The sequence below is a fragment of the Rodentibacter rarus genome, from assembly GCF_001998965.1.
Classification (GTDB): Bacteria; Pseudomonadota; Gammaproteobacteria; order Enterobacterales; family Pasteurellaceae; genus Rodentibacter; species Rodentibacter rarus.
The window spans coordinates 1-57,671 of sequence record NZ_MLHJ01000013.1; the positions used below are offsets into that span (position 1 = coordinate 1).

General features: G+C 41.1%; 55 protein-coding genes, 1 pseudogene and 1 riboswitch. Of the genes and pseudogenes, 15 read left to right on the forward strand and 41 right to left on the reverse strand.

What is annotated here, in order from left to right; translation table 11 throughout:
- Positions 1-184: 184 nt before the first annotated feature.
- The 3 genes from purF to yfbV form a co-directional block, all read right to left on the reverse strand.
- Positions 185-1,702 carry an amidophosphoribosyltransferase gene (purF, locus tag BKK50_RS01920; protein WP_077414793.1) on the reverse strand — a complete coding sequence of 506 codons (1,518 nt, stop codon included), beginning with the start codon at positions 1,700-1,702 and terminating at the stop codon, positions 185-187.
- A 10-nt stretch (positions 1,703-1,712) separates the two neighbouring features.
- Positions 1,713-2,204: a CvpA family protein gene (locus BKK50_RS01925; protein ID WP_077414921.1), complete on the reverse strand. Its 492-nt coding sequence runs from the start codon at positions 2,202-2,204 to the stop codon at positions 1,713-1,715.
- A gap of 96 nt (positions 2,205-2,300) precedes the next feature.
- The gene (gene yfbV, locus BKK50_RS01930) at positions 2,301-2,744 is read right to left on the reverse strand and encodes a terminus macrodomain insulation protein YfbV (RefSeq protein WP_077414795.1); all 444 of its coding nucleotides are present in this window, start codon (positions 2,742-2,744) and stop codon (positions 2,301-2,303) included.
- 227 nt (positions 2,745-2,971) lie between these two features.
- Here yfbV and BKK50_RS01935 point away from each other — a divergent pair, with 227 nt between their 5' ends.
- A complete protein-coding gene (locus BKK50_RS01935; protein ID WP_077414797.1) occupies positions 2,972-4,171 on the forward strand; it encodes an acetate kinase in 1,200 nt (399 codons plus the stop codon).
- Between the two features lie 70 nt (positions 4,172-4,241).
- Positions 4,242-6,380: a phosphate acetyltransferase gene (gene pta / locus BKK50_RS01940; RefSeq protein ID WP_077414799.1), complete on the forward strand. Its 2,139-nt coding sequence runs from the start codon at positions 4,242-4,244 to the stop codon at positions 6,378-6,380.
- 66 nt (positions 6,381-6,446) lie between these two features.
- Here pta and rnd read toward each other — a convergent pair whose 3' ends face one another.
- The 16 genes and pseudogenes from rnd to ccmA all read right to left on the reverse strand — a co-directional run bounded on the left by rnd (position 6,447) and on the right by ccmA (position 20,655).
- Positions 6,447-7,601, reverse strand: coding sequence for a ribonuclease D (gene rnd / locus BKK50_RS01945; RefSeq protein WP_077414801.1), 1,155 nt, complete (start codon positions 7,599-7,601; stop codon positions 6,447-6,449).
- A 56-nt stretch (positions 7,602-7,657) separates the two neighbouring features.
- Positions 7,658-9,346 carry a long-chain-fatty-acid--CoA ligase FadD gene (fadD, locus tag BKK50_RS01950; protein WP_077414803.1) on the reverse strand — a complete coding sequence of 563 codons (1,689 nt, stop codon included), beginning with the start codon at positions 9,344-9,346 and terminating at the stop codon, positions 7,658-7,660.
- Between the two features lie 49 nt (positions 9,347-9,395).
- Positions 9,396-9,933, reverse strand: a pseudogene (locus BKK50_RS01955) (Slp family lipoprotein).
- Positions 9,933-10,643, reverse strand: coding sequence for a tRNA (adenosine(37)-N6)-threonylcarbamoyltransferase complex dimerization subunit type 1 TsaB (gene tsaB, locus BKK50_RS01960; protein ID WP_077414805.1), 711 nt, complete (start codon positions 10,641-10,643; stop codon positions 9,933-9,935). The pseudogene BKK50_RS01955 and the gene tsaB overlap by 1 nt, the downstream one beginning before the upstream one ends.
- A 10-nt stretch (positions 10,644-10,653) precedes the next feature.
- Complete coding sequence (gene yoaA, locus BKK50_RS01965) at positions 10,654-12,564, reverse strand: DNA repair helicase YoaA (RefSeq protein ID WP_143529726.1); 1,911 nt, start codon at positions 12,562-12,564, stop codon at positions 10,654-10,656.
- 166 nt (positions 12,565-12,730) lie between these two features.
- Complete coding sequence (locus tag BKK50_RS01970; RefSeq protein WP_077414809.1) at positions 12,731-13,033, reverse strand: hypothetical protein; 303 nt, start codon at positions 13,031-13,033, stop codon at positions 12,731-12,733.
- Positions 13,030-13,602 (reverse strand): DUF8095 domain-containing protein, encoded by a 573-nt coding sequence (locus BKK50_RS01975; protein WP_077414811.1) that lies wholly within the window; start codon positions 13,600-13,602, stop codon positions 13,030-13,032. The genes BKK50_RS01970 and BKK50_RS01975 overlap by 4 nt, the downstream gene beginning before the upstream one ends.
- A 190-nt stretch (positions 13,603-13,792) precedes the next feature.
- The gene (ccmI, locus tag BKK50_RS01980) at positions 13,793-14,710 is read right to left on the reverse strand and encodes a c-type cytochrome biogenesis protein CcmI (RefSeq protein ID WP_077414813.1); all 918 of its coding nucleotides are present in this window, start codon (positions 14,708-14,710) and stop codon (positions 13,793-13,795) included.
- Positions 14,711-15,166 (reverse strand): cytochrome c-type biogenesis protein, encoded by a 456-nt coding sequence (locus BKK50_RS01985; RefSeq protein ID WP_370597100.1) that lies wholly within the window; start codon positions 15,164-15,166, stop codon positions 14,711-14,713.
- 76 nt (positions 15,167-15,242) lie between these two features.
- The gene (locus BKK50_RS01990) at positions 15,243-15,788 is read right to left on the reverse strand and encodes a DsbE family thiol:disulfide interchange protein (RefSeq protein WP_077414815.1); all 546 of its coding nucleotides are present in this window, start codon (positions 15,786-15,788) and stop codon (positions 15,243-15,245) included.
- 41 nt (positions 15,789-15,829) lie between these two features.
- Positions 15,830-17,776, reverse strand: coding sequence for a heme lyase CcmF/NrfE family subunit (locus tag BKK50_RS01995; protein ID WP_077414817.1), 1,947 nt, complete (start codon positions 17,774-17,776; stop codon positions 15,830-15,832).
- The gene (gene ccmE / locus BKK50_RS02000) at positions 17,773-18,297 is read right to left on the reverse strand and encodes a cytochrome c maturation protein CcmE (protein WP_077414819.1); all 525 of its coding nucleotides are present in this window, start codon (positions 18,295-18,297) and stop codon (positions 17,773-17,775) included. The genes BKK50_RS01995 and ccmE overlap by 4 nt, the downstream gene beginning before the upstream one ends.
- Positions 18,294-18,497 carry a heme exporter protein CcmD gene (ccmD, locus tag BKK50_RS02005; RefSeq protein ID WP_077414821.1) on the reverse strand — a complete coding sequence of 68 codons (204 nt, stop codon included), beginning with the start codon at positions 18,495-18,497 and terminating at the stop codon, positions 18,294-18,296. The genes ccmE and ccmD overlap by 4 nt, the downstream gene beginning before the upstream one ends.
- Positions 18,498-18,563: 66 nt before the next feature.
- On the reverse strand, positions 18,564-19,301 hold the full coding sequence (locus BKK50_RS02010; RefSeq protein ID WP_077414823.1) for a heme ABC transporter permease: 738 nt from the start codon (positions 19,299-19,301) through the stop codon (positions 18,564-18,566).
- A 45-nt stretch (positions 19,302-19,346) separates the two neighbouring features.
- Positions 19,347-20,012 carry a heme exporter protein CcmB gene (gene ccmB, locus BKK50_RS02015; RefSeq protein WP_077414825.1) on the reverse strand — a complete coding sequence of 222 codons (666 nt, stop codon included), beginning with the start codon at positions 20,010-20,012 and terminating at the stop codon, positions 19,347-19,349.
- Positions 20,013-20,016: 4 nt separating this feature from the next.
- Complete coding sequence (gene ccmA, locus BKK50_RS02020) at positions 20,017-20,655, reverse strand: cytochrome c biogenesis heme-transporting ATPase CcmA (RefSeq protein WP_077414827.1); 639 nt, start codon at positions 20,653-20,655, stop codon at positions 20,017-20,019.
- Between the two features lie 275 nt (positions 20,656-20,930).
- On the opposite strand from ccmA, the gene sodA reads away from it, so the two are divergent.
- Positions 20,931-21,575 carry a superoxide dismutase [Mn] gene (sodA, locus tag BKK50_RS02025; protein ID WP_077414829.1) on the forward strand — a complete coding sequence of 215 codons (645 nt, stop codon included), beginning with the start codon at positions 20,931-20,933 and terminating at the stop codon, positions 21,573-21,575.
- A 42-nt stretch (positions 21,576-21,617) separates the two neighbouring features.
- Here sodA and BKK50_RS02030 read toward each other — a convergent pair whose 3' ends face one another.
- The 7 genes from BKK50_RS02030 to rlmN all read right to left on the reverse strand — a co-directional run bounded on the left by BKK50_RS02030 (position 21,618) and on the right by rlmN (position 27,903).
- A complete protein-coding gene (locus BKK50_RS02030; RefSeq protein WP_077414831.1) occupies positions 21,618-22,004 on the reverse strand; it encodes a methyltransferase family protein in 387 nt (128 codons plus the stop codon).
- A gap of 89 nt (positions 22,005-22,093) precedes the next feature.
- A complete protein-coding gene (locus BKK50_RS02035; RefSeq protein WP_077414833.1) occupies positions 22,094-22,708 on the reverse strand; it encodes a YfgM family protein in 615 nt (204 codons plus the stop codon).
- An 18-nt stretch (positions 22,709-22,726) separates the two neighbouring features.
- Entirely contained in the window at positions 22,727-23,998 is a 1,272-nt protein-coding gene (hisS, locus tag BKK50_RS02040) for a histidine--tRNA ligase (protein ID WP_077414835.1), read from the reverse strand.
- A gap of 9 nt (positions 23,999-24,007) precedes the next feature.
- Positions 24,008-25,114 (reverse strand): flavodoxin-dependent (E)-4-hydroxy-3-methylbut-2-enyl-diphosphate synthase, encoded by a 1,107-nt coding sequence (ispG, locus tag BKK50_RS02045; protein ID WP_077414837.1) that lies wholly within the window; start codon positions 25,112-25,114, stop codon positions 24,008-24,010.
- Between the two features lie 2 nt (positions 25,115-25,116).
- Positions 25,117-26,118 (reverse strand): RodZ domain-containing protein, encoded by a 1,002-nt coding sequence (locus tag BKK50_RS02050; RefSeq protein ID WP_077414839.1) that lies wholly within the window; start codon positions 26,116-26,118, stop codon positions 25,117-25,119.
- Between the two features lie 69 nt (positions 26,119-26,187).
- The gene (gene pilW, locus BKK50_RS02055; protein ID WP_077414841.1) at positions 26,188-26,733 is read right to left on the reverse strand and encodes a type IV pilus biogenesis/stability protein PilW; all 546 of its coding nucleotides are present in this window, start codon (positions 26,731-26,733) and stop codon (positions 26,188-26,190) included.
- A gap of 21 nt (positions 26,734-26,754) precedes the next feature.
- Complete coding sequence (gene rlmN / locus BKK50_RS02060; protein ID WP_077414843.1) at positions 26,755-27,903, reverse strand: dual-specificity RNA methyltransferase RlmN; 1,149 nt, start codon at positions 27,901-27,903, stop codon at positions 26,755-26,757.
- Positions 27,904-28,115: 212 nt separating this feature from the next.
- Between rlmN and BKK50_RS02065 the strand changes: the two genes are divergently transcribed.
- Entirely contained in the window at positions 28,116-28,991 is an 876-nt protein-coding gene (locus BKK50_RS02065; RefSeq protein ID WP_077414845.1) for a D-alanyl-D-alanine carboxypeptidase family protein, read from the forward strand.
- 73 nt (positions 28,992-29,064) lie between these two features.
- On the opposite strand, the gene BKK50_RS02070 is transcribed toward BKK50_RS02065, so the two are convergent.
- The 5 genes from BKK50_RS02070 to BKK50_RS02090 all read right to left on the reverse strand — a co-directional run bounded on the left by BKK50_RS02070 (position 29,065) and on the right by BKK50_RS02090 (position 34,402).
- The gene (locus BKK50_RS02070) at positions 29,065-31,929 is read right to left on the reverse strand and encodes a valine--tRNA ligase (RefSeq protein WP_077414847.1); all 2,865 of its coding nucleotides are present in this window, start codon (positions 31,927-31,929) and stop codon (positions 29,065-29,067) included.
- A 28-nt stretch (positions 31,930-31,957) separates the two neighbouring features.
- Positions 31,958-33,088 (reverse strand): hypothetical protein, encoded by a 1,131-nt coding sequence (locus tag BKK50_RS02075; protein ID WP_143529727.1) that lies wholly within the window; start codon positions 33,086-33,088, stop codon positions 31,958-31,960.
- 128 nt (positions 33,089-33,216) lie between these two features.
- Positions 33,217-33,399 carry a hypothetical protein gene (locus BKK50_RS02080; RefSeq protein ID WP_077414851.1) on the reverse strand — a complete coding sequence of 61 codons (183 nt, stop codon included), beginning with the start codon at positions 33,397-33,399 and terminating at the stop codon, positions 33,217-33,219.
- A gap of 7 nt (positions 33,400-33,406) precedes the next feature.
- On the reverse strand, positions 33,407-33,943 hold the full coding sequence (locus BKK50_RS02085; protein ID WP_077414853.1) for a DcrB/PsbP domain-containing protein: 537 nt from the start codon (positions 33,941-33,943) through the stop codon (positions 33,407-33,409).
- A 21-nt stretch (positions 33,944-33,964) separates the two neighbouring features.
- Positions 33,965-34,402 carry a DNA polymerase III subunit chi gene (locus BKK50_RS02090; protein ID WP_077414855.1) on the reverse strand — a complete coding sequence of 146 codons (438 nt, stop codon included), beginning with the start codon at positions 34,400-34,402 and terminating at the stop codon, positions 33,965-33,967.
- 178 nt (positions 34,403-34,580) lie between these two features.
- Here BKK50_RS02090 and BKK50_RS02095 point away from each other — a divergent pair, with 178 nt between their 5' ends.
- The 3 genes from BKK50_RS02095 (at position 34,581) to BKK50_RS02105 (ending at position 37,042) form a co-directional block, all read left to right on the forward strand.
- Positions 34,581-34,727, forward strand: a complete 147-nt coding sequence (locus BKK50_RS02095; RefSeq protein ID WP_158074649.1) for a hypothetical protein — start codon at positions 34,581-34,583, stop codon at positions 34,725-34,727.
- Positions 34,728-34,838: 111 nt separating this feature from the next.
- Positions 34,839-36,233, forward strand: coding sequence for a class II fumarate hydratase (fumC, locus tag BKK50_RS02100; RefSeq protein ID WP_077414859.1), 1,395 nt, complete (start codon positions 34,839-34,841; stop codon positions 36,231-36,233).
- A 206-nt stretch (positions 36,234-36,439) separates the two neighbouring features.
- Positions 36,440-37,042 (forward strand): chalcone isomerase family protein, encoded by a 603-nt coding sequence (locus BKK50_RS02105; RefSeq protein ID WP_077414861.1) that lies wholly within the window; start codon positions 36,440-36,442, stop codon positions 37,040-37,042.
- Between the two features lie 37 nt (positions 37,043-37,079).
- Here the strand turns inward: BKK50_RS02105 and BKK50_RS02110 are convergent, their stop codons facing one another.
- Entirely contained in the window at positions 37,080-37,976 is an 897-nt protein-coding gene (locus tag BKK50_RS02110; RefSeq protein ID WP_077414863.1) for a RimK family alpha-L-glutamate ligase, read from the reverse strand.
- 124 nt (positions 37,977-38,100) lie between these two features.
- On the opposite strand from BKK50_RS02110, the gene BKK50_RS02115 reads away from it, so the two are divergent.
- The 7 genes from BKK50_RS02115 (at position 38,101) to BKK50_RS02145 (ending at position 46,085) form a co-directional block, all read left to right on the forward strand.
- Entirely contained in the window at positions 38,101-38,364 is a 264-nt protein-coding gene (locus BKK50_RS02115; RefSeq protein WP_059365476.1) for a GrxA family glutaredoxin, read from the forward strand.
- 373 nt (positions 38,365-38,737) lie between these two features.
- Positions 38,738-39,985 (forward strand): NADP-dependent isocitrate dehydrogenase, encoded by a 1,248-nt coding sequence (gene icd / locus BKK50_RS02120; protein WP_077414865.1) that lies wholly within the window; start codon positions 38,738-38,740, stop codon positions 39,983-39,985.
- A 94-nt stretch (positions 39,986-40,079) separates the two neighbouring features.
- The gene (acnB, locus tag BKK50_RS02125) at positions 40,080-42,683 is read left to right on the forward strand and encodes a bifunctional aconitate hydratase 2/2-methylisocitrate dehydratase (protein ID WP_077414867.1); all 2,604 of its coding nucleotides are present in this window, start codon (positions 40,080-40,082) and stop codon (positions 42,681-42,683) included.
- A 33-nt stretch (positions 42,684-42,716) separates the two neighbouring features.
- Positions 42,717-43,991, forward strand: coding sequence for a citrate synthase (locus BKK50_RS02130; protein ID WP_077414869.1), 1,275 nt, complete (start codon positions 42,717-42,719; stop codon positions 43,989-43,991).
- A gap of 476 nt (positions 43,992-44,467) precedes the next feature.
- Positions 44,468-45,433: a hypothetical protein gene (locus BKK50_RS02135; RefSeq protein WP_208606190.1), complete on the forward strand. Its 966-nt coding sequence runs from the start codon at positions 44,468-44,470 to the stop codon at positions 45,431-45,433.
- Complete coding sequence (locus tag BKK50_RS02140; protein ID WP_077414871.1) at positions 45,430-45,840, forward strand: hypothetical protein; 411 nt, start codon at positions 45,430-45,432, stop codon at positions 45,838-45,840. Before BKK50_RS02135 ends, BKK50_RS02140 begins: the two co-directional genes overlap by 4 nt.
- Positions 45,840-46,085, forward strand: coding sequence for a YkgJ family cysteine cluster protein (locus tag BKK50_RS02145; protein WP_077414873.1), 246 nt, complete (start codon positions 45,840-45,842; stop codon positions 46,083-46,085). The genes BKK50_RS02140 and BKK50_RS02145 overlap by 1 nt, the downstream gene beginning before the upstream one ends.
- 107 nt (positions 46,086-46,192) lie before the next feature.
- On the opposite strand, the gene bioB is transcribed toward BKK50_RS02145, so the two are convergent.
- From bioB to ompA, 9 genes are all read right to left on the reverse strand, one after another.
- Entirely contained in the window at positions 46,193-47,206 is a 1,014-nt protein-coding gene (bioB, locus tag BKK50_RS02150) for a biotin synthase BioB (RefSeq protein WP_077414875.1), read from the reverse strand.
- Between the two features lie 8 nt (positions 47,207-47,214).
- A complete protein-coding gene (gene thiQ, locus BKK50_RS02155; protein WP_077414877.1) occupies positions 47,215-47,844 on the reverse strand; it encodes a thiamine ABC transporter ATP-binding protein in 630 nt (209 codons plus the stop codon).
- Complete coding sequence (gene thiP / locus BKK50_RS02160; protein ID WP_077414925.1) at positions 47,837-49,444, reverse strand: thiamine/thiamine pyrophosphate ABC transporter permease ThiP; 1,608 nt, start codon at positions 49,442-49,444, stop codon at positions 47,837-47,839. The genes thiQ and thiP overlap by 8 nt, the downstream gene beginning before the upstream one ends.
- A gap of 8 nt (positions 49,445-49,452) precedes the next feature.
- Positions 49,453-50,451: a thiamine ABC transporter substrate binding subunit gene (gene thiB / locus BKK50_RS02165; protein ID WP_077414879.1), complete on the reverse strand. Its 999-nt coding sequence runs from the start codon at positions 50,449-50,451 to the stop codon at positions 49,453-49,455.
- A 31-nt stretch (positions 50,452-50,482) separates the two neighbouring features.
- A riboswitch (TPP riboswitch) is annotated at positions 50,483-50,573 on the reverse strand.
- A 112-nt stretch (positions 50,574-50,685) separates the two neighbouring features.
- The gene (grxD, locus tag BKK50_RS02170) at positions 50,686-51,012 is read right to left on the reverse strand and encodes a Grx4 family monothiol glutaredoxin (RefSeq protein WP_077414881.1); all 327 of its coding nucleotides are present in this window, start codon (positions 51,010-51,012) and stop codon (positions 50,686-50,688) included.
- 83 nt (positions 51,013-51,095) lie between these two features.
- Entirely contained in the window at positions 51,096-51,881 is a 786-nt protein-coding gene (locus BKK50_RS02175) for a TPM domain-containing protein (protein ID WP_077414883.1), read from the reverse strand.
- The gene (locus BKK50_RS02180) at positions 51,874-52,323 is read right to left on the reverse strand and encodes a TPM domain-containing protein (protein WP_077414885.1); all 450 of its coding nucleotides are present in this window, start codon (positions 52,321-52,323) and stop codon (positions 51,874-51,876) included. Before BKK50_RS02180 ends, BKK50_RS02175 begins: the two co-directional genes overlap by 8 nt.
- A 10-nt stretch (positions 52,324-52,333) precedes the next feature.
- Complete coding sequence (locus BKK50_RS02185) at positions 52,334-52,915, reverse strand: LemA family protein (protein ID WP_077414887.1); 582 nt, start codon at positions 52,913-52,915, stop codon at positions 52,334-52,336.
- 118 nt (positions 52,916-53,033) lie between these two features.
- On the reverse strand, positions 53,034-54,098 hold the full coding sequence (gene ompA, locus BKK50_RS02190; RefSeq protein WP_077414889.1) for a porin OmpA: 1,065 nt from the start codon (positions 54,096-54,098) through the stop codon (positions 53,034-53,036).
- 411 nt (positions 54,099-54,509) lie between these two features.
- Here ompA and ydiJ point away from each other — a divergent pair, with 411 nt between their 5' ends.
- Positions 54,510-57,581: a D-2-hydroxyglutarate dehydrogenase YdiJ gene (gene ydiJ, locus BKK50_RS02195; RefSeq protein WP_077414891.1), complete on the forward strand. Its 3,072-nt coding sequence runs from the start codon at positions 54,510-54,512 to the stop codon at positions 57,579-57,581.
- The last annotated feature ends 90 nt before the right edge of the window (positions 57,582-57,671 follow it).

The following is a 57,671-nucleotide window of genomic DNA, read 5'->3' on the forward strand; positions in this document are numbered from 1 at the left end:
GTGTCCGAATTTTAACCTATTGAAATAATTTGATTTTTATAACAGACACACGCAGTGTGTCCCTACGTTCTGTTAAAATTTCTGTTTTTGTGCATTTGCTACATAATACCGAAAAAATCTGCACCTTAATCAGTTGAACTTGAATCCAACTTTTGGGGTGCAGATCAATTTTTAGCGAACTTTTTTATCGTTCATTATGGATTTCTAAATTTGTCGCATCTTTTTCACGGTTTTTCTTCGCTGAATCATTACGTTGCGAGGCAATGCTCTCTAAATATTCCAGTGTAACATCGCCTGTTATATATTCCCCTGTAAAGACAGAACAATCAAACCCTTTAATCGCAGGATTTTCTTGCTGAACCGACTCCGTTAAAGCATTGAGATCTTGGAAAATCAGCTTATCTACACCAATTAATTTCGCAATTTCCTCCACACTGCGATCATAGGCAATGAGTTCATTTTTTGTTGGCATATCAATACCATAGACATTTGGGTAACGAATTTCCGGAGCGGCGGAAGCAAAATAAATTTTCTTGGCGCCGGCGGCTCGTGCCATGTTGACAATTTGTTCCGATGTGGTACCTCGAACAATAGAATCGTCCACCAGTAACACATTTTTATCTTTAAATTCCGCTTTAATAGTGTTGAGCTTACGGCGAACAGAGCTAATACGTTGGGCTTGCCCCGGCATAATAAAGGTGCGTCCCACATAACGGTTTTTCACAAAACCTTGGCGATAAGGTTTATTCAACACATTAGAAATTTGTAAAGCAATATCCGTTGAAGTTTCCGGCACGGGAATGACCACATCAATGTTGTCTAATTCGTCCCGCCATTCTTGTGCAATTTTTTTTCCTAAACGCTCGCCCATATGAACACGAGCCGCATAAACGGAAACACCATCCATAATGGAATCAGGACGGGCAAAATAGACATATTCAAAAATACAAGGATTTAATACCGCACTTTCAGCACATTGTCGGGCATAAAGTTCCCCCTCGAAGGTCACATAAATGGCTTCACCCGGTGCGACATCACGGACAAACTCATAACCTGCCACATCTAAAGCAACGGTTTCAGAGGCAAACATATATTCTGTTTTACCGTTTTCTTCACGCTGCCCCAACACTAAAGGGCGAATACCAAAGGGATCACGGAATGCCACCATACCATGCCCAATAATCATCGCAAGACAAGCATAAGCACCACGGACATCTTTATGGGTTTTGCTTACCGCATAAAAAATATCCTGAGGATCTAAATGGTCTTGTGGAATATTATCAAGGTGATTGGCAAAAATGTTTAAAAGCAGTTCGGAGTCAGAATTAGTATTCACATGGCGACGAGCGGTTTTAAACACTTTTTCCTTCAATTCTACTGAATTGGTTAAGTTACCATTATGAACCAATGTGACCCCATAGGGTGAATTGACATAGAAAGGTTGTGCTTCCGAAACACTTGAACTCCCCGCAGTGGGATAACGCACGTGCCCCATACCGGCATTGCCTTGTAACCGCAACATATGCTCATGTCGAAACACATCACTGACTAACCCATTGGCTTTACGCAAACGGAAGCGATTTTCATCATCTATTGTCACGATCCCTGCGGCATCTTGTCCACGATGTTGCAACAACGTTAACGCAGCATAAATAGATTCATTAACCGGACTTTGACTCACAATACCAACGATACCACACATTTCATAACCCTTATTGACTAAATGTTGAATTTAAGAAACTGGAACTTGCTTGAAGCTGCTGGAAAAACCATTCAATAATAAACCCAAAGTGCGGAATCAATGCCGATTCTTTCCACCAATCGGTTTGTTCAAAATTTGTGAAGGTATCCAAGAAAAATAAGATCGCTGCAACAATTAATGCACCACGCAATAAACCAAATACAGCCCCCAATACACGATCAGTACCGGTTAGCCCGCTTTTATCGACTAGCTGTGCAATGACAAAATTAACGATAGCACCGACAATTAATGTCAATACAAACAAAATACCAATTGCCGTGCCGTTGCGTACGTACATTGATTCAATTTGTGTTAAATAGGTAGCAAGGTAAGGATAGAACTGACTTGCCACGATAAATGCAACCACCCAACTGGCAAGTGATAAGACTTCGCGCACAAAACCACGGAGTAAACTAACAAGAATAGAAAAAGCGATGATGCTAATAATAATGTAATCGATCATGAAAAAATCTCTCAATAAAAAGAGCTGCATAAAGCAGCCTGCGTATTCTACAAAAAATAAAACAAAAAAGAAAACGTTTGCGTAAGATTAATTAGGCTAAATCTCTTGCCAAAATGAAGAGGCTAATCGTTGCTCCGCTTTCCTTAAAACTTCAGCCAAATGTTGATATTTTGGAGTACCCTCAACAATCGGTATAGGCTCATTGATCTTTTTTAGACGTTCACAAATGTCGTAAAACCAGACCGCACTTTGTCCGCTTAAAGGGGTTTCGGCACGTTTCCCCAACCAGTATAGCCCTTGTAATGGAAGCGCCAGTGCAAAAAGTGCGGTCAAAATTGCAGTAGATAATGCCATAATGTCCTGTTTTACATAAAGTTGCTGCCACACCACGGCAAATACAGCAATTAACGGCATGGTTTTTTGCGCAAAATTGGTGGTTTTTATAACGCGATTTTCAGGGAAAATCATGCCCAATTTAGCCTCTTTTGGCCAAGTGTTGAGATAAATTTGCCCCTGTTTCAAAATAGCAAAAAACGACATAAAACTCCCTTAAAAATAACCGCACTTATCATACCCCAGTTCGCTTATGATTTCTATCTCATCAAATCGAGGGAGATTTCACCTTTCTTTGACTGAAGTCAGTTTTTTTCTTCCACAATGAATTTATTTTATTAGATAAAAGGTGTATTCTATGCGGGCTTTTGGTTTGTTCATTCACAATGAAATGAACAAATTTCTATCAACTTTCAATCTACAATAGGTTTCTTATGTCAAAACTTGTTCTTATCCTTAACTGTGGTAGCTCATCATTAAAATTCTCAATCCTTGATCCTATTTCAGGCGATGAAAAATTATCAGGTTTAGCTGAAGCCTTCTATTTACCGGAAGCGCGCATTAAGTGGAAATTGCACGGTGAAAAAGGGCAAGCAGACTTAGGTGCGGGTGCAGCTCACGCTGAAGCATTAAATTTTATCGTTGAAAATATTTTTACCAAAGATCCGACATTGCAAAATAGCATTTCTGCGATTGGTCACCGTATCGTTCACGGTGGTGAGAAATTTACCCAATCTGCATTAATTACCGATGAAGTGGTTCGTGAAATTGAAAATGCGATTCAATTTGCCCCATTACACAACCCGGCGCATTTAATCGGTATTCGTGAAGCGTTCAAATTATTCCCTGAATTAAAAGATAAAAATGTGGCCGTATTTGATACCGCTTTCCATCAAACTATGCCGGAAGAAGCTTATTTATATGCATTGCCTTATTCTTTATACAAAGATCACGGCGTTCGCCGTTATGGTGCTCATGGTACAAGCCACTACTATGTTAGCCGCCAAGCCGCAAAACGTTTAGGGGTTGCTGAAGATAAAGTTAATGTCATTACTTGTCATTTAGGTAATGGTGCTTCCGTGGCGGCGATCCGTTATGGTGAATGTATTGATACCTCAATGGGATTAACCCCATTAGAAGGGTTAGTGATGGGAACACGTTCTGGTGATATCGATCCGGCGATCATCTTCTATATGCACAAAACCTTAGGGATGTCCGTTGAGGAAATCGAAACAACCTTAACTAAAAAATCCGGTCTTTTAGGTTTAACCGAAGTCACCAGTGACTGTCGCTACGCTGAAGATAACTATGATTCTGAAGTACCGGCTAAACGGGCATTAGATGTGTTCTGCTATCGTTTAGCAAAATACATCGGTTCTTATATGGCGGTGATTGGTGAACGTTTAGATGCCATCGTCTTCACCGGTGGTATTGGTGAAAACTCCGCACACGTGCGTGAAATTACCTTAAATCACTTAAAGCTATTCGGTTACCAAATTGATGAAGAACGTAACCTTGCTGCACGTTTTGGTAATGAAGGGGTTATTACCAAAGAAGGTTCACCACTTGCTATGGTTATCCCAACTAATGAAGAGCTCGTCATTGCACAAGATACTGCAAAACTTTGTTTCTAATTTAACTTAATCACAAACTGCCGAATTTTCCGGCAGTTTTTCTTTACAACTCAATCAATTAAGGTTTGTTATGTCTCGTACCATTATCCTTATTCCAATTAGCGCAGGTGTGGGTTTAACCAGTGTCAGTCTCGGTTTAATCCAATCTCTTGAACAAAAAGGGGCGAAAGTCGGTTTTATGAAACCGATTTCTCAGCCAAACTCAGGTGAAGATCAATTGGATCGCACCACCTCTATCGTGCGTACCAGTACCACCTTGGAAACTGCCGAGCCTTTTATGCTCAGCGTAGCGGAATCCTTAATCGGTCAAAATCAATCTGACGTATTATTAGAAAAAATTGTTGAAAATCATCAACAGCTTTCAAAAAACAATGAAATCGTGGTAGTTGAGGGTTTAATTCCAACCCGTAAACATACTTATGCCAATAGCATTAACTATGAAATTGCCCAAGCATTAGATGCCGAAATCATTTTAGTGGCCGCACCGGCGACAGAAACACCGGTAGAACTTAAAGAACGAGTGGAAGCTGCGGCATCGTTGTTCGGGGGTAAAAATAACCCGAATTTATTGGGTGTAGTGGTGAATAAATTTAATGCACCGATTGATGAATCCGGTCGTACCCGTCCGGATCTCACGGAAATTTTTGATTCTTTCCAACACAGCCACAATAGTGAAGCTGAGTTGGCAAAATTGTTTGCAAACGGTGCTATCAAACTACTCGCTTGCGTGCCTTGGTCTGCCGATTTAATTGCCACCCGAGCCATTGATTTGGTCAAACACTTAGGGGCAGCGATTATTAATGAAGGGGATATCAACCGCCGTATTCGTGGCATTACTTTTTGTGCAAGAAGCCTACCAAATATGGTGGAGCATTTCCGTGCGGGCAGTCTGTTAGTGGTTTCAGCCGATCGCCCTGATGTGATTGTCGCCTCTGCGCTGGCAGCGTCAAATGGTGTCGAAATTGGGGGGATGTTATTAACCGGCGGCTACAAAATTGATGCGCAAATTAACAAACTTTGCCAACATACTTTTGAAACCACAAAATTACCAATTTTCCGTATTGAAGGTAATACGTGGCAAACCGCATTAAGCCTGCAAAGTTTTAATCTTGAAGTGCCGGTTGATGATAAAGAACGCATTGAAAACATTAAAAGCTATATGAGCGAACAATTCGATGCCGAATTTATCAACAGTTTAGTGGCAGGATCTACCCGTTTACGCCGTTTATCTCCACCGGCATTCCGTTTCCAATTAACCGAATTAGCCCGTGCAGCGAAAAAACGTATCGTCCTTCCTGAAGGGGATGAGCCTCGTACTATTAAAGCCGCTGCGCTTTGCGCTGAGCGTGGTATTGCAGAATGTGTATTATTAGCCGATCCCGCCTCTGTTCAACGTGTTGCTGAAGCGCAAGGTGTGGAATTAGGAAAAGGTATCACCATAATCAACCCGGCAGATGTGCGTGAAAATTATGTGGCACGTTTAGTTGAGCTTCGCAAAGCGAAAGGCATGACAGAAACCGCTGCTCGTGAACAATTGGAAGACACCGTTGTGCTGGGTACGATGATGTTAGAAGCCAACGAAGTGGACGGTTTAGTTTCAGGTGCGGTGCATACCACAGCCAATACCATTCGCCCACCGATGCAAATTATTAAAACCGCACCGGGTAGCTCCATTGTTTCGTCTATTTTCTTTATGTTGTTACCGGATCAAGTGTTAGTCTATGGTGACTGTGCGGTAAACCCGGATCCGAATGCCGAGCAACTGGCTGAAATTGCTATTCAGTCCGCAGATTCTGCGAAAGCCTTTGGTATTGATCCGAAAGTGGCGATGATTTCTTATTCTACCGGTACCTCAGGCAGTGGTGCGGATGTCGAAAAAGTGAAAGAAGCCACCCGTATTGCAAAAGAGAAACGTCCGGATTTATTGATTGACGGTCCATTACAATATGATGCGGCAGTGATGGAAGATGTGGCACGCTCTAAAGCACCAAATTCTCCGGTTGCCGGTAAAGCCACCGTTTTCGTCTTCCCGGATTTGAATACAGGGAATACCACCTATAAAGCGGTGCAACGCTCGGCTGATTTAGTGTCTATCGGCCCAATGCTCCAAGGTATGCGTAAACCGGTTAATGACCTCTCGCGTGGTGCATTGGTCGATGATATTGTCTATACCATTGCATTAACCGCAATCCAAGCGACACAAAACTAATCGCCATCATAAATAACAATGACCGCACCTTGATTAACCAAAGTGCGGTCATTTTTTTATGACTTTTTAACACTCAATCGATTTCAACAGTGCCAAAAGCTGTAAGCCAATTTCTCTACGCCACCCAACCAACAAATCCGGTAATTTCTCTTGCGATTCATTGTGTAACCAAGCCCATTTGATTAACGCTTCTAAACTCCGCTTACTGGCTAAAATTTCTAAAGTTAAGCCTTGTGGGGTGAGCTCATAGGCCTTTTCTTGCAAAAGACGAAGGGCTTTCTTATAACGGAGATCATCAACAATACGCACGATCCGCTTCGGATAATCATAAGGCGAAATGCGGCGTGCCTGGGCTAAAAGTTGTAACATTTTCTTTCCACGCACCCTCACCTCATTATTAGACAGTCCCATTTCAAGCATTTCAGAGGTATTGCGTGGATTATATTTGGCGACTTTCCATAAACTCTCGGATTTCACCACATAAGAAAGGGCAAGATCCCGCTCTATCGCCACATCTTGTCGCCATTTTGCCAATACTTTTAGACGAGCTAGCTCTAACGGGTTTAATTTCCAAACATTTGGAATATCCAAATAGGCTTTTTCTCCCTCTCTGTCTTGCAATTTTTTCGTTTTAGTTAACGCCATCTCACAATCAGACTGTACCGCATGTAACCAAGGGGTTGCCGATAATTCCTTTTGCAAATACTGATAAATCGGTAATAAATAATACACATCGCCGGCGGCATAATGTAATTGCGTTTCAGAGAGAGGACGTTTCATCCAATTGGTTCTTGTCGCGCCTTTATCAATCTCGGTATTTAAATATTTCAAGGCCAATTTTGCCAGCCCCACAGAATTTCCTAATCCTAAGAAACGGGCCATAATTTGGGTATCAATCATCGGTTGCGGTAATTGATCGAATTCCTGTAAAAAGACCAGAAGATCTTCGCTACAAGCATGAAGAATTTTCAGTACTTTGCTATCTGCAAGTAAGGCAATAAAAGGCGAAAAATCCGTAATCGTTAAAGGGTCGATTAAGGAAATCTGCTCGCCGTCATAAAGCTGAATAAGCCCTAGTTTAGGGAAATAAGTAGAAACACGCACAAATTCCGTATCTAACGCCACGGCACTTTTTTGGCGGGCCAACTGGCAACAATCTGCCAATGATTGATTGTTTGTAATGAGAGAAAAGTGCGGTTGATTTTCATATGATTTCATCATAACCTCTCTTCAAAAATAAAAATGGGATATTGCTATCCCATAATACATCATGTGGTTTAATCTTTGCTGCGTTTGGCAAGTTCTTCATCTCGTAGCACCCGGCGTAAAATTTTTCCCACATTGGTTTTAGGAAGCGCCTCTCGAAATTCGATTTCTTTTGGCACTTTGTAACCGGTCAAATGCTGGCGACAATGTTGACGCAATTCATCACGGGTTAAACTTTCATCTTTTTTCACCACAAAAATTTTTATGGTTTCTCCCGACACCTCATTCGGCACACCAATCGCCACCACTTCGGACACTTTATAATTTAGCATCACGACATCTTCAATTTCATTCGGGTAAACATTGAAACCCGACACTAAAATCATATCCTTTTTACGATCAACAATGCGTAAATTATAGCTCTCATCCATAATGACAATATCACCGGTGGCCATCCAACCGTCTTTAAGCACTTCCTGTGTGGCTTCAGGGCGTTGCCAATAGCCTTGCATCACCTGTTCGCCTTTCACCCAAAGCTCACCCGGTTCGCCAATCTCGGCTTCGCTTCCGTCTTCTTTGATAATCTTAATATCCGTATTGGGTACGGGTACGCCAATAGTGCCATTGTGTTTCACCACATTGATCGGGCAAGCGGCAATAAGCGGGGAACATTCAGTCATTCCATAGCCTTCAATAATGCTACAACCGGTTAATTCATGCCAGCGGGTTGCCACGGATTGTTGCACCGCCATTCCGCCCCCCACGGATAACTTTAACGCTGAAAAATCCACTTCTTTGAAATTTTCATTATTTAATAAAGCATTAAATAAGGTATTCACGCCGGTAATGGCATGGAAAGGGTATTTTTTCAATTCTTTTACAAAGCCGTCAATATCTCTCGGATTGGTAATCAAAATCGCCGTGATCCCAAGCTCTACAAACAGCAAGCAATTCACCGTTAAGGCAAAAACGTGATAAAGCGGTAAGGCAAGAATGGCAGTTCTTTGTCGGCTATTGTCCCCTAAAAACGGGTCGGCAATCCATTTTGCTTGAAACACATTAGTAATAATATTGCCGTGAGTGAGCATCGCCCCTTTCGCTACACCGGTTGTTCCGCCGGTATATTGTAAAAAGGCTAAATCTTCCCACTCCACTTGTGGACGCACATATTGGCGATATTTTCCAATGCTCAGCACCTCACGAAAGGTTACCGCATGGGGTAACTTATATTTTGGCACTAATTTTTTGACATATTTCACAATGAAATTAACGAGAGTCCGTTTACCAAAGGAAAGTTGATCGCCCATTCGGGTTAAAATCACGTGTTTAATATTGGTATTAAAGACAATTTTCTCGAGGGTCGAAGCAAAATTTGACACCACCACAATGGTGGTCGCACCGCTATCTTGCAATTGGTGTTCTAATTCTCGTGGGGTGTAAAGCGGATTGACATTCACCACAATCAGCCCGGCGCGTAATACTCCAAATAAGGCGATAGGATATTGCAATAAATTTGGCATCATCAATGCAACACGATCACCCCTTTTTAATTTCAGTTCATTTTGCAAATAAGCAGCAAAGGCACGGCTCCGCTCTTCTAATTTTCTGAAAGTTAACACCTGCCCCATATTAATATAGGCAGGGCGGTCGGGATGCTCGCGTATTGCCTTTTCAAACATATCTAAAATCGAGGCATATTTTGATGTATCCAATTCCGTTGGAACACCCTCCGGATAATTTTGAAACCAAATTTTTTCCATTTTTTCTCCTTTATCGTTATCACAAGGAAAAGCGGGGGGATTCTATCACCTAATACAAATAATAGCGAATTTGTGGGGGATAAAACCAATCATAGCGCCAGTAATAACCCCGATTAAATCGCCAATCGTCATAATCCAAATAATAATCGACCCCAATTTTCCATAAGCGATAATTTTTAACTTTCACTACGGGATAAACATAGTCTGCCTGATCAACCTTGCCAACCTGCTGTTTTTTTAATATCCCGCCCACCGTAATGTATTGGTTTTTTTAAGATTTCAGGGTCAATAAATCCTTCAAGATAGGCGATAAGTCGCCCATTACTTTGGGCTTCCATCACAGGCTTAGCATTCCATGAGGCAATCGGAAAACTTAAAATTTCAAGTTCTGTTTGGTTCTCTAACGCCCTAGCCTGAATGATTTTGCCCCCTAAACGAATGGGGTGACAAGCACAGGCATAATCCTTCGGTTGAATCAGGGTTAAATCTGTTCGGGTAAAATTTTCCGCCTCAAGCCCTTTCGGAGCAGTGACACAGGCCGTTAATCCTAAAAGTGCGGTGAAAAATAACGTTATTTTCTTAAGCATTATTCCCTCCCGGGTAATTTTTTCCATGTGACGGTATTACGTAAATAAACGGGTTCAATCTCCAATGCTGAAATGGCTTTCCCCTGTTGCCAATCATTGATCGCAAGAGGCAACATCGATAAAGCACAAGGCAATTCAATTTCTGACCCTTTTTTTCCGTGTTGAGAAAATAGCTCATAGGCCCGCCAACCGGTTCCCACTAAAAAATCCTCTCCGGACCCCATTTGCGCCAAGGCTTGCGATGGCGAGCAAACTTGCTCGGGGACAATCGGCAGCCAATCAAAAAACGCACCCAAATTTGACCGCACTTTTTGACGTTGAAGGCGACAAAAATACACTTCATCCATTCTTGCATCAATGGCAGCGGCAACCTGTTCGACTTGATATTGCTCAAATGCCGCCTGTGCCATTGCCGTTAAATTAGAAATAGGCAATACAGGTAAATCCGCGCCTAATGCCAAGCCTTGCGCCACACTGCACCCCACGCGTACCCCGGTGAAACTCCCCGGCCCCCGCCCAAATGCCAAGGCATCCAGTTGACTCAGGCGAATGCCCGATTGCGCCAAAATGTCATCCACCATCGGCAAAATACGTTGGGTATGAGTACGTTGTGCCAATTCATTGATGGCTGTTTTTTCCCCTTTATAATAAAGTGCAACGGAACAGGCTTCCGTTGAGGTATCCAGTGCAAGTAAGGTTAAATGATCCATTCTCTTTCCATTAAATTGTTTTTAAAAATTCAATCACTTTCGTTAAATCTCTTGTCCGTTTTGCTTGTGGCAGACTTTGTAAAAAAATTTGTCCATAAGGACGCATCACTAAGCGATTATCACAAATCATCACCACACCTCTATCGCTGACATCCCGAATTAATCGCCCTACCCCTTGTTTTAAAGTAATCACCGCTTCCGGAATTTGGATATCATTGAAAGGCTCCCCACCTTGCAAACGGCAATCCTCAATACGGGCTTTTAGTAGCGGTTCATCGGGTGAGGTAAAAGGCAGTTTATCAATAATGACAAGGGATAACGCATCGCCACGCACATCAATCCCTTCCCAAAAGCTGGACGTTGCCACCAATACGCTGTGTTCTTCGTTGATAAATTGTGATAAAAGGGCGGTTTTTGAGCTTTCTCCCTGTAATAAAACAGAAAGTTGGCTCTGTTCACGAAAATACTCCGCAAGACTTCGCATCATTGAATAAGAGGTGCAAAGCACAAAACAACGTCCTTGGTTGGCTTCTATCACAGGCAACAGCATCTTTCCCAATTCCGCTTGTGTATTCGCACGATTGGTAGGGGGCAAATAACGAGGCACGCAAAGCAGTGCTTGCTCCGGGTAATTAAAGGGGCTTTGCAAAATCAATTGCTGGGCATTTTCGATACCAAGCCGATGACAAAAATAATCAAATTTCCCACCCACTTCTAAGGTGGCGGAAGTAAAGATCCAAGCCGCTTGTTTGGCTTTTAATTGCTCACCAAATTTATCCGCAACCGTCAAAGGCGTGATATGCAAAGCAAACTGGCGGGCAAAGGTTTCATACCAGTAGCAATAGCCGGTACGTTCCGTTTCAAGTAACCGTTGTAAATGGGCTTTCAGGTTTTCTGCCCGTTCAAAAAGGTAATCTAAATTTTGCGAGCGACCTAACGCTAATTTCATCACTTCAGTTAAAAAAGCCAATTTTTCAACCAAAATTTGATAGGCTTTTTCTACCGCCGGTTGTCTGAATATTTCACGCCAATTTCCCCGTTGGTTTCCCTCGCCTAATAACAGGCGAAAATCCTGTACGTTTTTTTGTAGGGTATCGGCTGCATTGCCAAGCTGTTTCAGATCTTTTAATTCTGTGCGATAGACTATATGGATATCTTTACAAAGGTCAAAAAATTGGCGGGAACTGACCGATTGACCGAAATACTGGCTTGCAATATCCGGCAATTGGTGAGCCTCATCAAAAATAATATTTTCCGCCTGTGGAATAAGCTCACCAAAACCCGTTTCTTTTACCGCCATATCCGCAAAAAATAAATGATGGTTCACCACAACCACATCCGCTTGCAATGCCTTTTTACGGGCAAGCGCCACATAGCAATCTCCATAATTCGGGCAATCTGTTCCCAAACAACTTTCTGCCGTGCTGGTTAATTGAGATAAAATCGGGCTGTCTTCTGCAAGATCGGGACATTCCGATAAATCACCAGTTTGCGTTGAGGTGTTCCATTGACGCACTTTAAATAAATCTGCCAATACGGATTTATCACCTAATACGCCTTGTGTAATAAGCTGTTCTAAACGCTCTAAACATAAATAATTTGCCCGACCTTTCAATAAAGCGGTTTTGCCGGTGTAATTAAGGGCTTTTTTGATGGTTGGCAGGTCTCGTTTAAACAGTTGATCCTGTAAATTTTTAGACCCTGTTGAAATGATCGTTTTCTTACCGGAAAGCAAGGCGGGTGCGAGATAAGCAAAGGTTTTACCGGTGCCGGTTCCGGCATCTACCACTAATGATGTTTTCTCTACGAGAGCACGTTCCACCGCAATGGCCATTTCCAATTGTGCCGCTCGTGGACGAAAACCTTTAATCTGTTGTGTTAATGCGCCATTTTCAGCAAAAACATCAATTACCTTAGCCATAATATGAATCATTCCCTCTTATGCTGCCGTAGTGTAGCAAAATTAGGGAAGGGATTAAATCAACCCTCGATAAAATGAAATAAAAATTGACCGCACTTTAAATGACATAGCAGGCTTTCCCTATAAAAAATGCTCATCAAAGATGAGCATTTCTTCATCAATTATATTACCAATGGTGGTGATGATATCCCCGATAATAGCCAACCCCCACACTGGGTACGATAGCAACCGGAGCCCGTTGATATTTCACTTTCTGAACGCTATCGCTGGCATTCATTTTGATCGGCTCCTCCATTTCATTGGCGACCCTTGCCTTTTGCGCGGCGCTAACGGTTCTTCCTGAAGCGACCTGTGCCCGATATTCTTGCACCGTTTTCATATCATAAATACCACTATCTTGTGGAATGGTTTGCTGAGTGCTACAAGCCATCAAAAATAAGGCTGGCAGTGCGATAAATAATTTTTTCATTTTTTTACCGATTTACAAATTATTTTATCTAAAAGCTGTTCACTTGAGAAAATCTTATCTCTCGCAATATCTTTTGTTTTCTTCATTTCTCTTTCGCGAATTTCTTTTTCTAAATGGGGATTTTTAATCACATAAATAGGGACATATTGCATATTACTAGGATCTCGTTCCCGATAAAGCGATGCACCTGTAATACCGCCATAATATTGGCTATCATCGCCATTATTTATGTAGTGATTAGTAAAGTTTGTGAATTCAACCCCATGGGAACCATTAAACCCTTTACATATTCCGGCAGGGGATAAAAAAACACTCCGAGATGCAAACTTCTCATCTACCTTATAAACTTCAAACTCAATACTATTTCCTAAATCCTTCGCATCTTGTGTTGCGATATCCGTTGTTAAAATATGCTGTTCTTTCGTTCCCACATAACGCACAAGGCTTGTTCTGATTTGCCCATCAGTTTCATCAACTGCACCTTCCGTATTCGCATAAATGGAGAAAGGAAAAAGCCATAGTGCCAAAAAACACTGAGAGTAAATATTGAATCTTTTACGATGACACATAGTTAATTCCTTTTATCATCCGTAATTAATTGATAAAGTCATACCGGTAAATTATCTAGAGCGTTGGCAAAGTTTACTCTATTTCAATTAAACCATCAACTACGGCAAATTTACGAAAAATAAATGATTTATCTTACTTTTTTACACTATAACAAAACAAATAACTGTCACAATATAGTCAAAAGTATCATTAATTTTTATCCGGCGTAATACTTTTTGATTTTTCTTCCTGCTGACGTTCTAAAGCATCTCGTGCAGCACGAATACTTTTTTCAATCAATGGGATACGTTCATCATCTTTCGGCATTAAGCGTAACATCATCGCCCAAGTGACCGCTGCCATTTTGTAATCTTCCGTTTCAAAATAACGAAACGCCAGTAAACTTAGGGCTTCAATATTGCTATGATCCTGACGAATCACCTCACGCAATAAATCCCCCCCTTTGAGTTTGTCCGTTGCATCATCGGAAAACATTAATACTCGTGCATAACCTAATTTATATTGCACATTTTCCGGCTCAAGTTGATTGGCTTTCTGATAGCTATCAAAGGCTAAACGGGCATTGCCCAAATTCATTCCGATTTGTCCCAGTAACCACCATTTTTTCGCATCGGTTGGATTGTTTTGTAAATCGATACGAAGTGCGGTGGAAAATTGTTGCATTTCTTCATCAGAAAGCGGATGGATATTTTCTTCTTTCATACGCTCATAAAAATAAGGTAATTTTTCATAAGTTTGCGTGAGCATAGATTCCGCTTGCCAAGCCCCCACCATAAAATAGCTAGTACCGGCAATAATTCCCATTGCTAAGAGACCGCATGCAAACCAAATTTTTCCGTAAGATGTTGCTTCTTCTTTGATTTTTTCTTCTTGATGAGGCACATCATCCAATAAATTTTTTTGTAATTCTTGTTTGAGGATACCTAAATTTTCCACCAACCCTTGTGTATTATCTTGCTCGATTTCTTGCAGACGTGAAAAATACAAGGCTTTATTTAATTCATCACGATTTTGTCCCTCTCTCGCTTTAAATTGGTATAACAAAGGATAAAAACAAATCAATGCCACAACCAATGTCAGCAGGATGAAACTCAATAATAAATTCATTTAGTTATCCTTTTGTTTTAATAATTTATCCAAACGTGCGTTATCTTCTTCCGTTAAAACATTACCGGATACTACCGCACTTGGGGCTTTCGGTTTACGTTTTAACAAGAAGAAAAGACCAAATAACACCGAGAGTAAAGGGGCAACCCATAAAATTAAGGTGCTTTTCGTCATAGGGGGATCATAGGTAACAAAGTGACCATAGCGTGCCACCATATAGTCCACAATCTCTTCTTTCGATTTTCCCTCTTTGAGCAAATCAAACACTTTTGTACGCATATCTACCGCAATACTTGCATTGGAATCGGCAATGTTATTATTTTGACATTGAGGACAACGCAAGGATTGGGTGAGTTGATGGTAATCCGTTTCTTGTGCCGTTGAACTAAAATTTAACGCATCAATCGCCGAAAATGCCAAGCTACTGAACAAAAGTGCGGTCAAAAAAAACAGCATTTTTTGAACCTTGGTTCTAACAACATTAACGAAGCGATCAATCATCATTTCCAACATGCTCCCCCCCGTTTTTTCATTATTGTTGCTCCGAGAGTTTGTCATAAATCGGCTTTAAGGTTTCTGTCCAGACTTTTTCATTCACATCTCCCGCTAAACGGTAATGAATGACGCCTTTGCCATCCACAATAAAGGTTTCCGGTGCGCCATATACCCCTAAATCTAAGCCGAAAGATCCTTTTTCATCTTTCAATACCACCTGATAAGGATTGCCCAAATCTTTCAGCCATTTTATTGCCTTGGAAGATTCATCTTTATAATCCAAACCAATAATGATTACGCCCTGTTGAGCGAGTTTATTTAAAAATTGATGTTCGGCATAACAGGTCGGACACCAAGTCGCCCACACATTTAACAACAAAGGTTTCCCCTGTTGAAATAATGTCTTATAGTAAGTTTTGTTGTCAAAAAGATCTGTTAGCGCCTTCTCCGGAACCGGTTTTCCAACTAAAGCCGATTCTAAGGCTTTAATATCCTCACCTTGTGCATTGCGATTCAATTGCACGAAAAAAGCCACTGCCACAATTAAAAAGAGAACAAGAGGAATAAATAATTTCTTTTTCATTTTCTACCGCACTTTTAATGAGTACAACCTGCACTCAATGATTATTTTTTCAGTAATAAACCAAACCGATAACGGCGATCAAACATACACAATAATCCGCCTAATGCCATAAATAGTCCGCCGATCCAAATCCAACGGATAAAAGGCTTGTAATATAAACGCAGCGCCCAAGAACGATCATCCAGTTTTTCACCTAACGCCACATAGAGATCCCGTGTTAATCCGCCATTAATAGCCGCCTCTGTCATAGACATTCGACTCACCGTATAAAAACGTTTTTCAGCAAATAAGGTGCCTTCCGGTTTACCGTCTTTGGTTATATCAATTTGTGCTTTGCCACCGATATAATTTACACCATTTGCCTCACTTACTCCGACAAATTTGAAATCATAACGCCCAATTTGCGCCGAATCCCCCACTGCCATACGAACATCACGTTCTACGCTGAAATTTTGGCTAAAGGCAATACCCCATACGGTCATCGCCACGCCTAAATGCGCGAATACCATTCCCCAATGAGAACGGGAAAGTTTACGAATACCGACAAAAAAGCGTTCTCGATGGGTGGCTCGTTGTTGTAGCTCATAAAGCGCCAGTAATACGATGATAACCGTCATCATTGACCCCAGCACGGCGCTTGCGGTGATCTTATCTTGCAACAGATAAGGCAAAGTAAAGCCGGCTATTACCATCACAATCAGGCTGATAATCACAGGGGTGCGGATTGCCGAAAATTGATCTCTACGCCATTTTACAAGGGGGCCAATTCCTAATAAAAGGGCAAATGGTGTCATTATCACCAAAAACATTTGATCAAAAAACGGTGCACCAATGGAAATTGTGCCTAAGCCAAGTTGTTTATGTACCAGTGGCAATAATGTGCCTAAAAACACCACGCAAAGTGCGGTCATTAAAAGGATATTATTTAATAACAACAGGGTTTCACGGGAATATCGCTCTGCATTATCTCGAGAGCGAATTTGGTTACCCTTATAAGCATAAAGCACCAAAGAGCCCCCAATCACCACCACCAAATAAGCCAAAATATAAAGCCCACGGGTCGGGTCAGAAGCAAAGGCGTGAACGGACACCAAAATCCCTGAACGCACTAAAAATGTACCAAGCAAACAAAGGGAAAACGCCAAAATCGCGAGCAATACCGTCCAAGCTTTAAACGCCCCCCGTTTTTCGGTCACCGCAAGGGAGTGAATTAACGCCGTACCGGCTAACCAAGGCATAAAAGAGGAATTTTCAACGGGATCCCAAAACCACCAGCCTCCCCAGCCAAGTTCGTAATAAGCCCACCAAGAACCCAATACAATCCCGAGCGTTAAAAATACCCAAGCTGCCATCGTCCAAGGTCGTGACCAGCGAGCCCAAGCAGAATCCAGTTTGCCTGTCATCAGTGAAGCAATCGCAAAGGCAAAGGCGACAGAAAAGCCCACATAGCCCATATAAAGCAGCGGTGGATGAAAAATTAACCCAATATCCTGCAACATCGGATTTAATTCTTTACCATCCACCGGGAAATCAGGAAAGGTTCGAGTAAACGGATTGGAAGTGAACAACACAAACAACACAAAGCCTACACTAATGATCCCCATAATCCCTAATACACGGGCGACTGCCTCTTGAGGCAAATGTTTACTAAATAATGCCACTGCGGCAGACCATAGGGTTAACAGCCAAATCCAAAGCAATAGTGAACCTTCGTGCGATCCCCAAACGGCAGAAAGTCGATAATAAATGGGAAGCGTACTATTAGAATTATTCACCACATATTGCACAGTAAAATCATTGACGGCAAATAAGTAAAATAACGCAATAAAGGCAATCGTTAGACCGGCAAATAACCCGTAAGTCATTGGGCGAGCCAATGCCATTAATCGCACATTGCCTTTTTCTGCTCCCCATAAAGGGAAAATAGCCAACATAAGCGACACCCCAAGGCTTAGGGCAAGCGCATAATTTCCTATTTCAGCAATCATTTCCCGCCTTCTTGTTTTTCTTGATGATCACGAGCGCTTTCGCCTTTTAGATCGGAAGCATTAACCCCCATTGGCTGATGCACTTTTTGCATTTTTTCACCCAATTCAGGCGGCACATAGTTTTCATCGTGTTTTGCCAATACTTCTGTTGCCGTTAGTACAGTGGGTTCAGTCAATACACCTTGTGCCACAATACCCTGCCCTTCACGGAATAAATCCGGCAAAATCCCTTCATATTCCACTGTAATCGCAGGGCCAATATCATTTAAATCAAACCGCACTTTTAGGCTTTTTGGATCACGCTCCACCGTGCCTTCAACCACCATTCCGCCGACTCGGATACGTTGTCCCACTTGCGGTTTTTGGTTTGGATTATTCTCTTTTCCTTGAAGCACTTCAGAAGGGGTATAAAACAAATCAATATTTTGGCGTAATGCATACAACATTAACCCACTGGCAATGGCGATGCCAAGCACCACAAAAGTCATGATTTTAAGTCGAGATTTACGTCTTGGATTCATAATAAGTTTCCTTTATTGACTTGTTTTAAACGTGCCTCACGTTGTGCTTCACGTTGAACATTTCGTAATACGCTTTTTCGTTGTTTTATACTTTGTATGATTAACGCCACAATAGCGATAAAACTGATTCCATAAGAGAGCCACACATAAAAACCGTAGCCGCCCATATTGAAAAAATCACTCCAAGTTTGAAAAAACATTGCTATTCCTGCCTCTTTTTATCATCGCTTTTCAATTCCACATGTACAACGCCATAAGCCTGCACATCATATTTTTTCCGCTAACGCTTTGACCCAAGGACGTTTTGCCTCTTCTTTGAGTAATTCTACCCGATAGCGAACCAGAGTTAGCCAAATGTATAAGGCTAAAAAGCCAAAGATACATAAAATCAGTGGAATTAACATAGGGGTCGCAATAGACGGTTTTTCAAATTTTGTAATACTTGCCCCTTGGTGAAGAGTGTTCCACCATTCCACAGAAAAATGGATAATCGGCAAAATCACCACGGTGGTGATGCACAAAATTCCCGAAGCCTTTGCCCCAATAGCCCGGTCGGAAAAAGCAGAATAGAGCGCCAAAATACCAAGATAGAGGAAAAATAAAATCAGCTCAGCGGTTAAACGAGCATCCCATACCCACCAAGTTCCCCACATGGGTTTTCCCCAAATTGCCCCGGTAACAAGGGCGAGAAAAGTAAATAATGCACCAATGGGAGCCATGGCAATCATCGCTAAATGCGCTTGTTTGATTTGCCACACCAATGCCACCGCCGCCGCCACTGCCATAGAGCCATAAACGCCCATAGACCAAATGGCAGTGGGAACATGCACATACATAATACGAAAACTATTGCCTTGTTGATAATCTGCCGGTGCATAAGCCAGCCCCCAAAGGAGACCGACAGTCAATAAGAGAAAACTTAACACTGCAAATATCGGGCTCAATTTTCCGCAAAGGTGATATTGTGTTTCCGCTTTCGCATAGGGATGTAACCACTTCCACATAAAAAAATCCTTCAAAAAAAAGAGAAAAAACGACCGCTCTTTGAGCTAATTATCTAAACTAATCCGTAATGCCGCAACCACAGCAAAAGGCGATAGGGTGATCGCCCCTGTCATCATTGCACCCAAAATCGCCAATTGTCCGCCGTAAGCCACGTTTAATCCCGCCGCCTCTAACACCGAAGAGGCAAAAATAAGTACCGGAATAAATAAAGGCACAACAATTAAACTTAGCAATACCCCACCTTTACGCAACCCCACTGTCAGCGCCACACCAATCGCCCCAATACAACTCAGCACAGGCGTACCAAGAAGTAGTGTTAGCACCAATGCCCACCAAAGATGAACCTCAAGAGAAAGCAATAAGGCAGCAATGGGTGAAAGCAAAATAAGAGGTAAACCGGTTAACAGCCAATGGGATAATACTTTGGCTAAGGCAGTTAAAACAGGCGGTTGTGTTGTCAGCATTAATTGTTCAAGCGAACCGTCAATGAAATCATCACGAAATAAACGTTCGAAAGAAAGGAGTGCAGAAAGCAAGGCGGCAACCCAAGCAATGCCCGGTGCAATACGGGAAAGCAATACGGGATCCGGCCCTATCACGAGGGGAAATAAGGTAATCACAATTAAAAAAAACCAAAGCGGATTTAAAATCTCCGCTCGCTTACGCATGGCAATTTGTAATTCACGCTTTACGATTTCCCAAAAAATCATCCGTTTATTCCGCTTTATAGTTGGCTAAATTGAGTTTTTTCAAATGGTAGCTCGGCACATCTTGATGGCTGGTTAATAAGACAATACCACCTTGTTGGGTATGCTCATCAAAAAGTGCGGTCAAAATGTCCACACCTTTTTTATCAATCGCCGTGAACGGCTCATCCAAAATCCAGAGGGCAGATCGGGAAAGCCATAAACGGGCTAAAGCAATACGTCGCTGTTGACCGGCAGAAAGTTGTGCCGCAGGTAAATCCTCACGACCAACTAATCCCACTTTTTCTAGCACCGCCCAAAGTGCTTCCTCACCGGTGGTTGCCTGACTAATACGTTGATAAAATTGTAAATTTTCCCAAGCGGTTAATTCAGGTTTTACGCCGGAAAGATGCCCTAAGTAGAGCAAATGCTGGTGATACATTTCCCGTTGTTTGGTGATGGGCTCACCATCCCAATACACCTCCCCCTCCAAGGGTTGCGCAAGCCCGGCTAAAATTCTTAATAAACTGGTTTTCCCAATGCCGTTATGCCCTTCCACTTGAACAAAATCACCGCTTTTAAACTCTTGCGATAACGCACGGAAAAGCACCCTCTCACCACGCCGGCAAGCGAGATTTTTTATAGATAAGGTATGGGCATCAAACATAAGAAAAAACCACCAAATAAAATTGCCGATATTCTATCATAAGGTAAACATTTGACGAGATTCCTAACAGACGAAAACGCTAACTCTTTAGACGTAGATCATAGGTTTTATTGATTTAAAACAAGATTTATCAAAAAGGACAATTTCACTAAAAGAAAACATTTAATGATCTAAATCAAATTTTCTGCTACTATTCGAGCAATTTTGGGTAAGGGTTTTATCACCCCAACCAAAATGATTAAAATCACCACTTTATTTTATAGAAGGAACGAATTATGTCTTACACCTTACCTGAATTAGGCTACGCTTATAACGCATTAGAACCGCATTTCGATGCACAAACCATGGAAATCCACCACAGCAAACACCACCAAGCTTATGTCAATAATGCGAATGCTGCATTAGAAGGCTTAGCCGCTGAATTTGTTGAAATGTGCCCGGGTCAATTAATTGCGCATCTTGATAAACTTCCGGCTGAAAAACGTGGCGTATTACGCAACAATGCCGGTGGTCACGCAAACCATAGCCTCTTTTGGAAATCCTTGAAAAAAGGCACGACCTTACAAGGTGCATTAAAAGAGGCAATCATTCGTGATTTTGGCTCTGTTGAAGCTTTCCAAGCGGAATTTGAAAAAGCAGCGGCGACCCGTTTTGGTTCAGGCTGGGCATGGTTGGTGTTAACCGCTGAAGGTAAATTAGCCGTCGTTTCAACAGCAAACCAAGACAACCCATTAATGGGTAAAGAGGTGGCAGGTTGTGAAGGCTTCCCACTATTAGGTTTAGATGTTTGGGAACACGCCTATTACCTAAAATTCCAAAACCGCCGTCCGGATTACATTAAAGAATTTTGGAATGTCGTGAACTGGGATTATGTGGCAGAACGTTTTGAAAAAAAGACGGATTGCCAGTGTGCGAAATAACAAGATAGCAGAACAAAAGTGCGGTCAAATTTGACCGCATTTTTACAGCCAACGCCTCACCTTCGCTTGATATTGACGATAAGCCTCACCAAACTTTCTTTCCAAATAAATTTCTTCCCGAGCAATTTGAAAACGATTCATTAACAAAATAAAAGCCACCACGCCACTCCAAGCCAAGAAATGCCCTAAATACAATGCCCAAGCCATTAAGAGCAGTAACAAACTCAAATACATTGGGTTACGGCTTACCCTAAAAATACCGGAGGTCACCAAATGGGTGCTTTTATCCAATCGCTGAGGATCAATGGTGGTTTTATGCTGATGAAATTGCCAAAGGCTGAGCATCCCAATACAAGCAGACAATAAAATGAAGCCACTAATAAGATAAGGAAATGTGGGATATTGTCCCATTGAGGGTAACAAATACATTACTACACCAACAAAAAAGCAAAGCAGTGGTGGAGGAAGTGGAAAGAGGGATCGCATATAAAATAAAACGCTCTTGCGAGCGTTTCCGATTAAAGATTATTCAGCTTCATTTGTGCAGCCTGTTGTTCCAATGGGCTACCCAATTGAAGTGCTTGTTCAAAACTGATTTTAGCGGCTTGACTATCCCCTTTTGCAAGCTGAATATCGCCGGTTAAAAGCGCTTTTCGTGCAGCAAAACTGCTACTTTTTACTTGATTAAGATTGGATAATGCCGAGTCTAACTGCCCTAATTGAAATTGCACCGCACTTAAACGCAATGCGGCAAGTGATGTGAGAATATCGTCTTGAGATTGTGCTAAAGCCTGCTGTAATGCGACTTCGGCAGAGGCGAAATCTTGTTTCTCAACGGCATTTTTCGCTTCATCAAATAAAGCAAACACAGCATAGCTGGTTTTACTATTCGCTTGAACAAAATCCGTTAATTTTGCTTTTTGTGTAGCAGGATCTTGTTCAACAGCATAAACTAACGCCTCATAGCCTGCTGAAGCCTCAACAATTTGATTAGCTTGATGAGATTGCCAATAACGCCAGCCCAACACGCCACCTACACCTAAAATAAAAGCCACAATAATGCTTTTACCGTTTTCTTTCCACCATTCCTTTAGCTGGTTAATCTCTTGTTCTTCTTCAATGGAATACGCCATATTCTTTTCCTTTATCAACTAAAATTGAGATTGAATATAATCAATGACTTTTTCGATATCAAGGGTTTGCTGTTCAACACCACCCTGCAAATGTTTCACGACCACTTGGTTATTAAGCATTTCGCTTTCACCAATCACTAAGGCTAACGTTGCACCGGACTTATCTGCACGTCGGAATTGCTTTTTAAAGTTGCCTCCCGAACAATGTAGCATCGTCCCTAACTGCGGTAAGGCAGAGCGGATTTTTTCCGCCAACTGAAACGCCGCTAAAGCCGTGCCTTCACCTTGATAAACAAGATAAATATCCACCGCACTTTTCAGCGGAATTGAAGCATTGACTTCTTGGACGAGCAAAACCAAGCGTTCTAACCCCATCGCAAACCCAACACCCGGGGCGGCATGTCCCCCTAATTGTTCTACTAAGCCGTCATAACGTCCCCCACCGCATACGGTGCCTTGTGCACCTAATGCAGAGGTTACCCATTCAAATACGGTTTTATTATAGTAATCTAACCCACGCACCAGTTTCGGGTTAATCTCATACGCAATACCGACAGAATCCAGCAAAGCACACAATTGAGCAAAATGCTCACGGCTCTCGTCATCTAAATAATCAAGCAATTTCGGCGCATCATCTAATACTTGTTGTAATGCTTGATTTTTCGTATCCAAAATACGAAGCGGATTTTTGATTAAGCGTTCCTTTTCTTCTTCACTCATTAATGCTTGGTGTTGTTCCAAGAAAGCGACCAAGGCAGAACGATAATTAGCTCTCGCTTCTAATGAACCAATGGAGTTAAGTTGAAGAGAAACATGTTGATCGATGCCTAATTTCTTCCAAAGACGGGCGGTGAGAATAATTAATTCCGCATCAATTTCCGGATTGGCAATGCCAAAAACTTCCACGCCAGCTTGATGAAATTGGCGGTAACGCCCTTTTTGTGGACGCTCATGACGGAACATCGGCCCCATATACCATAAACGTTGTTCATTATTATAGATCCAGCCGTGTTCAATTGCCGCACGCACACAACCTGCAGTGCCTTCCGGGCGTAAAGTAAGCTGCTCATCATTATCCCAGAACGTGTACATTTCTTTTGAAACCACATCGGTTACTTCACCAATAGCACGAGCAAATAATGGCGTGCTTTCTACAATCGGCATACGCACTTCCGAATAGCCATAGCTATTTAATACTTCACGCACCTGCGTTTCTACCCATTGCCATAATGGCGATTCTGTTGGAGAACAATCGTTCATTCCACGAATTGCTTGAATTGTTTTTGCCACGAGTTTTCCTTAAATAATACGATTTTTCGGGTCCTGTAATGCGACTTTCGCTCGGATTTTTGCTTCTAATTGATTAATAATATCTTCGTTATCAAAGCGCTCTTTTTGGCGTTCACCGTCCACATAGTAACCACTTTTTTTGTTACCGCCAGTCACGCCGAGATCGGAAACTAATGCTTCACCCGGTCCATTTACTACACAGCCAATAATGGACACATCCATTGGTGTAATAATATCTTCAAGCCGTTGCTCCAACGCATTCACCGTGCCGATCACATCAAATTCTTGACGGGAACAAGTCGGGCAAGCAATGAAATTAATACCACGGGAACGAATTCGTAAGGATTTGAGAATATCAAACCCCACTTTAATTTCTTCTACGGGATCTGCCGCAAGGGACACTCTCAGCGTATCGCCAATGCCCTCAGCCAGTAGCATACCTAAACCAATCGCTGATTTCACCGCACCGGCTCTCACCCCACCGGCCTCGGTAATCCCTAAATGCAGAGGCTGTTTAATGGCCTTTGCCAGTAAACGATAGGCCTCTACAGCTAAAAAAACATCGGAGGCTTTCACGCTCACTTTAAATTGATTAAAGTTAAGACGATCTAAAATTTCAACATGACGTAATGCCGATTCCAACAAGGCTTCTGGTGTAGGTTCACCGTATTTCTCTTGCAGATCTCTTTCTAAAGAACCGGCATTCACACCGATACGTATAGGAATATTTTTATCACGGGCACAATCAACAACGGCACGAATACGATCCTCACGCCCAATATTACCGGGATTAATCCGTAGGCAATCTACCCCATATTCCGCCACTTTTAAGGCAATACGATAATCAAAATGAATATCTGCCACCAGAGGCACATCCACTTGTTGTTTAATCATCTTAAAGGCTTCTGCGGCCTCCATTGTTGGCACAGAAACCCGTACAATATCTGCCCCCACACGCTCGAGGGACTTAATTTGCGCCACCGTTGCCTCCACATCAGTGGTGCGTGTATTGGTCATAGACTGCACAGCAATAGGCGCATCACCACCAATTGGGACATTGCCTACATAAATTTTGGTCGATTCACGACGCTTAATTGTCGGTTGAAAAGCAGACATGATTATTCCTTAGGTTGTGAAAGTTTGAATTTTGCCACACGTCCATCTACTTTTAATGGATAATTTTCACCTTTGTAGGTAATGCGTACATTGGCAGGAGCACCCACAATTAAAGAAAATTCATTACCGTCAAAGGTGAGCACTTCACCTTCTTTATATTCTTTTTGGACAAGGACTTTACGATTTTGATCTTTCACACTCAACCAGCTACTATTTTTTAGCACTTCCACAATCAAATCACCTTGTACGCTAGGAGGTGCCGGAGAAATAGTTGGATTTTCAACCGCACTTTGTGTATCAGGAATCGCCACTTCATTCTCGGCAGAAGTCATGGATTTAGGTAAAGGCTGATCATTTTGCTGAGCCGGAAACAACAATGCCGTGTCGGTTGAGCCCATATTGGTTGCTTCTGAAGGGGTACCACTATTAGAAATAATCTCAACCGAACTTGCTGATGGTATCTCGGGTAGATTAGATTGAGTTGTTGAAATTTCCACAGGTTGAGCCACATTGGTTGTCGATTCAGTAGCTTCAGTATTTGAAACATAATTTTGCACCAGCGTATCACGTTCTTCATTCGATTGCTGATAACTCTGCCACCACCATAATCCCGTCATACTTAATGCGATGAGAAGCACTAATGCGGTTAAATAACCCACCCAACGGCTATGAGAAGCATACTGATTCACAGAGCGGGTAGCCCGTGCATTTTTATCTAAATCATTTTTTTCATCTTCACCAAAAGAAAGATCAGACCAAAGGCTTTCAGGTAAACGCAAAAATTTTCCATAACTACGCACATACCCTCTCATAAAAGTCGCTGGAACATTCTTTTGAATAAATTCATTATTTTCGATTTGCATCAATATTGCCGGACGCAAAGTAATTTCCTTGGAAACATCTTCAAGAGAAAGGTTTAACGCTTCACGGGCTTGGCGAAATTGCTCGCCCACAGAGATGAATTGTTCAGCTTGCATTTCCGTTTTTTCAGCTTGTGTATTCATAAATTTATTCGTTTTTGAAACATAATCAAAGGCTGAATTTTAAAGTCGAAAGCGCAATTTGGCAATGTTTTATTTGATTTGATTCAGTTTTTCCGCCCGCTCCCTATCAAGCTGTCTCAACTTATCCAATGCTTGTTGGTAAATAGACATTTGATTGGAAGCCTTTGCACAAAGTGCCATATTTTCATAGGTATCGGCTTGGCGATAATAATGGGGTGAATGCAAGGCACGTTCAAATTCTTCATAAGCTTGTTGAAATTCGCCTTGAGCACATAAAAACGTACCAAAATTATTATGGGTATCCCCTTGTTTATCATCTAATTTTATCGCTTGAAGATAAGCTTTTCGAGCAGCCTCCACTTCCCCTTGTAATTGGTAAAAATGAGCCATCGCAGAATAAACAAGGTAATAGTTTGGGTCATGAGCCAAGGCTTTATCAAGATTTTGTTTGGCTTGGGGAAAATCGTTCTGCTGCAAATAACCGAGCGCTAATTCAACACGAGCCTTTGCTGCCTGCTGTTTATTAAAATCTGAAGATAGCGTTTGAGAAACGCAAGCTGAAAAAATAAGAGGAAAAATGACCGCACTTAGAAATTGAATAAAGAAAGATTTCATTTTTCCTCCGATAATTAAGCGTTAATTAATTTGGGCTATCCCAATATTCTGCCCAAATTGACGTTTCATTGCAGTGCGTTTGGTTCGATCAATGACATCCCCTGCGAGCTGCCCACAAGCGGCATCAATATCATCGCCACGGGTTTTGCGCACAATCACCGTAAAACCATATTCCATCAGTGTTTTTTGGAAACGGTCGATACGGCTATTGGAACTTTTTGCATAAGGTGCTTGCGGGAACGGGTTCCACGGAATTAAATTTAATTTACAAGGGGTGTTTTTCAATACTTCCGCAAGCTGATGAGCATGTTCCACCCCATCATTAACATGATCCAGCATGACATATTCAATCGTCACTTTGCCGTGATTGGCATTGGATACGCTCAGGTAACGATTGACCGAATCAATCAGCATTTTAATGTTGTATTTTTTATTAATGGGGACAATTTCATCACGCAATTCATCATTTGGGGCATGTAAAGAAATAGCTAATGCCACATCAATCATTTTACTTAAATTATCCAATGCCGGCACGACCCCTGAGGTAGAAAGGGTCACCCGACGTTTAGATAAACCATAAGCAAAATCATCTAACATAATTTCCATTGCCGGCACCACATTGGCAACATTTAATAGCGGCTCCCCCATGCCCATCATCACTACATTAGTAATAGGGCGAACCCCCGTCACCCCAAAATTACCAAGAATTTTTGAAGCCCGCCATACTTGCCCGATAATTTCAGACACCGTCAAATTACGGTTAAACCCTTGTTGCGCCGTAGAACAAAAGGTACAGGCCAAGGCACAGCCCACCTGAGAAGACACACAAAGGGTGGCACGATCTGCTTCCGGAATATACACGGTTTCCACCTGTTGCTCCCCCACTTGCATCGCCCATTTAATCGTTCCATCGGCAGAGCGTTGCTCTACTGCTACGTCCGGCGCTTTAATTTCAGCCACGGATTTTAGCTTTTCTCGCAATTTCTTATTAATATTCGTCATATTGTCGAAGTTATCTTCGCCAAAATGATAGATCCATTTCACCAATTGATCTGCTCGGAAAGGTTTTTCGCCCAGTTCCTGAAAAAATTCACGCATCTGTTTGCGTGTTAAATCCATTAAATTAATTTTTTTCGTTTGTTCTAACATGAAAGCCTCGTTGTTACACATTATGGCAATAAAAATTGCGGTAACTCACCACAACAAAAGCCTAGTATAAAATAGGCGGCGATTTTACCGATTTGCTAAGGGATAAGCTAGCAAATTTCAAAAAATAAAGCGATTTTTAACCGCACCTTTTACGATCCTAATCACAAAAATAAACAATACTTTGCAGAAAAGTGCGCTAGAATATTCGCCTGTTTTATTTTTCGGGATCTGCAATGTTAAAAAAACTTTTTTCTGTTTTCGGTTTTATTCCTACCTTTGCCGTGGCACAATCTTATGTGGTCTATGATTTTACACGCAATAAGGTGCTGGAAAGCCGCAGCCCCAACCATGTTCAACCCATTGCCTCCGTAACAAAATTAATGACCGCAAATGTGTTTTTAGAACATAATAAAAATCCTCGTTGCACCACCTCAATTACCAATGATGACGATGATTACATTAAAGGCACACACACGAAATTACCGAAATACACACCGATTTCATGCAATGAATTACTTAAGGCAATGCTCGTTCATTCGGATAACCAAGCGGCGCATGCCCTTGCACGTTCTGCCGGAATGAGCCGACTTCAATTTATTCAGAAAATGAATGAAAAGGCAAAACAGTTAGGAATGCGTTCTACCCGTTTCGCTGACAGCTCCGGCTTATCGAATAGCAATATTTCAAGTGCCATGGACTTGGTGAAATTGGCGAAATATTCAATGAATAAACCCCAAATTAAAGCGTTCTCAAATATGTCAAGTGCTTATATTCAAGCGGGTGGACGCAGTGTCTTTGTGAAAAATACCAATAAACTAGTGCGGGAAAACGTGTTTGACGCAAGCATTAATAAAACCGGCTATATCCGTGAATCAGGCTATAACTTGGTTTTTATTAATAAGCATCCTTGTCGAAATTCTACCATTGGTGTGATTAGTTTAAATAACAGTAGCTCGCAATTTAGAACCAATTTCACCAAAGCCAAACTCGAAGCATATGGTTGTACAGCAGGTCATCGCTTGCATAACTTTACCAAAGAAGAGACCCAATATGAGGAAGGTTACGATGAGGAAGGGCTTTCTAATCTTATTGAACAACTTTCTAAATAACCTGAAATAAAACAATAAAAGAGAAAAAAGAAAAGCAGGAAAATTCCTGCTTCTCTCATTTTTCATGAGCGGATTATAAGGCCTCTATGGCTTTATACTGCTCACGGATTTTTTCCAATCCTGATTGATATTCAGCCATTTTCTCACGTTCTTTGGCAATCACCGCTTCCGGAGCTTTGGCAACAAAGGATTCGTTGCTGAGTTTGCCTTCTATACGTTTGACTTCCTGTTGATATTTTTCCATCTCTTTGGTTAAACGGGCAAGCTCGGTTTCTTTGTTGATAAAACCTGCCATTGGCACAAGAAGTTCCGTATTACCTACAAGTTTTGCTACGGCAAGCGGCGCATTTTCCCCTTCAGTCAACACCCGTGAATCATCAAGTTTCGCCATAGCGCATAAAAGTGCGGTTTGTTTTTCAAGAATTTTTTGTTCTGTCACATCAATATTACGGAACAATAAATCTAATCCTTTACTTGGTGCGATATTACATTCTGCCCGAATATTACGCACTGCCACGATCACTTCTTTTAACCAATCGATTTCACGCTCGGCTTCATCATCAAAGGCATTTTCATCCACCGTTGGGAACGGTTGTAACATAATACTATCCGCTTCAATGCCAACAAAGCCTTTCACTTTTTGCCAAATTTCTTCCGTGATAAACGGAATCAATGGGTGTGCTAAACGCAATAATTGCTCTAACACGCGCACAAGGGTTTGGCTTGCCGCACGAATTTGCGCCGGCGTCCCCATTGCAAATACCGGTTTGGTTAACTCCAAATACCAGTCGCAGAATTGGTTCCAGGTAAATTCGTAAATCGCATTGGCGGCTAAATCAAAACGATACTGGCTTAATGCTTCACGGAAATCACCCACGGTACGGTTAAAACAAGATTCAATCCAACGATCCGCCACGGAAAACTCAATTTCCCCTTCGCTTAAATCCAATTTTTCATTGGTTAATACAAAACGGCTGGCATTCCACAATTTATTGCAGAAATTACGGTAACCTTCAAGGCGTTTCATATCCCAGTTAATATCACGACCATTGCTGGCAAGCGCCGCAAGGGTAAAACGCAACGCATCCGTACCATGTGCCGTAATGCCTTCAGCAAACTCTTTACGGGTGGCTTTGGCAATTTTTTCCGCTAATTGCGGTTGCATCATATTACCAGTGCGTTTTTCCAGTAAATCTTCAAGGCTGATACCGTCAATCATATCAATCGGGTCAAGTACATTACCTTTCGATTTCGACATTTTCTGCCCTTGTTCATCACGGATAAGCCCCGTAACGTAAACGGTTTTGAACGGCACTTGCGGTTTGCCATTTTCATCTTTGATGAAGTGCATGGTGAACATAATCATACGTGCCACCCAGAAGAAAATGATGTCAAATCCGGTGATTAACACATTCGTCGGGTGGAACATTTTGAGTTCTTTGGTTTGTTCCGGCCAACCCAGCGTAGAGAACGTCCACAAACCGGAGGAAAACCACGTATCCAATACATCTTCATCTTGTTTTAAGGCTAAATCCGCAGGCAAGTTGTATTTTGTGCGAACCTCTTGCTCGTTGCGTGCAACGTAGATATTGCCCTCTGCGTCATACCATGCCGGAATACGATGACCCCACCAAAGTTGGCGTGAAATACACCAGTCTTGGATATCCCGCATCCAAGAGAAATACAGGTTTTCATACTGTTTCGGTACAAATTGGATTTCACCGTCTTCCACCGCTTTCGTTGCCACTTCAGCTAGCGGTTTAACACTCACATACCATTGATCTGTCAGCATTGGCTCAATCGGCACACCGCCACGGTCGCCATAAGGCACTTTGAGATCGTGCGGTTTAATTTCTTCCAACAGCCCCATTGCCTCAAAATCCGCAACGATTTTCTTACGGGCTACAAAACGCTCTAAACCACGGTAATCTTCAGGGATAAGTGCGGTGTAATTTTCCAAAGGTTTATTGTTATAGCCAATGACTTCCGCTTCGTCACGAATATCCGCATTGAGCGTCAACACATTCACCAACGGTAAATTATGGCGTTTCCCCACTTCATAGTCGTTAAAATCGTGGGCAGGGGTGATTTTTACCACACCGGTACCAAATTCACGATCCACATACTCATCTGCTACAATCGGAATTTCACGGTTAGCGAGTGGAAGCATCACGGTTTTACCAATTAATGATTGGTAACGTTCATCTTCCGGATGAACTGCCACCGCCGTATCGCCCAACATGGTTTCAGGACGGGTGGTCGCCACCACCAAATAATCTTTACCATCCGCTGTTTTTACACCATTGGTGAGTGGATAACGGAAATGCCAAAGTGATCCTTTGCTTTCTTTGTTTTCCACTTCAAGATCGGAAATCGCTGTGTGCAATTTAGGATCCCAGTTCACCAAGCGTTTACCACGATAAATTAAGCCTTCTTCGTGTAATCGAACGAACACTTCTTTTACGGCATTGGATAACCCTTCGTCCATGGTGAAACGTTCACGCTCCCAGTCGATTGAGTTACCCAAACGGCGCATTTGTTGGCTAATTGTGCCACCTGAATAAGCTTTCCAATCCCAAATTTTGTTGATAAAGGTCTCACGCCCGTAATCATGACGGGTTTTGCCCTCTTCCGCCGCAATTTTACGTTCCACCACCATTTGGGTGGCAATGCCTGCGTGGTCTGTTCCTGCTTGCCATAGGGTGTTATGCCCTTCCATGCGATGAAAGCGAATCAGCGTATCCATCAAGGTTTGCTGGAATGCGTGTCCCATATGCAAACTCCCCGTCACATTCGGTGGCGGAATGGCGATACAATAACTCGGTACATTCGGATTTTCACTCGGTTTAAAATACCCTTTCTCTTCCCAGTGTTGATAAAGGGCTTGTTCTACCGCAGACGGATTAAAACGGTCTGCCATTTGGAGGTTTTGTGTCATTTTTTCTCTCTATTTATAAAATATAAAATTAATTAATACCTAATGTATTTTTTAAATTTTCTCTGTAAACATTTAGATCATCATATGTATCGCACTTAGATTCATATATATTAACTACAGCTTTAATTAACAAACCTCTAATTTTATTAAGTTCTTTAATTATATCCTCAGATTTTCCCTCATGTAATTCAAACAAAGTTTTTCCATTATGAATCACTTCCGTTCTATATTCTTTAGACATTTTCCTGAAGAAATCACTTAATTTATTATACTCACTTATATCTCTAGATATAAATGGTAATATTTTACTCTTAGCTTTCTGAAAATTAATATAATCCTTAGATGCCAATGTTTCAAAAGCACTCATTAGAAATATAAATGAAGCTTCAAGGCTAGGCATATATAACACTTCATTTATTTTATGCAAGATATTCCGACAAAGAGATGCTATCTCATCATACCTATTTCCAAAAATTATATTGTAATATATATTATTATAACTTATACCATAATTATCTTCATTATCATCTAGATCATCCAGATTTATTCCAATTCCTTTCTGTGGGATATGATAGATATTATCTGACATTACTTGTTTAGCTTCTTTATTATTAATATAATAAAACCTTCTAAACCCATCATTAGTTAACCCTGGCATTAATGGCAATTGTAATCTATCATTAAACCCTATTCCTGAATAGAAAATAATGAAATCTAAAACAGGATTTACTTTATTGCAAATATTACTAACATCTAAGTCATTAATATCTGAAGACTCATACTTATAAGTTTTATCTAAAATATTTTTTATAAGATTATCTTCATTTAATTCAAAAATACAAAAAGTAGTATTTATAGCATTTTTATGATCCCTAAATAAATCTAAATCCAATAGCGGAAAATCTCTCAAATAAAATTTTTTATCCTCTACAAGAGATAAATAACCTATTTTATATTTTTTATGTTCTTCTGTTAAAAAATCAGAAACATCTATTTGAACGTTTAAATCATGATATGATTTAAATGATATTAGAGAAAAATTAGAAATCAGAAGGGGTTTCTCCGCAGTGAGGTTTGCAATTGGAACTATAAATATTTTTCTGTTCATGTACAATTTTCTTTTTTTAATACAAAATTTTAAGATATAATCTACGGTCATCCAATGATGCTCGCTATCTTCAGCAAAAAGAGACTAAAGGAGATTTGTCTAACACAATAACAAAGTAAAATGTTATTTTGTATACCCATCATTAGAAACTCACTCAATTACTTTTACACGAGCAATATTTATATTTCCATCGCAATATGATCCGAATCAATCACTTCTTCGTGTCCATCAGGATAATGACGCACGATATTGCCATTAGGGCGGCGGAAAGTCAGCACTTCACGCTTTTTCTTATCTTCCATCCATGCTTTGAACACAATATGTAACTGGCGTTGTCTTTCTAAAACTTCCTCTTTCGTCATTTTTCCCCTACCGATTCAACCGAATCTCATTTTTTACCCGCTCAATTTCTAAAAACAAACGGCGTTCTTCTTGGCGGCAGAAGCTGTTTTCGCCTAATTTGGCGGCTTCGGCGGTGCAGCGAATTTGTTGATATTGGGATTCAAGGACTTTCAATAAGGCTTTTTGTTCTTTCAAATAGCGATTTTCTGTTTTGCGCGGTTTTACCGAAGAACGCTCCACTTTTTCCGCTGTTGCGTTTTCCTCAACATTAGAGGAAATATTCGATTTTTCAACCGCACTTTCCACGTTCTCTGCACTATTGCTCTCCACCTTTTCAACGGCATTTTTCACGTCCTCGTTTTGTGAAACGGTCGAAATCATTTCATCTTTAGTCGGCTCAGAAATCGGCATTTTTTCCGGCATTAGCTCAACCTTATTTTCAGCGTTTTCGGAAAGTGCGGTCACTTTTTCCGGTGTTTTTACATCCTGATTATCACAAGCCGCTAAGGTTAAGACGCTTGCGCCCACTAAAAGCGATAAAGCAAATCTCATCGTATTTTTCATATTGACTCCCTGTGGTTTTATTTAAGTTTGTGCATTTTCAGTGGAAAGCTGCCAACCTTGTATACGGAGTTGTTTATAACGTTCCCGTGCCTGCGCCTTGGGCATTTCTTCCACCGGTACAAAATCAATCAGCTGAATGAAACTATGGCTAAATTCTGGCACGGTTTGTTGCAAGTTAATGAGCAAATCCCGTTGCTGCGCATTGCGTTTTCCTTTCCATGAAATTTCAATCGGTGTGGGATATTGCGTGGCTTCACCGGATAAATTATGGGGCACAAATTCATCGGGGTCCCGTTGCCAAAGCGCTTCATCAATATCAAGCGCCTGTTGCTCTGTTTCGCAGGCAATCAAAATTCGTTTTCCCAATCGCCAAGCGGAAGCCGCCAAATTGCAGGCAAGCTGTTCAACTGAAAGCGGAGTTTGCTCCGTTAAAATGTAAAATTGTGCATTTTTCGCCATGCCTGCCACCTCAAAGTTACCTTAAATTCACCAAGCTATAAACTTGCGGATTTTACCGAAAAAGAGAGAAAAAATAAATGGTTAAATCGCCCTTGAGGAAATCCTAAAAAAGGAAAGTAAAAATTGCAGTATAATGTAGCCAATGCACGATTTTCATTTTTCACGCCATACAAGCCATATGGCGTTAATTTATCTGAGCCACTTTGTGGTTCTCCACAGCCCTAAAAGGGCTGGGATTGCACGGCTCGTACAAGGTGAAAATTTGTTTGTGCAACTGCTACATAATGTCGAAAAATTGGTAAAAAACCGACCGCACTTTTTATGATCTATATCACAAAACCGGGTTTTCGTATTTTTGTTACATTCCATTCATACCTCCGAAGTGTTAAAATCACACCGTTTTTTAGTTTCATTCTAACGATATAGGAGTATCACAATGGCATTTCGTATTGAAAAAGACACCATGGGTGAAGTTCAAGTTCCTGCCGATAAATATTGGGCTGCGCAGACTGAACGTTCACGCAATAACTTTAAAATTGGGCCTGAAGCCTCGATGCCGGCTGAAATTATTGAGGCCTTTGGTTATTTGAAAAAAGCTGCTGCCTTTGCGAACCACGATTTAGGCGTATTGCCCGCTGAAAAACGCGATTTAATCGCCCAAGCCTGCGATGAAATCCTTGCTCACAAATTAGATGATCAATTCCCGCTTGTAATTTGGCAAACCGGATCCGGTACCCAATCCAATATGAATGTGAATGAAGTAGTCGCAAATCGTGCCCATGTGTTAAATGGCGGAAAATTAGGTGAAAAATCCATTATTCACCCAAACGATGATGTCAATAAATCCCAATCTTCTAATGATACTTTCCCTACGGCAATGCACATTGCCGCCTATAAAAAAGTGGTGGAGCACACTATTCCTTGTGTTGAACGCTTACAAAAGACCTTTGCGTCAAAATCTGAAGCGTTCAAAGATGTGGTGAAAATTGGTCGTACCCATTTAATGGATGCGACCCCCCTCACCTTAGGTCAAGAATTTTCAGCCTATGCCACACAATTAGATTTTGGCTTGCGTGCATTAAAAAATACCCTTCCTCATTTGAGCCAATTGGCTCTTGGTGGCACCGCAGTCGGAACAGGATTAAACACGCCAAAAGGCTATGATGTGAAGGTGGCGGATTACATTGCCAAATTTACAGGGCTTCCGTTTGTCACCGCTGATAATAAATTTGAAGCATTAGCGGCGCATGATGCGATTGTGGAAACCCACGGTGCATTACGTCAACTAGCCATGAGTTTGTTCAAAATCGCAAACGACATTCGCTTATTAGCCTCCGGCCCTCGTTCCGGTATCGGTGAAATTTTAATCCCTGAAAATGAACCGGGTTCTTCCATTATGCCGGGTAAAGTAAATCCAACCCAATGTGAAGCGATGACGATGGTTTGTGCACAAGTGTTCGGTAACGATACCACTATTGCCTTTGTCGGCTCACAAGGTCATTTCCAATTAAACGTGTTTAATCCGGTGATGATTGCTAATTTCCTCCAATCGGCACAATTATTAGGTGACGCTTGTGTTTCCTTTGATGAACATTGTGCGGTAGGTATTGAGCCGAATTACCCACGCATTAAACAACAACTTGAAAATTCATTGATGTTGGTCACCGCACTGAATACGCATATCGGTTACGAAAATGCGGCAAAAATTGCCAAAACCGCCCATAAAAACGGCACAACCTTACGTGAAGAAGCGATTAATCTTGGCTTGGTGTCAGCGGAAGATTTTGACAAATGGGTACGCCCTGAAGATATGGTGGGCAGTTTAAAATAAACTTACCCATAAAATAACGGTTAGAGGCGGGGAAACTCCCGCCTTTTTTATCGTGAATGAAAATAAAAATAAGCTCACCACAGAGAGTACAAATAGAGTACAGCAAGCGGAGCTCGCTGTATCATTGAAATTTTAGTTTGCTCTATTTGAGATTTTAAAGGGGCTTTTGTTATAATTCGTGCCTTGCTGAACCGTGAAAGAACAATATGAAAATGAAATCCCTTTTCGTGACAATTTTAGCTTTTTTTTCAACCGCACTTTCTGCTCATTGGCTACCGGTCGGTTACGCTGAATATACTTGGGGACCTTTCCATGTATATAGTGTCGGGCTTTTTTCTGAAAATGGTTCATACCAAGAACATCAATCTCCGCTGATGTTTTCCATCAAATATGAAAAACCCATTGAAGGCAAAAATTTTGCGATCACTCTCATAAAAGAAATGGAGGCGCAGCAACTCAGTGCTGATGACACCAATGCGTGGTTGAAAAAAATGCAGGAAATTTTCCCTGATTTTTCACCCAATGATCTTTTAAATTTCGTAGCATTGGAAAATAAAGGTTATTTTATTGCCAACGATACCGTGTTAAATCACGAATTTGATGCCAAATTCACTCAAGCCTTCATTGATATTTGGCTTTCCCCAAAAAGTAGCTTTGTGAAATTGCAACCGAAATTATTAGGTAAAGAAAAGAGCGGTCAAAATCGTCAAGAATTTCAATATCAACCGGCGAGCGAACCCTTTGATGAAGAAAATACCATGCCGGAATTACCACCGAACTACGACCCTCAAAATAATTTAAACGGATAAAACCAAAAGGCGAACAGATTGTCTGTTCGCCTTTCTCTTATGATTGCACCATTTTTTCCAAATAGAGCATGATCTGCAATGCAATATCCACTCTACTAGTTTTCTCGATCATTTCCAATCCCGGACTGGCATTAACTTCCAACACCAATAAACCGCCCTTAGAGCGAATAAGATCCACGCCCGAAACCACAAGCCCCAAGGCTTTTGTGGCTCTAACCGCCAACTGTTTTTCTTCCTCCGTTAAAAGAACAGGTTGTGCGCTGCCACCACGATGAAAATTGGCACGAAACTCTCCTTCTTGTCCAATGCGTTGCATACTGGCGATAACCTTATCTCCCACCACAAAACAACGAATATCTTCGCCGGTGGCTTCCTCCACAAAGTCTTGCAGCAATACCGGCACATTCGCTTGTTTTAACGTTTCCAAAATACTGACCGCACTTTGTGGCTTTTCCGCCAACATCACCCCAATCCCTTGGGAGCCATTTAAGGTTTTGATAATTAAAGGAAAATCCATTTTCTGAATAACCATCTTAGGATCAGTCTCAACTCCTGATAATTGACTATTGGGTACTGCAATACCCTGTTCTCGCAAAATTTGTAAACTTTCCCATTTATCACGCGCCATTAAAAATGCCCTTTCCTTATTCAAACAATAGATACCTTTTGCTTGGAAATGGCGTAATACGGCACAGCCCATTTTGGTACTTGCCGTGCCAAAACGGGGTAATACCGCATCATAATTGGGCAAAAGATAGGGCGCGCCGTCTTTTGGCTGATAATAAACGTCAAAGTGCGGTGAATTTTCCATGAGTTTTAGAATACAACGATTCGGATCCAATATATCCATCTCGTGTCCGCATTGTATGGCAGCCTCTTTCAGACGTTGGCAGCTATATAAACGAGGCTCACGGCAAAGCATTAATAATTTCATAGGACGTTCCAAACTAAATATTGCGATACATTATACCAATCATAGCAATCCTGAAAAACGGTTTATGGAACACCAAAAAAAGAGTAAAATCACCGAGATTTAACATTAACAAGAGGAAAAATTTATGTTTGTTGTTATTTTCGGTCGCCCAGGCTGCCCATATTGCGTCCGTGCAAAAAATCTTGCTGAAAAATTAAAAGGTGAAGTGGCTGATTTCGATTACCGTTATGTGGATATTCATGCAGAAGGCATTACGAAAGAAGATTTATCCAAATCCGTAGGAAAACCGGTTGAGACCGTACCACAAATCTTCATTGATGAAAAACCAATTGGCGGTTGTACTGATTTTGAAGCATTAATGAAAGAACAATTTGGTGTAGTCGCTTAGGTTTCCATCCCTATATTTTCTTGAAAGTGCGGTCAATTTTTGAAGAATTTAAGGCTTAAAATTGATCTACACTTCAAAAAAAGTTTGACTTCACTTCATTTGGGGGCTAAGTTCTGTACTAGACAGGGCTTAGCCTTTTTATTTTCACTTGAAGAGAACCAAGCAATATCACCGGTTTTCCTTCAATTTAGAAACGCATCAACATTAAGTCTGTCTTTCATTATGCTAAATAATATCAACCTAGAAATTATTTATATCCGGTTATATTTTTGTAAAGATATTGTTATTTGGCGTGTATAAGGATTATACTTGGTCTCAGTTGAGGAAAATTTATCCTCAATGAATCTCTAACTCAAATCGATGAGGTGACATTATGCAACACAAAGTAGTAACCATTAACGGTCAAGCTATTACACTTAATCAAGACGGCTCCCTCAATGTACCCAATCATCCGGTCATTCCATTTATTGAAGGTGATGGCATCGGTGTAGATGTTACGCCTGCGATGCGTTTAGTCATTGATGCAGCAGTATTAAAAGCTTATGGGGAAACACGTAAAATTGATTGGTTGGAAATTTATGCCGGCGAAAAAGCCAACCAAGTTTATGGTGAAAATACCTGGTTACCAAAGGATACATTAAATGCCATTAAGCAATATCACGTTGCGATTAAAGGTCCATTGATGACCCCGGTGGGCGGAGGTATTCGTTCATTAAATGTTGCGATGCGACAAGAATTGGATTTGTATAACTGCTTGCGTCCGGTTCGTTATTATGATGGTACACCAAGCCCGGTCAAACACCCTGAATTTGTTGATATGGTCATTTTCCGTGAAAATTCGGAAGATATTTATGCCGGCGTGGAATGGCAAGCCGGATCCGCAGAAGCGGATAAAGTCATTGCATTTTTACGTAATGAAATGGGGGTGAAAAAAATTCGTTTCACAGAGCAATGCGGTATTGGCATTAAGCCGGTCTCAAAAGAGGGGACGCAGCGCCTAGTACGTTCCGCATTACAATATGTGATTGATAATGATCGCCGCTCACTCACTTTAGTGCATAAAGGTAATATTATGAAATTTACCGAAGGGGCATTTAAAGAATGGGGGTATCAAGTCGCACAGGAGTTGGGGGCTGAAATGATTGATAATGGTCCTTGGCACAAATTGAAAAACCCAAAAACCGGACGGGAAATTATCATAAAAGACTGTATTGCCGATGCATTTTTACAGGAAGTGCTGTTACACCCTAAAGATTACGATGTGATTGCGACCTTGAATCTGAACGGTGACTATATCTCCGATGCTCTGGCGGCTCAAGTTGGCGGTATTGGTATTTCACCCGGTGCCAATATTGGCATAGAAGCAGCAATTTTTGAAGCCACTCATGGCACCGCACCTAAAATTGCAGGGCAAAATAAAGCCAATCCGAGTTCCATTATTTTGAGCGGTGAAATGATGCTACGCCATTTGGGTTGGACGGAAGCGGCTGATTTAGTCGTAAAAGCGGTAGCGAAAACCATTGCTAATAAAACCGTCACCTCGGATTTAGCCGAAACATTGGAAAATGCGACATTGCGTTCTACTACAGAGTTCGCCCAAGATATTGTGAACAATATGTAAAACAATTTATTTTTTATTGTTTTTCTATGATGATGAATTTACTGAATCTTTACTTATTACTCTCTATTATTTTTCATTCAGACGGAGATCGCCTATGTCGTTTTTAACTGAATACCAAACTCACGTTACCCAACGGGCAGCTCAAGGGGTCGTACCCCTTCCACTCAATGCTCAGCAAACTGTAGAATTGGTCGAGCTACTAAAAAACCCACCGCCAGAAAATCAAAATCTATTAGTTGAATTATTTGAAAGTCGCATTCCCACAGGCGTTGATGAAGCTGCCTATGTAAAAGCGGCTTTTTTATCAGATTTAGTTAAGGGAGAAACCCAATCACCATTGATTTCGCCCCAAAAAGCTGTGCAATTATTAGGTACAATGCAGGGTGGTTATAATATCGAACCGCTAATTGACACGCTAGACATTGACAAACTCGCTCCATTGGCTGTAGAGGCTTTATCTCACACCTTATTAATGTTTGATAATTTCTACGATGTTGCTCAAAAAGCCAAACAGGGAAATCCTTATGCCAAACAGATTTTACAATCTTGGTCTGATGCCGAGTGGTTTCTATCTCGACCTCAATTAGCTGAAAAATTAACCTATACCGTATTTAAAGTCTCCGGTGAAACCAATACGGATGATCTGTCACCGGCACAAGATGCCTGGTCACGTCCTGATATCCCCTTACATGCATTGGCAATGTTAAAAAATCCAAGAGAAGGGATCGAACCTGATGAAGCAGGTATTATTGGTCCAATGAGACAAATTGAATCATTAAAACAAAAAGGTTTTCCATTGGTTTATGTCGGTGATGTGGTAGGAACGGGATCTTCCCGAAAATCTGCCGCTAATTCAGTGCTATGGTTAATGGGCGAAGATATGCCTTATATTCCAAATAAACGCACCGGAGGCATTGTGCTTGGCGGCAAAATTGCACCGATTTTCTTTAATACAATGGAAGATGCAGGCGCGCTCCCCATTGAGCTTGATGTAAGCCGGCTTAATATGGGGGATGTGATCGATATTTACCCTTATGCAGGTAAAGTGTGCAAACACAATACAGACGAGGTGCTGTCAACCTTTAAGCTTAAAACGGATGTATTACTTGATGAAGTGAGAGCGGGTGGGCGCATTCCATTGATCATCGGGCGAGGCTTAACTCACAAGGCTCGAGTAGAGTTAGGATTACCGGAAAACGATATTTTTGCCAAACCACAAGTCTCTAATGAAAATAATAAGGGCTTTACCCTTGCCCAAAAAATCGTAGGGCGAGCCTGCGGAGTAACGGGTATTCGAGCCGGACAGTATTGCGAACCGAGAATGACCAGTGTTGGTTCACAAGATACTACGGGACCAATGACTCGTGATGAATTAAAAGATTTAGCCTGCTTAGGTTTCTCTGCTGATTTAGTGATGCAATCATTTTGCCATACAGCTGCTTATCCAAAACCGGTAGATGTGATAACTCACCATTCCTTACCAGATTTCATTATGAATCGAGGCGGCGTTTCATTACGTCCCGGTGATGGCGTGATCCATTCTTGGTTAAATCGTATGTTATTGCCGGATACCGTAGGTACTGGAGGAGATTCTCATACCCGTTTTCCAATTGGTATATCCTTTCCTGCGGGTTCCGGATTAGTGGCATTTGCCGCAGCCACAGGCGTTATGCCATTGGATATGCCTGAGTCCGTACTTATTCGTTTCACCGGAACAATGCAACCGGGCATTACACTACGGGATTTAGTTCACGCTATCCCTTATTATGCAATTCAACAAGGTCTCCTCACTGTAGAAAAGGCTGGCAAAAAGAATATTTTCTCTGGAAAAATCCTCGAAATTGAAGGACTGGAACACCTAAAAGTTGAACAAGCCTTTGAAATTTCTGATGCCTCAGCGGAACGCTCCGCTGCTGCTTGTAGCATAAAACTCAATAAAGAACCGATTATTGAATACCTCAATTCTAATATTGTGCTACTGAAATGGATGATCGCTGAAGGTTATGGCGATAAAACAACGCTTGAGCGCCGAATTAAAGCAATGCAAGATTGGCTCGCTAATCCACAATTGTTGGAAGCGGATAAAGATGCAGAGTATGCAGCAATCATTGAAATTAATCTCAACGACATCAAAGAGCCTATTGTATGTGCGCCAAATGATCCTGATGATGCCCGCCTCTTATCAGAGGTACAGGGTGATAAAGTCGATGAAGTCTTTATTGGTTCTTGTATGACGAATATCGGGCATTTCCGTGCTGCCGGTAAATTACTCAATCAACACCAAGGAATGATTCCAACCCGCCTATGGGTTGTACCGCCAACCAAAATGGATGCGAACCTATTAAGTGATGAAGGCTACTTCAGTATTTACGGCAAAAGTGGTGCGCGCATTGAAGTACCGGGTTGTTCACTTTGTATGGGTAATCAGGCACGAGTGGCAGATGGTGCAACAGTCGTTTCCACCTCCACCCGTAACTTCCCAAATCGAATGGGTAAAGGAGCATTTGTTTATCTCGCCTCAGCAGAACTTTCCGCTGTTTGTGCCTTACTGGGTCGCATTCCAACACCGGAAGAATATTTGCAATATGTGCAAAGTCTTGAAGTGGATAAAGACGATACCTATCGCTATATGAATTTCGATCAAATCGACCACTATTCTAACAAAGTTAACGGTTTAATTTTCCAAACAGCAGTATAACTGCAAACACAAACGTAAATAAGGAGACTTAATATGCCAAACTTACATCCAACTTTAACCGCAGAACTTCATTTAAGTGATGGTCGTAAAATTGCCTTACCAGTTTACCAGGGCACTTTAGGCTATAATGCAATCGGTGTAGAAACCTTGCAAAAACAAGGTTTGTTTACTTACGATCAGGGGTTAACCTCCACCGCACTTTGTGAATCCAGCATTACCTACATTGACGGCGATCAAGGCATTTTATTACACCGCGGCTATCCAATTGATGAATTAGCCTTTAATAAGACTTATCTTGATACTGCATATTTATTGTTAGAAGGCGAAATGCCAACAGAAGAACAACTCACCGAGTTCAAAAAAGAAATCTGCGCACATTATATGGTAAACGATCAATTTACCCGCTTATTCCAAGGTTTCCGTCGCGATTCCCATCCAATGGCGGTCATGTGTGCGGCAAGTAGTGCATTAGCCGCATTCTACAATGATGATTTCCAATCAGACAAAGATACTGATCGCACAGCCATTCGCTTATTGGCAAAAATGCCAACCTTGGCGGCAATGTGCTACAAATATAGTATTGGTCGCCCATTTATGTACCCACAGTATCACCTCTCCTATGCGGGTAACTTCTTATATATGATGTTCGCCACCCCCTGTGAACCTTATGTCGTTAACCCAGTGTTAGAACGAGCTATGGATAGGATTTTTACTTTACACGCTGATCACGAACAAAATGCCTCCACCTCGTCAGTACGTAGTGTCGCCTCCTCAGGCTCAAATCCCTTTGCCTGTATCGCAGCAGGAATTGCCTCTTTATGGGGAGCCTCCCATGGCGGTGCGAACGAGGCCTGTGTAAGAATGTTAGAAGAAATCGGCACAGTAGATCGCATTCCGGAATTTATCGCCAAAGCGAAAGATAAAAATGATCCGTTCCGCTTAATGGGGTTTGGGCACCGAGTGTATAAAAACTACGATCCTCGTGCCAAAGTGATGCGTGAAACCTGCCACGAAGTTTTACAAGAACTCGGCATTAACACGCCATTATTAGAAGTCGCTATGGAGCTTGAACGCATTGCGCTAAGCGATCCTTATTTTATTGAACGCAAACTCTATCCAAATGTGGATTTCTATTCCGGCATTATTTTAAAAGCCATTGGTATTCCAGTGTCAATGTTTACCGTCATCTTTGCCCTAGGCAGAACAGTCGGTTGGATTGCTAACTGGAAAGAAATGAACGAAGAACACCTAAAAATTGTCCGTCCAAGACAAATCTACACAGGTCATCAAGAGCGCCATTTAAAATAGGCAAGAAATCTTGCCTCATTCAAAGTGCGGTTAAAATCAACCGCACTTTTATTTCCGGTATTATCTTGCCTGTTATAGGAAATCTGAGTAAAATCTCCCCTATAATTTTCTTTTTAGTAAAATCACTTATGCAATCAATCAATCAATCAATCAATCAATCAATCAATCAATCAATCAATCAATCAATCAATCAATCAATAATTATCTTTCTTTTCTAAAAAATCTATTTTTTATCATATCTTACAGAACCTTTCTTCTAGATTTAATTTATTCTAAACATCAAAAAAGAATATTTAACTTTTTACTCACTTTAAAGTTGACATTCTTTAATCGTTTATTCTTATAGTTATTTTTCTAATAAAATCAGACTGATAGACTTTAATTATCCATCTTTATTCAATCTAATTTGAATAAAAATTATTAGACTCTAATTTTTAGTTAGGGATGATTCATTAAATTAATATGAGGGTTTTATTATGGCTATTCCGTTCATTATTGGTGCAGTTGCGGTAGCAGCAGGCGCATTAGGTGTCAAAAAAGGCTTAGATGCCAAAGAAGATTTTGATCGAGCAGAGAGAATCGGTAAACGAGCTCAACGAAAGCACGAAGAAGCAATCGGTAATTTAGACTTAGCTCGTAAAAATACGAATGCCGCTTTAGAAGCATTAGGTAAAGCAAAAGTTGATGTATTTCATCATCAATTTAAATTTTTAGTCGATTTTTGTAAAAAATTAAAAGGGAATTCGACAGCAAAATTACAAGGGTTTGATCAAATGATTAACCCTATTACCTTAAAAGAAATGGAAAAAATGGTTTCTGTCGCACTTGAATTGGATAAAACAATAGGCTCATCTGCGGTTGGTGGAGCACTAACAGGGTTGGCCGCCTATGGAACAGTGGGGATTGTCGGCACTGCCTCAACAGGTACAGCTATTTCGGCGTTATCGGGGGCAGCAGCAAAAAGTGCAACGTTAGCTTATTTAGGCGGAGGTTCATTAGCCGCAGGCGGATTAGGTATGGCTGGCGGAGTGGCAGTTTTAGGAGGGGCGGTATTGGGTCCGGCACTCGCCATTGGTGGCTTTATAATGGCAAGTAAAGCCGAGGAACAGGTTACAAAAGCCTATAACTATGAAGCTAAAGTGGATAAAGCGGTTGCAGAAATTGACACCTCATTAGTTTATCTAAAAGGAGTGAGAACTAACGCCAAAGAAATGGAAAATATCATCTTAAATATGGTTCAACGTTTTGAAGAGGCAAAAGTCACATCTGTTTATGAAAGTGAAGCTAAAATTGAAAAAATGCTCGCATTAGGAAAAGCGTTAAAAATGCTATTGGATACCCCAATTTTAACAACTGATGATAATCCTGTTTCAGATCTATCTGAAAGAATTAACAAAGCGGTTTCTTCAACAGGCTTTTTAACTTATGGAGATAAAAAATGATACCTACAGCACTCCTCCCCTCCGCATTAAAAATTGCAAGTAATACATTGGATACAAAAAATGCGTATCAGCAATTATTAGATTGTTACAAACAATGTCAAAATGTTAAACAACGAGAGAGGACAAACCGAGAAGAGATTCGTTCCGATAGAGATGTAAATTTGGCACGTATTAAGGCTCAAAAAGATATTCTGGAATTATATTTAAAAGAAACCTTTAGTGAACGCCGAACGATACTCAATGAAATGTTTAAAGCTTTGGATAAAGGACTTGAAACAGGAGATTTACAGATAATCAATATGTCTTTAGGAGGGATTCTTCATATCGCAGAGAAATCACCTTTGACCCAAGCCAGACAAATGCTGGAAGATGTGAAAAATCCGGATAAGAAGTCTATTGATTGGTGATGTCTTTTCCTTGTACGGCGTGTGGCAAATGTTGTCAGCGAGTAAATTTAAGCGAGAAAACCGCTTTTTTAGATCGGGGAGACGGCATTTGCCAATATTTCAATCTTGAAACAAATTTGTGTAATATTTACGCAAATAGACCGCTTGTCTGTCGCGTAGAAGATTATTACAAAACATATTTATCTCATCTTTATGAATGGGATGAATTTGTGAAAATTAATCGGGATATTTGTAGCAAACTCTAAAAAGACTTTTAGTGTTATCATCACTCAAAAGTGCGGTTAATTTTGACCGCACTTTAGTTATAAATCGGTATTACTCAACAGTTGCACAACGTTGTTTTTTGTTCGCTTTATTTTTCCAACGCCCAACGGTTGTCTTCTGTTTCCGGCTCAAGATCCAGTTTTGCCATAAGACGCTGATCGCCATCTTCTTCAGGGTTATCGGTTACCAGTAATTTATCACCGTAAAAAATGGAATTTGCCCCCGCCATAAAGCACATGGCTTGCATTTCTTCTGCCATTCCTTGGCGACCGGCAGATAAACGCACATAACTTTTTGGCATAGTAATGCGTGCAACGGCAATCGTTCGCACAAACTCCGTCCAATCCAGCTCAACAGCATTTTCAAGCGGCGTTCCCTCTACTTTCACCAATTGATTTATCGGTACCGATTCAGGTTGAGGGTCTAAATTTGCAAGGCTTGCAATTAATCCCGCACGTTCTTTGCGTGTTTCATTCATACCAACAATGCCACCACAACACACTTTTAACCCTGCCTTTCGTACTTTTCCTAAAGTGCTTAGGCGATCATCAAATCGGCGTGTTCCGATAACCTGTTGATAATGTTCCGGAGCCGTATCAAGATTATGGTTGTAATAATCCAATCCCGCTTCTTTAAGCGCTTCTGCCATGCCCTCTTGCAATAGCCCAAAAGTACCGCAAGTTTCCAGCCCCAATGCTTTCACCGCTTTAATGATAGCCGTCACTTTTTCCATATCTTTTGGCTTCGGACCCCGCCATGCGGCCCCCATACAAAAACGAGCCGCACCACGGGATTTTGCAATTTTCGCTTTTTCAACAATTTCCTCAATCTCTAATAATTGCTGATTTTGCACACCGGTTTGATAACGGGCTGATTGTGGACAGTAGCCACAATCCTCTGGGCAACCACCGGTTTTAATCGACATTAAGGTCGAAAGTTGAATGACTTGCGGATTAAAGTGCTCACGATGAACTTGGGCGGCACGGTAAATTAATTCTAAAAATGGCATTTCAAATAATGCCTCGACTTTGCAAACCGACCAATATTCAATGGAAGGATGTGGGGTTATACTATTTAATTGAACGGATTGGATGTTGGTCATTCTTTTTCCTATAAATTTTTTCCTTGATGAATAGGGATAATACGATCAATATGCCCTTCTAATTCTTTCGGCTGATGTGTAACGAGGAGTAAAGTTAGCATTTTTTCATCGCATAACTGGTCAATCAACTTTAACATCTCCATACGTAATTGCGGATCAAGTGCAGAGAAAGGTTCATCTAATAATAAAATCGGTTTATCACGTAATAAACAACGAGCCAATGCCACCCGCTGTTTTTGCCCGCCTGAAAGTGCGGTGGATTTTCGCCTTAAAAAATCCTGTAAATTCACCGCACTTGCCACCTGTTCCACTCGAATTTTTTCTTCAACAGATAACGATAAATTCGGTTTTAAGCCTAGTGCGATATTTTCTGCCACCGTCAAATGGGTAAATAAATTATTTTCTTGAAATAGCATTGAAACGGGGCGTTCGTAAGGGGCAGTATGCGTATGGTTTTCACCATTGAGCCAAATTGCCCCGCTATTGGCATAATCAAATCCAGCAATAAGATTCAATAGAGTGCTTTTGCCTGCGCCACTTTCACCAATAATCGCAATTTTTTCTTGTGCTTGAATGTGTAAATCAAACATCATTGGCATAGATTGATAATTAAAGATAACTTGTTTTAATTTAATCATAATTCACCTTATTGCGTTCAATAAACAAGAAAAATCCGATACATAAACTGAGGAGAATGAATGCGGTAATCGCGGCTTCTTGACTCCGATATTGCCCAATTTGTTGATAGAGTAAATGCGGTAAAGAAGTAAAATCAGGATTACCAAACAATGCAATAGCCGTAAAATCGCCTAAAGAAAAAGTGGTTGCTAAAGCAAACGCATATTTTAATGGCACTTTGAGTAACGGATATTCGATGAGTTTAAAACGTTGCCAACCTTTAAGACCAAGGGATAAACAAAGCTTTTCATAATACTGCATGGTTTGTACCATTGGGGGATTTAAAATGCGAATAACAAAAGGCATAGCCGCTAAAGCATTGCACAGCACGACAATCACAAATAAATGTGCCGGGGTAAAATTCATATTTTGTAAAGTTAGAAATAACCCTACGGTTAAAATTAAAGTCGGGATGGCTAATATCATCATTCCACCACTTTGAATAAGTGTTGCGAGCAGGGGGAAATGAAGCCATTGCAATTGTCGGGAAAGTAAAAGTAAGAAAAAAGAAAAGACGATGGATAATACACCTGAGGTCGGTGCAATTGAAAGGGAATAAATTAATGCTTTCCATAATTGCGGATCTTGCCAGAAAGTCAACCATTGTGGTGCACTTATCCCTTCCACAATAATATTGATCAACGGCATCAAAATGAATAAACACACGGAAACTAAAATAAAAATATGTAAAATTTTGACCGCACTTGAGGGTCGGTTAACCCAAATATAGCGTTGAGAAACAACGGTTTCCGGTGGGGTGGAAAAAAATTGCGATATGCCGAATAGTACAAAACAGCAGATAAATTGAATCAATGCAAATAAGGCGGCTTTTGGTAAATCAAACTCAAAGAAAATCGCTTGGTAAATAGCGACTTCTAAGGTGCTATTTTGTGGTCCTCCCCCAAGCGAAAGCACAATAGCGAAACTAGTGAAACACAACATAAAAACCAAAACAAAAGCCGGCAAAAGCTGGCTTTTTAAATAAGGGAATTCAATTAAGCGAAAAAATTGCCAACCTCGAAGATTTAATTGTGCCGCAAGGCGGTGTTGTTCTGAGGGAATACTTTGCAAGGCTTGCTGTGCCATTCTGGCGGCAAGAGGAATATTAAAAAAAAGATGTGCGATAAGTATACCGGTTAAACCGTAAATGGTCGGTTTCCAATCTATTCCCAGCCAATAAATGAAACGGCTAAACCAGCCTGCTGTGCCATAAATACCCAACAAACCAAAAATCACAAGCAGTGAGGGCAGCACAAACGTCAGGGAAAATAAACGTTGAATAACCGATTTCCCTGGAAAAGATTGATAAAAAAAAGCACGCCCGAATAACACACCAATGAATAGAGAAAGAAATGCGGACAAAAAAGCTTGCCCGAAACTAAAGGTGATAACTTGGTGTACATAGTCATCTTGTTTGAAATCTTCCCACGAGTAATCACCTCCTACTGAAAAAATTTCGTAAAGCGAGGTGCTATAAAGCAAAACGATAAAAAAAATGACCGCACTCCCCCCTAAATAATGACGAGGGCGAAAATGCGGATGAGAAAAGCGTGACATCATTTCAATCACTATTTAGACAGTGCTTTTTGCCATTGATTGATCCAAATTTTTAATTGTTCACCGGTAATCTTTGAGGTATCCAGTATCAACGAATTTTGGGTATGTTTTTTTAGTGCGTCAATATGGCTTTCGATAGGGCTATCAATGACGGGTAACATCACGTTATGTTTTGCAATGTTCGCTTGCGCTTCGGGTGAAACTAAATAATCTAAGAAAAAATCGGCACAGGCATTATGACGATTTGCCACTTTAGCCGCTACTTCCACTAGCAATATGCCACCTTCCGAAAAATCCGTTGCCATATAGTTGTCTTTTTGTTCGGAAAGAAGATGATAAATTGGTGAAGTATTGGTACTGAGTACAAGATCTCCTTCACCTTTTAAAAATGCACCGTAGGCTTCAGTCCATCCTTTTGTAATCGTGACCGTGTGTTCTGACAAGGTTTTCCATACATTTTGTGCTTCTGCTTGCGGATAGAGTGTGTTTACCCAAAGTAATAAACCACGACCAATACTGCTGGTTCGCGGATCTTGATACAACACCTTCAAATCTTTACGTTCGACTAATTCTTTTAGGCTTTTCGGTGGATGGGATAATTTATTTTTATCATAAATGAAGGCGTATTTTGCAAAATCAAAAGGCAAGAACGTGCGATCATCCCATTTGAGCGGTAAATCCAATTTATTAAGATCTACTTGGTTCGGTTCAAAAATGGCTAATTTCTTGGCTTCATCTATTTGGTAATTATCTAACCCTAATACGATATCCGCTTTAATTTTTTTTCCATCCAAACGAACACGATTAAATAATGTACCACTATTATCAAAAGCCACATAATTTAATTGGCATTGAGGAAATTGTTTTTCAAAACCTGCTTTTACCTTTGGACCGGCACTCCAATCGGCACTAAAAGTGTCGTAAGTGTAAACGGTTAGGGGTTGTGTGGTTTGAGCAAAAACGTTTGAAGCAAAAAAAAGTGCGGTTGAAATGAAGAGTGTTTTTTTCATTATGCTGTCCTTATAAAAATGCGAAACAGTCTAATGAAAAGAATTAGTTTCCTACGCCAGCATTATCTGTTTCAGGTTCACGGGTCTCTCTCAGCCAATGATAGGCACCCCGACTAATGGGCAAGAGTCTATATAAACTTGTTACGATATACAAGCATTTTAAAAGAAAAATGCTAACCTGATCACAAAATTTAGGCAAAATAAAACCCGCACAAGCGGGTTTCAACAATAGAATTAAGCTTTATGTTTTGCGGCAACTTCAGTTAATAAGGTTTGTAACTCACCGGATTGATACATTTCTAACATAATATCGCATCCTCCAATGAGTTCTCCTTCAACCCATAATTGTGGGAAAGTCGGCCAATTTGCGTAAGCCGGTAATTCAGCACGGATATCCGGATGTTGGAGGATATCCACATAACCAAAAGGCACTTTACAGTTGATTAATGCCTCTGCAGCACGCGCAGAAAAACCACAAGAAGGCAGCTTAGGTGAACCTTTCATATAAATTAAAATTGGGTTCTCGCTAATTTGTTTTTTGATTTTATCTAAGGTTTCCATAATGTTCCCCATAACAATAGAAAGGCGCATTCTAGCATAAGTTCTCAGTATCACCAATGAGAAGCTGAGTTATTATGTCGGATTTACCAGCTCCCGCCGGCACCACCGCCACCAAATCCGCCACCGCCAAAACCGCCACCCGATGAGCTACCACCAAATCCTCCACCAAAACCGGAGCCGCCTCTACGACGACGGGATAATGTCGATTGACGCACAATGCGATTTAATTGATCACGCTGATTTGGGCTAATGTAAATTTCATCTTTGTGGAATTGATATTCACCAAACACGACAAAGGCGATAAATACCAACGCCATAAGGAAAGGAATATATTGGTCAAATTCACTTTCTTCCGTTTGATAAGCACCATATTCCCCTTGGCTTGCAGCAATAATATCATTTAACCCATCGTTAATCCCTTGTGCATACTGACCCTGTTTAAATTGCGGTAAAATGGTATGACGGATAACCTGGGATAAAAAAGCATCGGGTAATACGCCTTCTAATCCCTGCCCGGTAGCAATAAATACCTTACGATCTTTTTTGGCAATCAGCATTAATACGCCATTATTCAATTGCTTACGCCCAATTCCCCATTTATCGCCTAAAGCAAAGGTGTAATCTGCAATCTCATATTCAGCCGTAGTAGGAATGATAACAACAGCGATTTGTGAACTGGTCGCCTTGCCATAGTCCACTAATTTATTTTCAAGCACTTGCTGCTGTTGTGGCGAGAGCGTATTAGTGTAATCATTCACATAACGAAAAGGATTGGGTGTTGCAGGGAACTGTGCAGCAAAAACCAACGATCCCCAAAAAATAAGCCCAAAAACAACCGCACTTTTCAAGTGTTGCAACAGTTTAGCCATGAATGATCACCTCATTAGGTAATTCATTTTTATCATTCGGTTGAATCGGAAAATGGATTTTCAACGTATCAGTAATTCGCTCAATAGCCTCTACAATCCCTTTTGTATAGGCTTTTTCTTTGAATTGTTCGATCATAAGATCACATTGCCTCTGCCAATAAGCCTCATCAACAAATTGATGAATCCCTTTATCGCCAATGATTGCACAAAGGTGATCTTTATATCCCACATAAATCAACACTGCGTTTTGTGCAGAAGTTTTATCCATTTCAAGTTCGTTAAACACCTGTAAAGCGCGTTCTATGGCAGACATCCCTGCAGAAGATTTAGGCAGTTTTCGTTCAATATAAACACGCAACTCTGCCGAACTTTCATTTTCAAGGCGGCTAATCGCCGCCTCTATTTGTTTTTTATCCACCGGAATTCTTGAAAAGAATCTCATCATAGCAACCTTAATTAAAATTCACAGTCGGGGCATTTTCAGCGCCGGAGGCCGATTTAAAATAAGGTTTTTCTTTAAACCCAAAGATTAATGCGGCAAATTTTGTCGGGAATTGGCGCACCTTTTGGTTATAAATACGAGCCGCATCATTAAACTTATTACGAGCAACATTGATACGGTTTTCAGTTCCCTCTAATTGTGCTTGTAAATTCATAAAGCCTTCATGCGCTTTTAATTGAGGATATTGTTCAACGGTAACAAGCAATCTGGATAATGCGGATCCTACTTGGTTTTGATCCTGTTGAAATTGTGCAAGTTGTTCTTCTGTCATATTGGCAGGATCAATTCTCGTTTGTGTCGCTTTTGCACGCGCTTCGATTACATTGGTTAAGGTTTGTTGTTCAAAATTTGCCTGACCTTTCACTGTATTCACTAAATTAGGAATAAGATCGGCACGGCGTTGATAAGAAGATTCCACATTTGCCCATACTGAATCAATTTCTTCTTCCGCTTTAACCAATCCGTTATAACTCGACATTAAAGTAAACCCCGCAACAACAGCAACAAGGATAATTACAAGCCATTTTTTCATAATAATGTTCCTACTTAATTAAAAAATGAGAGAGCCTTTCTCTATTTAGATAAAAGAAAAGACCTAAACCGAGGCTTAGGTCTTTCCGTTTAATCCGCTAATGGATAACTAAATGAAATTATTTAGTACCGTTAACTGCGATTTCAACACGACGATCCGGTGCTAAACAAGCGATAAGCGCTTTACGACCTTTAACCGCATCACAGGTTGCACCAGTAACTGGGTTTGCTTCACCGTAACCGGTTGCAGTGATATCTTGTGCGGCAACACCTTTAGATACTAAGTAGTTCGCCACAGAATCTGCACGACGTTGTGATAATTTTAAGTTTGCTGCATCTTTACCGATACGGTCTGTGTAACCGGCAACTGCTACTTTAGCGCTGTTTACTTGTGCAATTTCACCGTAGATACCATCTAAAGTTGCTTTTGCTTCAGGTTTTAAGTTTGCTTTAGCGAAAGCGAAAGTCACATCAGAGTTTAAGTTGAAAGTTTTACTTACTACTTCAGGTGCAACAACCGGAGCACCTTGACCAAAACGGTAAGATAAACCTGCAGTTACAGAACCAATCCACGGAGTATAGTCTTCACCTTCTGCGATTTTGTTATCTTTACCAACAGAAGTTAACCATTGATATTCAACACGTAATGCTAACTCAGGTAATGAAGGTAATGCATACTCAACACCCGCTGCAAATACAGGAGATACTTTTAAGCTGTGAGCGCGAACACCATCCCAAGCACTGTCGGCTGCAGCGATACCTTTAGCATTTTTGTAGTCAGAACGTACTAAAGCAGCACCGGCACGACCATAAACATCTAAGCCCTCTAACACTTCATAGCTACCTTTCAAGCTTAAGTGTGCACCGTGGTTAGTGTGTTTTGACATCACTTTGTCACCTTTAGAGAATTTAGCACGACCAAAATCATCGTAACCTAATTCAACAGCTAAACCTAAGTTGTCACGGTTTAAGATTTGGTAACCACCAAATACACCGTAGGTCACAGAGTTGCGGTTAACACCGAAATCATTTCCATATTTAGAGTCAAATTGTTTTAAACCATCATGGAAAGATGCCCAACCCGCTTTAGCACCGACGTAGAAAGTATTTTCTTGTGGAGCCGCTTGAGCTACAGAAGCAGCTGCAAAACCAGCGACTACTAATGCGATTGCAGTTTTTTTCATTTTGATGTCCTCTATTTAGTCATCGTTAATAATAAAAGTTTCCTTACTTGAAAATTTTTGAACTTTCTAGTCAAAACAGTTTCCAAGCATTGCTTAACTAGGGTTTTGAATTTGCCCTATCGTTACCAACTTTTGACAAATTCAATTCCTTTGTGTCGCCAAAGGAACGTTCAAAAGTGGCGCTATTATCCTACAAAAAAACCAAAGATCAAATTATTTTTATAATTATTGTCTATTTTATACACAAATAAGTCTAAAAATGAACGACCATTCACCAATTGTTAATAATTATTTTCATTTCAATGAGATAAAGCGTATTCCACTGAATTTCGTACCTTAAAAATCGACATTCTCGCCTGTATCATATATCATTTCTCCGTTCTTTTTTTGTATTATTTTTTGAGTGAAACTATGTTACCCCGCCTTTCTCGAGTACCGCAAGTTGATGAAATTGTTCAATGCTATCTCACCGAGCTTCAAAAACAACATTTCGAAGGTGATATCGCCACCAATTATGCTGATCGCTTAAGCCTTGCGACTGATAATAGTGTCTATCAGCAACTACCTCATGCGATTTTATTCCCGAAAACCGTGGCAGATGTTGTAAGGCTCACTAAACTAGCTAATCAGTCAGCCTATCAAACCCTCACTTTCACACCTCGTGGGGGGGGGACAGGAACGAACGGACAATCTCTTAATCACAATATTATTGTAGATATGTCCCGCCATATGACAGCCATTTTAGAACTGAACATTGAAGAGCGCTGGGTGCGTGTGCAAGCGGGTGTCGTGAAAGATCAACTCAATCAATTTTTAAAACCCTATGGTTTATTCTTTGCCCCGGAGCTTTCCACCAGCAATCGTGCCACGTTAGGCGGAATGATTAACACCGATGCCTCTGGACAAGGCTCGCTCCAATACGGTAAAACCTCAAATCACGTGTTGGCATTGCGCACAGTTCTTATGAATGGCGAAGTTTTGGATACAAGTGCGGTCAATTCTCAGGCTATTTTTGATAATATTGATTCCCTTAGATTGACTGAAACCGCTAAAACCCTGCATCAAACCATTGCACAACGTTGCAAAGAAAAATGTGAAAATATCATTAACGATTTACCGCAACTCAATCGTTTTTTAACCGGTTATGATTTAAAAAATGTGTTCAATGAAGATGAAAGTGAATTTAATCTCACTCGTTTGCTCACCGGTTCTGAAGGCTCCCTAGCCTTTATTTGCGAAGCCAAGCTCAATCTCTTACCTATTCCGCGATACCGCACCCTCATTAATATAAAGTATCGTTCTTTTGATGCGGCACTACGCAATGCCCCTTTTATGGTGAAAACCAACGCCCTTTCAGTGGAAACCATTGATTCCAAGGTTTTAGACCTCGCCAAACAAGATATTATCTGGCATTCGGTTAGCGACCTGCTAACAGAGGAAGAAAACAACCCGATTTTGGGTTTAAATATTGTGGAATATGCCGGCCATCATCAAGAAAAAATCCATCGCCAAGTGACCGCACTTTGTCAAGCATTAGATGAAAAAATCGCCCAACAGCAGGATCAGATTATTGGCTATCAAATCTGCCATGATCTTCCTTCTATCGAACGCATTTATGCCATGCGTAAAAAAGCCGTTGGGTTACTCGGCAATGCCAAAGGACCGGCCAAACCCCTTCCTTTTGTGGAAGATACCTGCGTGCCACCAGAACATCTTGCCGATTACATCAGCGAATTTCGAGCGTTATTAGATCGTCACCATTTACAATATGGTATGTTCGGTCATGTGGATGCCGGTGTGCTACATGTTCGCCCTGCGTTGGATTTATGCGATAAAGAACAAGTTAAACTTTTCCAACAGATTTCCGATGAAGTGGCAGAGCTGACAGTGAAATACGGTGGTTTACTGTGGGGGGAGCATGGCAAAGGCGTGCGTTCTCATTACGGCGAAAAATTCTTCACACCGGAATTATGGAATGAACTCCGTTACATCAAATTCTTATTTGATCCTCACAATCGCCTAAACCCGGGGAAAATCTGCACGCCGTTAGGTTCTGAAGATGAACTCTATTCCATTTTATCGCCAATGCGGGCTGACTATGATCGCCAAATTCCGGTTCAAATACGGGATGAATTTAAAGGTGCAATGCATTGCAACGGCAATGGGCTTTGTTTTAATTTTGATGAACACAGCATTATGTGTCCATCAATGAAGGTGAGTAAAAACCGTGTGTTTTCCCCGAAAGGGCGGGCTGCGATGGTGCGGGAATGGTTGCGTTTATTAGCCAATGAAAACATCTCGCCGGAACAACTTGATTTTCAAAAAAATGACGTAAAATTGACCGCACTTGTCGCCAAAATCCGTCATAGCCTGCAAAAATGGCGGGGAGAATATGATTTTTCCCACGAAGTCAAAGCCGCAATGGAAACCTGCCTTGCCTGCAAAGCCTGTGCCAGTCAGTGTCCGATCAAAATTGATGTGCCAAGTTTCCGTGCAAAATTTTTCCATTTTTACCACCGCCGTTATTTGCGTCCGGTAAAAGATCATATTGTGGCGAATTTAGAACTTGCCGCCCCTTATATGGCGAAACAAGCCAAATTTTTTAATTATTTTACTCGGTTAAAAACCACCCAAAAGCTAGTAGAAAAAACCATTGGCATGACAGATTTACCGCTCCTTTCCACCCCAAATTTACAACAACAACTTGTGGAAGTCGGCTATCAGGGCAAACCGTTGGAAGCCTTAGAACAGTTAAACGCCGTGGAAAAAGCGAAAATGTTATTGATCGTCCAAGATCCTTATACCTCTTATTACGATGCAAAAGTGGTACGGGATTTCGTAGCACTCGCACAAAAACTGGGCTTTAACCCAATTCTTCTTCCTTTCAAACCCAATGGCAAAGCCATGCATGTGAAAGGGTTCTTGAAACGTTTTGCGAAAACCGCAAAAAACCAAGCGGAATTGCTTAATCGGGTTGCCCAATTGGGTGTGCCGTTGGTGGGGGTCGATCCCGCTATTGTGCTTTCCTACCGTGATGAATATAAAGAGGTATTACAAGCACAACGGGGCGATTTCCATGTTCTGACCGCTCACGAGTGGCTCAAAAACCAGATTGATTTAGGCACATTAGAAAACATACCAAAAACTGACCGCACTTTTGATTGGCATTTCTTTCCCCATTGTACGGAATCCACCTTTATGCCAAACAGTCCAAAAGAATGGCAACAGATTTTTGCAAAATTCGGACAACAATTAACCGTTGAAAAAGTGGGCTGTTGTGGTATGGCGGGCGTATTTGGTCACGAAGTACAAAACCAAACCATGAGCCGTGACATTTACGCTATTTCATGGGGCAAAAAACTTCACGGAAAAGATCCACACTTTTGTTTAGCCACCGGTTATTCATGCCGCAGCCAAGTAAAGCGTTATGAACAAAGGGTGCTAAAACATCCCGTACAAGCATTGCTTGAAGTGTTAGAGTGAGAAAAAATTAACCTTGCCTTCCCCTGCTTGCGGGGGAAGGTACCCAAAGGGCGGAAGGGGGAAAATGCGAAATCCAAACAAGCAACAAGT

Coding starts and splice junctions, on each gene's coding strand:
- BKK50_RS01925 (WP_077414921.1), bottom strand. CDS start 2,204: ATGATCGATTACATTATTATTAGCATCATCGCTTTTTCTATTCTTGTT.
- icd (WP_077414865.1), top strand. CDS start 38,738: ATGCAACACAAAGTAGTAACCATTAACGGTCAAGCTATTACACTTAAT.
- BKK50_RS02175 (WP_077414883.1), bottom strand. CDS start 51,881: ATGGCTAAACTGTTGCAACACTTGAAAAGTGCGGTTGTTTTTGGGCTT.
- rlmN (WP_077414843.1), bottom strand. CDS start 27,903: ATGTGTAACAACGAGGCTTTCATGTTAGAACAAACGAAAAAAATTAAT.
- BKK50_RS02145 (WP_077414873.1), top strand. CDS start 45,840: ATGTCTTTTCCTTGTACGGCGTGTGGCAAATGTTGTCAGCGAGTAAAT.
- pta (WP_077414799.1), top strand. CDS start 4,242: ATGTCTCGTACCATTATCCTTATTCCAATTAGCGCAGGTGTGGGTTTA.
- BKK50_RS02070 (WP_077414847.1), bottom strand. CDS start 31,929: ATGACACAAAACCTCCAAATGGCAGACCGTTTTAATCCGTCTGCGGTA.
- BKK50_RS02130 (WP_077414869.1), top strand. CDS start 42,717: ATGCCAAACTTACATCCAACTTTAACCGCAGAACTTCATTTAAGTGAT.
- purF (WP_077414793.1), bottom strand. CDS start 1,702: ATGTGTGGTATCGTTGGTATTGTGAGTCAAAGTCCGGTTAATGAATCT.
- BKK50_RS02105 (WP_077414861.1), top strand. CDS start 36,440: ATGAAAATGAAATCCCTTTTCGTGACAATTTTAGCTTTTTTTTCAACC.
- ccmE (WP_077414819.1), bottom strand. CDS start 18,297: ATGAATCCAAGACGTAAATCTCGACTTAAAATCATGACTTTTGTGGTG.
- ccmI (WP_077414813.1), bottom strand. CDS start 14,710: ATGAATTTATTATTGAGTTTCATCCTGCTGACATTGGTTGTGGCATTG.
- BKK50_RS02185 (WP_077414887.1), bottom strand. CDS start 52,915: ATGAAAAAATGGCTTGTAATTATCCTTGTTGCTGTTGTTGCGGGGTTT.
- pilW (WP_077414841.1), bottom strand. CDS start 26,733: ATGAAATCTTTCTTTATTCAATTTCTAAGTGCGGTCATTTTTCCTCTT.
- BKK50_RS02140 (WP_077414871.1), top strand. CDS start 45,430: ATGATACCTACAGCACTCCTCCCCTCCGCATTAAAAATTGCAAGTAAT.
- BKK50_RS02090 (WP_077414855.1), bottom strand. CDS start 34,402: ATGGCGAAAAATGCACAATTTTACATTTTAACGGAGCAAACTCCGCTT.
- BKK50_RS02115 (WP_059365476.1), top strand. CDS start 38,101: ATGTTTGTTGTTATTTTCGGTCGCCCAGGCTGCCCATATTGCGTCCGT.
- thiB (WP_077414879.1), bottom strand. CDS start 50,451: ATGAAAAAAACACTCTTCATTTCAACCGCACTTTTTTTTGCTTCAAAC.
- BKK50_RS02065 (WP_077414845.1), top strand. CDS start 28,116: ATGTTAAAAAAACTTTTTTCTGTTTTCGGTTTTATTCCTACCTTTGCC.
- BKK50_RS02010 (WP_077414823.1), bottom strand. CDS start 19,301: ATGTGGAAGTGGTTACATCCCTATGCGAAAGCGGAAACACAATATCAC.
- yoaA (WP_143529726.1), bottom strand. CDS start 12,564: ATGGCTAAGGTAATTGATGTTTTTGCTGAAAATGGCGCATTAACACAA.
- acnB (WP_077414867.1), top strand. CDS start 40,080: ATGTCGTTTTTAACTGAATACCAAACTCACGTTACCCAACGGGCAGCT.
- thiQ (WP_077414877.1), bottom strand. CDS start 47,844: ATGATTAAATTAAAACAAGTTATCTTTAATTATCAATCTATGCCAATG.
- BKK50_RS02180 (WP_077414885.1), bottom strand. CDS start 52,323: ATGAGATTCTTTTCAAGAATTCCGGTGGATAAAAAACAAATAGAGGCG.
- ccmD (WP_077414821.1), bottom strand. CDS start 18,497: ATGTTTTTTCAAACTTGGAGTGATTTTTTCAATATGGGCGGCTACGGT.
- BKK50_RS01975 (WP_077414811.1), bottom strand. CDS start 13,602: ATGTGTCATCGTAAAAGATTCAATATTTACTCTCAGTGTTTTTTGGCA.
- BKK50_RS02095 (WP_158074649.1), top strand. CDS start 34,581: ATGGCGTTAATTTATCTGAGCCACTTTGTGGTTCTCCACAGCCCTAAA.
- bioB (WP_077414875.1), bottom strand. CDS start 47,206: ATGACCAACATCCAATCCGTTCAATTAAATAGTATAACCCCACATCCT.
- BKK50_RS01970 (WP_077414809.1), bottom strand. CDS start 13,033: ATGAAAAAATTATTTATCGCACTGCCAGCCTTATTTTTGATGGCTTGT.
- fumC (WP_077414859.1), top strand. CDS start 34,839: ATGGCATTTCGTATTGAAAAAGACACCATGGGTGAAGTTCAAGTTCCT.
- BKK50_RS02085 (WP_077414853.1), bottom strand. CDS start 33,943: ATGAAAAATACGATGAGATTTGCTTTATCGCTTTTAGTGGGCGCAAGC.
- BKK50_RS02080 (WP_077414851.1), bottom strand. CDS start 33,399: ATGACGAAAGAGGAAGTTTTAGAAAGACAACGCCAGTTACATATTGTG.
- grxD (WP_077414881.1), bottom strand. CDS start 51,012: ATGGAAACCTTAGATAAAATCAAAAAACAAATTAGCGAGAACCCAATT.
- BKK50_RS01990 (WP_077414815.1), bottom strand. CDS start 15,788: ATGAAAAAGAAATTATTTATTCCTCTTGTTCTCTTTTTAATTGTGGCA.
- sodA (WP_077414829.1), top strand. CDS start 20,931: ATGTCTTACACCTTACCTGAATTAGGCTACGCTTATAACGCATTAGAA.
- thiP (WP_077414925.1), bottom strand. CDS start 49,444: ATGATGTCACGCTTTTCTCATCCGCATTTTCGCCCTCGTCATTATTTA.
- BKK50_RS01985 (WP_370597100.1), bottom strand. CDS start 15,166: ATGCTGTTTTTTTTGACCGCACTTTTGTTCAGTAGCTTGGCATTTTCG.
- yfbV (WP_077414795.1), bottom strand. CDS start 2,744: ATGTCGTTTTTTGCTATTTTGAAACAGGGGCAAATTTATCTCAACACT.
- ompA (WP_077414889.1), bottom strand. CDS start 54,098: ATGAAAAAAACTGCAATCGCATTAGTAGTCGCTGGTTTTGCAGCTGCT.
- ispG (WP_077414837.1), bottom strand. CDS start 25,114: ATGTCTGCTTTTCAACCGACAATTAAGCGTCGTGAATCGACCAAAATT.
- BKK50_RS02050 (WP_077414839.1), bottom strand. CDS start 26,118: ATGAATACACAAGCTGAAAAAACGGAAATGCAAGCTGAACAATTCATC.
- BKK50_RS01995 (WP_077414817.1), bottom strand. CDS start 17,776: ATGATTGCTGAAATAGGAAATTATGCGCTTGCCCTAAGCCTTGGGGTG.
- ccmB (WP_077414825.1), bottom strand. CDS start 20,012: ATGATTTTTTGGGAAATCGTAAAGCGTGAATTACAAATTGCCATGCGT.
- BKK50_RS02075 (WP_143529727.1), bottom strand. CDS start 33,088: ATGACCGTAGATTATATCTTAAAATTTTGTATTAAAAAAAGAAAATTG.
- BKK50_RS02030 (WP_077414831.1), bottom strand. CDS start 22,004: ATGTATTTGTTACCCTCAATGGGACAATATCCCACATTTCCTTATCTT.
- fadD (WP_077414803.1), bottom strand. CDS start 9,346: ATGGAAAAAATTTGGTTTCAAAATTATCCGGAGGGTGTTCCAACGGAA.
- rnd (WP_077414801.1), bottom strand. CDS start 7,601: ATGATGAAATCATATGAAAATCAACCGCACTTTTCTCTCATTACAAAC.
- BKK50_RS01935 (WP_077414797.1), top strand. CDS start 2,972: ATGTCAAAACTTGTTCTTATCCTTAACTGTGGTAGCTCATCATTAAAA.
- ccmA (WP_077414827.1), bottom strand. CDS start 20,655: ATGTTTGATGCCCATACCTTATCTATAAAAAATCTCGCTTGCCGGCGT.
- ydiJ (WP_077414891.1), top strand. CDS start 54,510: ATGTTACCCCGCCTTTCTCGAGTACCGCAAGTTGATGAAATTGTTCAA.
- BKK50_RS02110 (WP_077414863.1), bottom strand. CDS start 37,976: ATGAAATTATTAATGCTTTGCCGTGAGCCTCGTTTATATAGCTGCCAA.
- BKK50_RS02035 (WP_077414833.1), bottom strand. CDS start 22,708: ATGGCGTATTCCATTGAAGAAGAACAAGAGATTAACCAGCTAAAGGAA.
- tsaB (WP_077414805.1), bottom strand. CDS start 10,643: ATGGATCATTTAACCTTACTTGCACTGGATACCTCAACGGAAGCCTGT.
- BKK50_RS02135 (WP_208606190.1), top strand. CDS start 44,468: ATGGCTATTCCGTTCATTATTGGTGCAGTTGCGGTAGCAGCAGGCGCA.